The sequence below is a fragment of the Stenotrophomonas sp. AR029 genome (assembly GCF_047520695.2).
GTDB lineage: Bacteria > Pseudomonadota > Gammaproteobacteria > Xanthomonadales > Xanthomonadaceae > Stenotrophomonas > Stenotrophomonas sepilia.
In genome coordinates this window covers 56,608-113,182 of sequence record NZ_JAXBQQ020000004.1, presented here as the reverse complement: position 1 = coordinate 113,182, position 56,575 = coordinate 56,608, and the positions used below count along the sequence as shown (strand labels likewise).

General features: G+C 66.4%; 53 protein-coding genes (2 of these 53 running past the window's edge). 28 read left to right on the top strand and 25 right to left on the bottom strand.

The window, feature by feature from the left end:
- The 3 genes in view from ACM0PB_RS14525 to ACM0PB_RS14515 are tightly spaced (at most 13 nt apart) and all read right to left on the bottom strand, a layout consistent with a single transcriptional unit that may run on beyond the window.
- A protein-coding gene (locus tag ACM0PB_RS14525; RefSeq protein ID WP_065178597.1) for a Rossmann-fold NAD(P)-binding domain-containing protein crosses the window boundary here: on the bottom strand, positions 1-484 show its 5' portion. It extends 209 nt beyond the left edge of the window; 484 of the gene's 693 nt are visible here — the first part of the coding sequence; its start codon is at positions 482-484; its stop codon lies off the left edge, out of view.
- Positions 485-497: 13 nt separating this feature from the next.
- Positions 498-1,172: a ChrR family anti-sigma-E factor gene (locus tag ACM0PB_RS14520; RefSeq protein WP_065178584.1), complete on the bottom strand. Its 675-nt coding sequence runs from the start codon at positions 1,170-1,172 to the stop codon at positions 498-500.
- Positions 1,169-1,792, bottom strand: a complete 624-nt coding sequence (locus tag ACM0PB_RS14515; protein ID WP_049414756.1) for a sigma-70 family RNA polymerase sigma factor — start codon at positions 1,790-1,792, stop codon at positions 1,169-1,171. Before ACM0PB_RS14515 ends, ACM0PB_RS14520 begins: the two co-directional genes overlap by 4 nt.
- A gap of 131 nt (positions 1,793-1,923) precedes the next feature.
- Between ACM0PB_RS14515 and ACM0PB_RS14510 the strand changes: the two genes are divergently transcribed.
- The 11 genes from ACM0PB_RS14510 to ACM0PB_RS14460 all read left to right on the top strand — a co-directional run bounded on the left by ACM0PB_RS14510 (position 1,924) and on the right by ACM0PB_RS14460 (position 13,268).
- Positions 1,924-2,691 (top strand): hypothetical protein, encoded by a 768-nt coding sequence (locus ACM0PB_RS14510; RefSeq protein WP_065178596.1) that lies wholly within the window; start codon positions 1,924-1,926, stop codon positions 2,689-2,691.
- An 81-nt stretch (positions 2,692-2,772) separates the two neighbouring features.
- A complete protein-coding gene (locus ACM0PB_RS14505) occupies positions 2,773-3,723 on the top strand; it encodes an acyl-CoA desaturase (protein ID WP_065178583.1) in 951 nt (316 codons plus the stop codon).
- A gap of 1 nt (position 3,724) precedes the next feature.
- Positions 3,725-5,002 carry an NAD(P)/FAD-dependent oxidoreductase gene (locus ACM0PB_RS14500; RefSeq protein ID WP_164229442.1) on the top strand — a complete coding sequence of 426 codons (1,278 nt, stop codon included), beginning with the start codon at positions 3,725-3,727 and terminating at the stop codon, positions 5,000-5,002.
- Complete coding sequence (locus ACM0PB_RS14495) at positions 4,999-5,766, top strand: DUF1365 domain-containing protein (protein ID WP_164229443.1); 768 nt, start codon at positions 4,999-5,001, stop codon at positions 5,764-5,766. The genes ACM0PB_RS14500 and ACM0PB_RS14495 overlap by 4 nt, the downstream gene beginning before the upstream one ends.
- Positions 5,763-7,022, top strand: a complete 1,260-nt coding sequence (locus ACM0PB_RS14490; protein WP_164093171.1) for an SAM-dependent methyltransferase — start codon at positions 5,763-5,765, stop codon at positions 7,020-7,022. The genes ACM0PB_RS14495 and ACM0PB_RS14490 overlap by 4 nt, the downstream gene beginning before the upstream one ends.
- Before the next feature lies 1 nt (position 7,023).
- The gene (locus tag ACM0PB_RS14485) at positions 7,024-7,569 is read left to right on the top strand and encodes a DUF2878 domain-containing protein (protein WP_164093170.1); all 546 of its coding nucleotides are present in this window, start codon (positions 7,024-7,026) and stop codon (positions 7,567-7,569) included.
- On the top strand, positions 7,566-8,351 hold the full coding sequence (locus ACM0PB_RS14480) for a DUF1295 domain-containing protein (RefSeq protein WP_088497490.1): 786 nt from the start codon (positions 7,566-7,568) through the stop codon (positions 8,349-8,351). The genes ACM0PB_RS14485 and ACM0PB_RS14480 overlap by 4 nt, the downstream gene beginning before the upstream one ends.
- On the top strand, positions 8,348-9,421 hold the full coding sequence (locus ACM0PB_RS14475; RefSeq protein WP_164093169.1) for an SAM-dependent methyltransferase: 1,074 nt from the start codon (positions 8,348-8,350) through the stop codon (positions 9,419-9,421). Before ACM0PB_RS14480 ends, ACM0PB_RS14475 begins: the two co-directional genes overlap by 4 nt.
- A gap of 8 nt (positions 9,422-9,429) precedes the next feature.
- A complete protein-coding gene (locus ACM0PB_RS14470) occupies positions 9,430-9,963 on the top strand; it encodes a lipocalin family protein (protein ID WP_005416504.1) in 534 nt (177 codons plus the stop codon).
- Between the two features lie 312 nt (positions 9,964-10,275).
- Positions 10,276-10,902: a response regulator transcription factor gene (locus tag ACM0PB_RS14465; protein ID WP_111191024.1), complete on the top strand. Its 627-nt coding sequence runs from the start codon at positions 10,276-10,278 to the stop codon at positions 10,900-10,902.
- On the top strand, positions 10,899-13,268 hold the full coding sequence (locus tag ACM0PB_RS14460) for an ATP-binding protein (protein ID WP_414604394.1): 2,370 nt from the start codon (positions 10,899-10,901) through the stop codon (positions 13,266-13,268). Before ACM0PB_RS14465 ends, ACM0PB_RS14460 begins: the two co-directional genes overlap by 4 nt.
- Here the strand turns inward: ACM0PB_RS14460 and ACM0PB_RS14455 are convergent.
- The 9 genes from ACM0PB_RS14455 to ACM0PB_RS14415 all read right to left on the bottom strand — a co-directional run bounded on the left by ACM0PB_RS14455 (position 13,225) and on the right by ACM0PB_RS14415 (position 23,306).
- The gene (locus ACM0PB_RS14455; RefSeq protein WP_053496662.1) at positions 13,225-13,980 is read right to left on the bottom strand and encodes a SapC family protein; all 756 of its coding nucleotides are present in this window, start codon (positions 13,978-13,980) and stop codon (positions 13,225-13,227) included. The genes ACM0PB_RS14460 and ACM0PB_RS14455 overlap by 44 nt on opposite strands.
- A gap of 110 nt (positions 13,981-14,090) precedes the next feature.
- Entirely contained in the window at positions 14,091-14,363 is a 273-nt protein-coding gene (locus ACM0PB_RS14450) for a hypothetical protein (protein WP_005409616.1), read from the bottom strand.
- A gap of 253 nt (positions 14,364-14,616) precedes the next feature.
- Positions 14,617-16,653, bottom strand: a complete 2,037-nt coding sequence (gene fusA, locus ACM0PB_RS14445; RefSeq protein ID WP_065184866.1) for an elongation factor G — start codon at positions 16,651-16,653, stop codon at positions 14,617-14,619.
- Positions 16,654-17,068: 415 nt separating this feature from the next.
- Positions 17,069-17,818 carry a hypothetical protein gene (locus tag ACM0PB_RS14440; RefSeq protein WP_065178577.1) on the bottom strand — a complete coding sequence of 250 codons (750 nt, stop codon included), beginning with the start codon at positions 17,816-17,818 and terminating at the stop codon, positions 17,069-17,071.
- Between the two features lie 64 nt (positions 17,819-17,882).
- Entirely contained in the window at positions 17,883-18,644 is a 762-nt protein-coding gene (locus tag ACM0PB_RS14435) for a heme ABC transporter ATP-binding protein (RefSeq protein ID WP_164229445.1), read from the bottom strand.
- On the bottom strand, positions 18,641-19,684 hold the full coding sequence (locus ACM0PB_RS14430; protein ID WP_164229446.1) for a FecCD family ABC transporter permease: 1,044 nt from the start codon (positions 19,682-19,684) through the stop codon (positions 18,641-18,643). The genes ACM0PB_RS14435 and ACM0PB_RS14430 overlap by 4 nt, the downstream gene beginning before the upstream one ends.
- Positions 19,681-20,727, bottom strand: coding sequence for a heme/hemin ABC transporter substrate-binding protein (locus ACM0PB_RS14425; protein ID WP_065184872.1), 1,047 nt, complete (start codon positions 20,725-20,727; stop codon positions 19,681-19,683). The genes ACM0PB_RS14430 and ACM0PB_RS14425 overlap by 4 nt, the downstream gene beginning before the upstream one ends.
- A 51-nt stretch (positions 20,728-20,778) precedes the next feature.
- Entirely contained in the window at positions 20,779-22,155 is a 1,377-nt protein-coding gene (locus tag ACM0PB_RS14420) for a YncE family protein (protein WP_164229448.1), read from the bottom strand.
- A 122-nt stretch (positions 22,156-22,277) separates the two neighbouring features.
- A complete protein-coding gene (locus ACM0PB_RS14415; protein ID WP_164229449.1) occupies positions 22,278-23,306 on the bottom strand; it encodes an alpha/beta hydrolase in 1,029 nt (342 codons plus the stop codon).
- A 320-nt stretch (positions 23,307-23,626) separates the two neighbouring features.
- On the opposite strand from ACM0PB_RS14415, the gene ACM0PB_RS14410 reads away from it, so the two are divergent.
- A complete protein-coding gene (locus ACM0PB_RS14410; RefSeq protein WP_005416493.1) occupies positions 23,627-24,001 on the top strand; it encodes a hypothetical protein in 375 nt (124 codons plus the stop codon).
- Positions 24,002-24,074: 73 nt separating this feature from the next.
- Here the strand turns inward: ACM0PB_RS14410 and ACM0PB_RS14405 are convergent, their stop codons facing one another.
- The 5 genes from ACM0PB_RS14405 to ACM0PB_RS14385 form a co-directional block, all read right to left on the bottom strand.
- Positions 24,075-24,446 (bottom strand): DUF805 domain-containing protein, encoded by a 372-nt coding sequence (locus ACM0PB_RS14405; RefSeq protein ID WP_026346975.1) that lies wholly within the window; start codon positions 24,444-24,446, stop codon positions 24,075-24,077.
- A 188-nt stretch (positions 24,447-24,634) separates the two neighbouring features.
- The gene (locus ACM0PB_RS14400) at positions 24,635-25,912 is read right to left on the bottom strand and encodes a replication-associated recombination protein A (RefSeq protein WP_414604393.1); all 1,278 of its coding nucleotides are present in this window, start codon (positions 25,910-25,912) and stop codon (positions 24,635-24,637) included.
- Between the two features lie 241 nt (positions 25,913-26,153).
- Positions 26,154-26,792 (bottom strand): outer membrane lipoprotein periplasmic chaperone LolA, encoded by a 639-nt coding sequence (gene lolA, locus ACM0PB_RS14395; RefSeq protein WP_414604392.1) that lies wholly within the window; start codon positions 26,790-26,792, stop codon positions 26,154-26,156.
- Between the two features lie 111 nt (positions 26,793-26,903).
- Positions 26,904-28,847: a DUF3857 domain-containing protein gene (locus ACM0PB_RS14390; RefSeq protein WP_095378004.1), complete on the bottom strand. Its 1,944-nt coding sequence runs from the start codon at positions 28,845-28,847 to the stop codon at positions 26,904-26,906.
- 39 nt (positions 28,848-28,886) lie between these two features.
- On the bottom strand, positions 28,887-31,247 hold the full coding sequence (locus ACM0PB_RS14385; protein WP_005416487.1) for a DNA translocase FtsK: 2,361 nt from the start codon (positions 31,245-31,247) through the stop codon (positions 28,887-28,889).
- Positions 31,248-31,480: 233 nt separating this feature from the next.
- Here ACM0PB_RS14385 and trxB point away from each other — a divergent pair, with 233 nt between their 5' ends.
- A complete protein-coding gene (trxB, locus tag ACM0PB_RS14380) occupies positions 31,481-32,452 on the top strand; it encodes a thioredoxin-disulfide reductase (protein WP_005416486.1) in 972 nt (323 codons plus the stop codon).
- A 290-nt stretch (positions 32,453-32,742) separates the two neighbouring features.
- Here the strand turns inward: trxB and ACM0PB_RS14375 are convergent, their stop codons facing one another.
- Positions 32,743-34,029, bottom strand: coding sequence for an N-acetylmuramoyl-L-alanine amidase family protein (locus ACM0PB_RS14375; protein ID WP_414604391.1), 1,287 nt, complete (start codon positions 34,027-34,029; stop codon positions 32,743-32,745).
- A gap of 192 nt (positions 34,030-34,221) precedes the next feature.
- On the opposite strand from ACM0PB_RS14375, the gene ACM0PB_RS14370 reads away from it, so the two are divergent.
- From ACM0PB_RS14370 to ACM0PB_RS14355, 4 genes are all read left to right on the top strand, one after another.
- A complete protein-coding gene (locus ACM0PB_RS14370; protein WP_414604390.1) occupies positions 34,222-35,346 on the top strand; it encodes a GNAT family N-acetyltransferase in 1,125 nt (374 codons plus the stop codon).
- A gap of 65 nt (positions 35,347-35,411) precedes the next feature.
- A complete protein-coding gene (gene aat / locus ACM0PB_RS14365) occupies positions 35,412-36,152 on the top strand; it encodes a leucyl/phenylalanyl-tRNA--protein transferase (protein WP_005416481.1) in 741 nt (246 codons plus the stop codon).
- Positions 36,153-36,238: 86 nt separating this feature from the next.
- Positions 36,239-36,457 (top strand): translation initiation factor IF-1, encoded by a 219-nt coding sequence (gene infA, locus ACM0PB_RS14360; RefSeq protein WP_005409596.1) that lies wholly within the window; start codon positions 36,239-36,241, stop codon positions 36,455-36,457.
- Between the two features lie 202 nt (positions 36,458-36,659).
- A complete protein-coding gene (locus ACM0PB_RS14355) occupies positions 36,660-37,040 on the top strand; it encodes a hypothetical protein (RefSeq protein ID WP_065178565.1) in 381 nt (126 codons plus the stop codon).
- A 72-nt stretch (positions 37,041-37,112) separates the two neighbouring features.
- On the opposite strand, the gene clpA is transcribed toward ACM0PB_RS14355, so the two are convergent.
- On the bottom strand, positions 37,113-39,401 hold the full coding sequence (clpA, locus tag ACM0PB_RS14350) for an ATP-dependent Clp protease ATP-binding subunit ClpA (RefSeq protein WP_414604389.1): 2,289 nt from the start codon (positions 39,399-39,401) through the stop codon (positions 37,113-37,115).
- A 138-nt stretch (positions 39,402-39,539) separates the two neighbouring features.
- Between clpA and ACM0PB_RS14345 the strand changes: the two genes are divergently transcribed.
- Positions 39,540-40,352 carry an APH(6) family putative aminoglycoside O-phosphotransferase gene (locus tag ACM0PB_RS14345; protein WP_414604388.1) on the top strand — a complete coding sequence of 271 codons (813 nt, stop codon included), beginning with the start codon at positions 39,540-39,542 and terminating at the stop codon, positions 40,350-40,352.
- A gap of 138 nt (positions 40,353-40,490) precedes the next feature.
- On the opposite strand, the gene clpS is transcribed toward ACM0PB_RS14345, so the two are convergent.
- Positions 40,491-40,817, bottom strand: a complete 327-nt coding sequence (clpS, locus tag ACM0PB_RS14340) for an ATP-dependent Clp protease adapter ClpS (protein ID WP_005416477.1) — start codon at positions 40,815-40,817, stop codon at positions 40,491-40,493.
- 112 nt (positions 40,818-40,929) lie between these two features.
- On the opposite strand from clpS, the gene ACM0PB_RS14335 reads away from it, so the two are divergent.
- The 8 genes from ACM0PB_RS14335 to ACM0PB_RS14300 all read left to right on the top strand — a co-directional run bounded on the left by ACM0PB_RS14335 (position 40,930) and on the right by ACM0PB_RS14300 (position 47,118).
- Positions 40,930-41,403 (top strand): hypothetical protein, encoded by a 474-nt coding sequence (locus ACM0PB_RS14335; RefSeq protein ID WP_005416476.1) that lies wholly within the window; start codon positions 40,930-40,932, stop codon positions 41,401-41,403.
- 1 nt (position 41,404) lies between these two features.
- Positions 41,405-41,866: an NUDIX hydrolase gene (locus ACM0PB_RS14330; RefSeq protein ID WP_049460786.1), complete on the top strand. Its 462-nt coding sequence runs from the start codon at positions 41,405-41,407 to the stop codon at positions 41,864-41,866.
- Positions 41,863-43,005: a tRNA 2-thiouridine(34) synthase MnmA gene (gene mnmA, locus ACM0PB_RS14325; RefSeq protein ID WP_414604387.1), complete on the top strand. Its 1,143-nt coding sequence runs from the start codon at positions 41,863-41,865 to the stop codon at positions 43,003-43,005. Before ACM0PB_RS14330 ends, mnmA begins: the two co-directional genes overlap by 4 nt.
- Positions 43,002-43,616 (top strand): high frequency lysogenization protein HflD, encoded by a 615-nt coding sequence (gene hflD, locus ACM0PB_RS14320; RefSeq protein ID WP_414604386.1) that lies wholly within the window; start codon positions 43,002-43,004, stop codon positions 43,614-43,616. Before mnmA ends, hflD begins: the two co-directional genes overlap by 4 nt.
- A 216-nt stretch (positions 43,617-43,832) precedes the next feature.
- Positions 43,833-45,023 carry a methyl-accepting chemotaxis protein gene (locus tag ACM0PB_RS14315; RefSeq protein WP_005416472.1) on the top strand — a complete coding sequence of 397 codons (1,191 nt, stop codon included), beginning with the start codon at positions 43,833-43,835 and terminating at the stop codon, positions 45,021-45,023.
- A 98-nt stretch (positions 45,024-45,121) separates the two neighbouring features.
- Positions 45,122-45,337, top strand: coding sequence for a hypothetical protein (locus tag ACM0PB_RS14310; protein ID WP_049461083.1), 216 nt, complete (start codon positions 45,122-45,124; stop codon positions 45,335-45,337).
- Positions 45,338-45,404: 67 nt separating this feature from the next.
- Positions 45,405-45,911: a hypothetical protein gene (locus ACM0PB_RS14305; protein ID WP_049461081.1), complete on the top strand. Its 507-nt coding sequence runs from the start codon at positions 45,405-45,407 to the stop codon at positions 45,909-45,911.
- A 187-nt stretch (positions 45,912-46,098) separates the two neighbouring features.
- Entirely contained in the window at positions 46,099-47,118 is a 1,020-nt protein-coding gene (locus ACM0PB_RS14300) for a GAD-like domain-containing protein (RefSeq protein WP_139727064.1), read from the top strand.
- Between the two features lie 136 nt (positions 47,119-47,254).
- On the opposite strand, the gene ACM0PB_RS14295 is transcribed toward ACM0PB_RS14300, so the two are convergent.
- Complete coding sequence (locus ACM0PB_RS14295; RefSeq protein WP_049461077.1) at positions 47,255-50,014, bottom strand: bifunctional diguanylate cyclase/phosphodiesterase; 2,760 nt, start codon at positions 50,012-50,014, stop codon at positions 47,255-47,257.
- 130 nt (positions 50,015-50,144) lie between these two features.
- On the opposite strand from ACM0PB_RS14295, the gene ACM0PB_RS14290 reads away from it, so the two are divergent.
- Both ACM0PB_RS14290 and ACM0PB_RS14285 read left to right on the top strand, forming a co-directional pair.
- Entirely contained in the window at positions 50,145-52,247 is a 2,103-nt protein-coding gene (locus ACM0PB_RS14290; RefSeq protein ID WP_032954159.1) for a sensor histidine kinase, read from the top strand.
- 3 nt (positions 52,248-52,250) lie between these two features.
- On the top strand, positions 52,251-54,023 hold the full coding sequence (locus ACM0PB_RS14285; protein ID WP_065196741.1) for an EAL domain-containing protein: 1,773 nt from the start codon (positions 52,251-52,253) through the stop codon (positions 54,021-54,023).
- Positions 54,024-54,116: 93 nt separating this feature from the next.
- Here ACM0PB_RS14285 and ACM0PB_RS14280 read toward each other — a convergent pair whose 3' ends face one another.
- The 4 genes from ACM0PB_RS14280 to flgA all read right to left on the bottom strand — a co-directional run.
- Positions 54,117-55,337 (bottom strand): ATP-binding protein, encoded by a 1,221-nt coding sequence (locus ACM0PB_RS14280; RefSeq protein WP_053496680.1) that lies wholly within the window; start codon positions 55,335-55,337, stop codon positions 54,117-54,119.
- Positions 55,338-55,428: 91 nt separating this feature from the next.
- Positions 55,429-55,767, bottom strand: coding sequence for a flagella protein (locus tag ACM0PB_RS14275; protein ID WP_065178557.1), 339 nt, complete (start codon positions 55,765-55,767; stop codon positions 55,429-55,431).
- A complete protein-coding gene (gene flgM / locus ACM0PB_RS14270; RefSeq protein ID WP_005409579.1) occupies positions 55,764-56,069 on the bottom strand; it encodes a flagellar biosynthesis anti-sigma factor FlgM in 306 nt (101 codons plus the stop codon). The genes ACM0PB_RS14275 and flgM overlap by 4 nt, the downstream gene beginning before the upstream one ends.
- 75 nt (positions 56,070-56,144) lie before the next feature.
- Positions 56,145-56,575, bottom strand: partial view of a flagellar basal body P-ring formation chaperone FlgA gene (flgA, locus tag ACM0PB_RS14265; protein WP_005416463.1) — the 3' portion only. It continues 226 nt past the right edge of the window; only the last 431 of its 657 coding nucleotides appear in the window; the start codon falls outside the window, past its right edge — the gene reads right to left on this strand; it ends in the stop codon at positions 56,145-56,147.

Here is a 56,575-nt window from a genome sequence, read left to right as displayed (position 1 = left end):
CGGTTCCCGGCACCGGCCGGACGCCCCCCGGGCGCAGCATCACCGAGCGCATCGGCAGGGCCTGCAATGCCACCTCGGTCTCGCCCTTGATCCTCAACGGCATCAATCTGCTCTGTGGATCCGCGCCGGCACCGGATACATACAGGAAACATCCCTCGGGATTCGCAGTTGCCCAGGCGCGGGCCACCGCCAGCGTGATGTCCCGGGTCACGCGTCGATACTCGGCCTCAGCCGTGCCGACCGGTGGCGCACCGGCACAGTAGAAGCATGCGTCGAACCCGGCCAGTTCATCCGAGCGCCCCTGGATATGCAGGAAGTCAGGAACAACCAGCTCCCTACCCGCTCCGCTGAGGCTGCCCGGGCGCCGCACCAGCGCGGCCAGATGGCCGACCTGCGGCGAGCGCTGGCAGGCCAACGCCACGCCCTGCCCGACCAGGCCCGAGGCACCGGTCAACAGAATCCTCAACGCACCTTTCCCGGCCATGGTCGCACCCACGCTAGAGTTTCACGAAACGCTGGATCTTCCGCGCCAGCCAGCCACTGAACACCAACGGCGCGTCCAGCGCTGAAACGCAGATGCAGGGAACACCCGGGGCAGTTACCGGTTGATGCTCCACCTCCTCGTCCAGGTCCGCCACGTCGCCCGGCGCGAACAGCCCCAGCGCGTCGTTGTACGAGCCCCGCAGGATGTGGGTCAGTTCGCTGCGGCCATGGCTGTGCATAGGCAGGCACTTGCCCGGGGCAATCTTCAGCATGATCAGCGAGGGCATCTGCTCAGCCCTGATGCAGTGCACGCCGGGCGCCATCCAGCGCCAGCGCAGGGCACTGAGCGAAGCGCCGAAGTAAGGATGCAACGAGGCTGGCAGATGGTCCGGATCGGCCTCGGGCCGCTCCCTCGGCACCGGGCGCCTGGCTCCGGCAATGGCGCTCGGCGCGTCCGAGGCCAGCTGCACCAGCATGGCCTCGCGCAACTGCTCGCGACGCGCGTCGGCCGCGGGCGGTTGGGTCTGCTCCAGCAGCACCGAGCCGATCGCCTCGGCATCGCGCAGGCGCTGGCGGCAGTGGGGGCACTGCTCGAGGTGGGCACCGGCCACGATGCTCAACGGCGCCGGCAGCGCGCCGGCGGCATAGCTCATCAGCGTGGATTCGTGCAGGTGGTGATGCGGATTCACAGCGCACCTCCCACTTTGGCCTGCAGTTGCAGGAACGCACGTCGCAGGTGTGACTTTACCGTTCCAAGCGGCATGCCCAGCGCCTGGGCAATCTCGCTGTGGCTCTTCGCCTCGAAATAGGACATCCGCACCAGCCTCGCCTGCACGGCGGGCAGCTCGTTGATGCGCTGGCGAAGGCGCGCCTGGTCGGCGAACTGCTCGGCGCTGCTGCGCTCGATCATGTCCACGGCCGCGGCGTCTTCCACCGCTGCCTGCACCTGCATCCAGCTGCGCTCTCGACGGATGCGGTCGATATGCAGGTTGCGCGCGATCCGGTACAGCCAGGTACTCAGCGCGCCTTGGGCCGCATCATACTCGGCCGCCCGCAACCACAGGCGCAGCAGGCACTCCTGCGCCATTTCCTCGGCCACGGCGTCGGGTGCCCCCAGGCCACGCAGATACACGCACAGCCGCGGCATGAAGTAGTCATAGATCCGCATGAAACAGTCGCGGTCGCGCAGCCGCGCCACACTGTCCATGTCATCGGCCCAGTTCGTCGGCTCGCTGCTGGGCTGCTGGGAACTGGACACGGTGCGTGCGGTATCGAAGTTGAGGAGGGTGCTGGCAGCGTCAGGGTACATCTGCGTGAGCGGCGGGCAGGTGAAGGTCTTTCCTCTCTACGCGCAGGGGCGGCCATTGGATGCAGCAGGCACTGTGCATCCAAGCAGCCGCGCCTGCCGTATGACCTGAGCCTCCCTACCGGATGAACACCATGCGCACTGCCTGGCTGCTGCTATGCCTGCCCCATGCCGCGCTGGCGGCGCCCTGGCTGCGCAACGAGGGCGTGGCCACCTCGGCGCAGGGCGACCTGCTCTATCGTGAAGTGCACTGGCGGCGCGGCCCATCGGAGGGTGCCGAGCGCTGGGTGCTCTATCAGTGCCCGGATGGCCGCCCCTTCGCCCGCAAGCATCTGCCGGCCAGCGCCCGCCCGCAGGCCCGGGGCTATTCGCTGCAGGACAGCCGTAGTGGGCAAACCGCTGACGTCGACGCCAGTGGCGAGTCGGTGTCGATCGCCTGGAAAGAAGATGCCGCCAGTGAGCTGCGTCATCGTCGGCTTGAGCTGGCTCCGGATGCGGTGATCGACACGGGCTTCGACGCCGCGGTGCGCCAGCATTGGCCAGCGCTGCTGCGAGGTGAACGCATCAGTCTGCCTTTCCTGGTGCCGGGGCGGCAGCGCTTCTTCCCGGTGCAGGTGCGGCACACCGGCCCGGTTCGCTGGCAGGGCATCGACGCCCAGGCCATCGAGGTCAGTCTGGACACCTGGTACGGCGGCATCGCGCCGCGCCTGTCGCTGGTCTATGCCAGCACCGACCGCCGCCTGCTGGAATTCCGCGGAACCAGCAACCTGCGCGATACCCGCGGCACCTACCCACAGGTCACGGTGCGCTTCAGCTCGCCGGTGGCCGAGCGGTCCGCCAACGAATGGCAACAGGCCTGGACGCAACCCCTGGTCGGGCGCTGCAGCGTGATGCCCAAGTGAAGCCGAAATTCTCCACAGCCGGCCGCATCCATTGCGCGCACTGCTGCGTAGAGGAAGACACGACACCCGCCGAGATCCGCCATGGCCTCTGTAGCGCCCCTCCCCCGCCGACGCTGGCGCCTGCTGCGCACCCTGAAGCGCTGGGTCGACACCGGCAGCGCTGCAGACCACGCCGCTGGCGAGCCCGGACGCATCGACTGGCTGCGCGCCGTACCGTTCGCGTTGATGCACCTGGCCTGCATCGCGGTGATCTGGGTAGGTATCTCGTGGACGGCAGTGATCGTCGCCGCAGCCCTCTACGCAGTGCGCATGTTTGCGATCACCGCCTTTTACCACCGCTACTTCTCGCACCGGACGTTCCAGGCATCGCGAACGGTGCAATTCGTGTTCGCGGTGATCGGCGCGTCCAGCGTGCAACGTGGGCCGCTGTGGTGGGCGGCCCACCATCGCCATCACCATCGGCATGCCGACCAACCGCTGGACCCGCACTCGCCGCGCGAAGGCGGCTTCTGGCGCAGCCACATGGGCTGGTTCCTCACCCGCGAGGCATTCGCCACGGATCTATCGCGCGTGCCTGACCTGGCGCGCTTCCCGGAACTGCGCTGGCTGGACCGTTTTGATACGGCGGTGCCGGTACTGCTGGCTGCCGCGCTGTACGCACTCGGCGCCGGCCTGGAGCGCTGGGCGCCCGGACTGCACACCTCTGGCCCGCAGTTGCTGGTGTGGGGCTTCTTCATTTCCACCGTGGTGCTGTTCCACGCCACCGTTACCATCAACTCGCTGGCCCATCGTTTTGGCCGGCGGCGCTTCGAGACCCGTGACGACAGCCGCAACAACCTCTGGCTGGCGCTGCTTACCTTCGGTGAAGGCTGGCACAACAACCACCATTTCTTCCCTGGGACCGTCCGCCAGGGGTTCCGCTGGTGGGAGATCGACCTGACCTGGTACGGGCTGCGCGCAATGGCGGCCATGGGCCTGGTAAGGGGACTCAAGCCCATCCCCGAGTGGGTACTGGCCAAGGCGAGGTACTGACATGCGCATCGCGATCATCGGCTCCGGCATTGCCGGCCTGGCCAGTGCCTGGTGGCTGGACGGCGAACACGAAGTGACGCTGTTCGAGGCCAACGATTACCTGGGCGGGCATACCCACACCCATGACGTGCAGGTGGACGGCACGCGCATGGCGGTGGATACCGGCTTCATCGTCTTCAATCCCCTGCACTACCCACTGCTGACGGCACTGTTCGAAGAACTGGGTGTGGCCTCGCAGCCGACCACCATGAGCTTCTCGATGCACAGCGAGCGCAGTGGCGTCGAGTACAACGCCACTTCGCTGGATGGCCTGTTCTGCCAACGTCGCAATCTGGTTTCGCCGCGCTTCTGGGGAATGCTGGCCGACCTGCGCCGGTTCTACCGGGATGCGCCGCTGCTGCTGGCGGAAGACGAAGGCCCGACACTGGGCCAGTACCTGCGCAGCCAGCGCTACGGCACCGCTTTCATCGACGAGCACCTGCTGCCGATGGCTTCGGCACTGTGGTCGTCACCGACCGCCACGGTCATGCAGTTCCCGGCCCGCTACCTGGCCCAGTTCATGGCCAACCACCAGATGCTGCAGATGACCGGGCGCGCACCCTGGCGGGTAGTCAGCGGTGGCTCGGCACGGTATGTCGATGCCCTTCGCGCCCGCTGGCGGGTGCGCGAGCGGCTGGAATGCCCGGTTCACTCGGTCGAACGCATGCCGTGGGGCGCGCGCGTGCACAGCGCGGCGGGCGTGGAGGGTTTCGACGAGGTCATCCTGGCATGCCACAGCGACCAGGCGCTTGCCCTGCTGCGTGACGCCGATCCGGCCGAACGCGAAGTGCTCGGCGCCATCCGCTACCAGCCCAACGAAGCAGTACTGCATACCGATGCATCGTTGCTGCCGCGCAACCGCAAGGCATGGGCTGCATGGAATGCACACGTTCCCAGGGATCCAGGCGCGCCCTGTACGGTCAGCTATTACATGAACCTCCTGCAGGGCCTGCCCGGTGACACCCCGCTGGTCGTGACCCTCAACCGCAGCGAGGCGATCGATCCGGCCAAGGTGCTGCGCAGGCTGCACTATGCCCACCCGGTGCACGATCATGCCGCTATCCGTGCCCAGCAGCGCTGGGCAGAGCTGCAGGGCCGCCGCCACACCTGGTTCGCGGGCGCATACTGGGGCTGGGGCTTCCACGAAGACGGCATCCGCAGCGCCCGCCGCGTGGTGGACGCGATGCGCGAGTGCACCGCGCACCGTGACAGCGTTGTACCCGGCGAGGTGGCAGCGTGAGTGCCAGCGCACTCTACTTCGGGCAGGTGATGCACCGACGGCATCATCCGCAGCCCCACGCATTCCGCTATCCGATCGCGCAGCTGCTGCTCGATCTGGACGAGCTGGAGACCGTGTTCGCCGGGCGCTGGCTGTGGTCGGTCAATCGCCGCAACCTGGCCGAGTTCCGCCGCAGCGACTACTTCGGCAATCCCGCACAACCACTGGCCGATGCGGTGCGCGACCGTGCCGCGGCCATCCTGGGCTATCGGCCTACCGGCCCGGTACGCCTGCTCACCCATCTTCGCTTCGCCGGGCACGTATTCAACCCGGTCAGCTTCTACTACTGCTACCAGTCCGATGGCAGCACCCTGGACTGCATCGTCGCCGAGATCACCAATACGCCCTGGAAGGAACGGCACGCCTATGTGCTGCCAGTCGCCACGGCCACCCACGAAGGCGCCTCGCTGCGCTGGCGGTTCGACAAGCGCTTCCATGTCTCACCGTTCATGCCGATGGATTGCCACTACGACTGGCGGTTCAACTGCCCGGATGATGATCTGCGCGTGCACATGCAGGTCTGGCGCCAAGGCGTTCGCCAGTTTGATGCCACCCAGACCATGCAGCGGCACGCGCTGGATGGCCGCGGGCTGGCCCGGGTCCTGGCCTGCTATCCCTTGATGACCCTGCAGGTGATGGCCGCCATCCACTGGCACGCGCTGCGGCTGTGGCTGAAGCGCAACCCCGTGCATGACCACCCTGCCCTTGCCGAGAAACCGCGATGAACTCGATGACTCCCCTGGTCGCCCTGCCGCGTCCCGGCGCCTTGGATGCCTTCCTGCGCCGCCGCCTGCTGGAACAGCTTGCCCCCATGCGCGACGGCCGCCTGTGCGTGCGTGATGCACTCGGCGAAGTCTGGCTGGGCGAAGCCCATGGCGAACTGCAGGTGACCGTCACCATCGATGACCCGGCGTTCTACCGCAAGGTTGCAGCGCAAGGCAGCGTGGGCGCAGGTGAAAGCTACATCCAGGGCGAATGGCACTGCGATGACCTGGTGGCGCTGATCCGGCTGCTGGTGCGCAATCGCGACCTGCTCGACGGCATGGAGCGCGGCCCGGCCCGCGTGGGTGGCTGGCTGCTGCGCGGCTGGAACCGCCTGCGCCGCAACAGCCGTGAAGGCAGCCGCCGCAACATTGCCGCGCACTACGACCTCGGCAACGACTTCTTTGCCCTGTTCCTGTCGCCCGACCTGATGTATTCCTCCGCCCTGTTCGACACAGAAGACGAGTCGCTGGAATCCGCCTCCCGGCGCAAGCTGGACCGCATCTGCCAGCAGCTCCAGCTCAAGCCGGGCGATCGCGTGGTGGAGATCGGCACGGGCTGGGGTGGTTTTGCGCTGCACGCGGCGCAGCACTACGGCTGCCACGTCACCACCACCACCATCTCCGCCGAGCAGCACGCGCTGGCTGCCCAGCGCGTGCAGGCGGCCGGCCTGCAGGACCAGGTCACGCTGCTGATGCAGGACTACCGCGACCTGCAGGGCCAGTTCGACAAGCTGGTGTCGATCGAGATGATCGAAGCCATCGGCGCAGAATACCTGGACACCTACATGGCCACGCTGCAGCGCCTGCTCAAGCCTGATGGCGTTGCCCTGCTGCAGGCCATCACCATCGAGGACCATCGCTACGAGCAGGCCCGGCGCAGCGTCGACTACATCAAGCGCTATGTGTTCCCCGGCAGCTTCATTCCGTCGATCAACGCGATCATGGCCGCCAAAACGCGGTCCAGCGACCTGCAGCTGATCGCCCAGCAGGACTTCGGCCACTCCTACGCGCTGACACTGCGCGCCTGGCGCCAGCGCTTCCTTGACCGGTTGCCCGACGTGCAGGCGCAAGGCTTCGATACGCGCTTCTGCCGCCTTTGGGAGTTCTACCTGGCCTACTGCGAGGGCGGCTTCCTGGAGCGCTCGATCGGGGTCTCCCATCTGCTGATGGCGCGCCCGGGGCATCGCCCGGGCGCCTCATCGGGCCAAGGTAGCTGAGATGCGCAGATTCTGGCCCAATCTGCTCGGCAACCAACTGGTCTGGGTGTGCGCCGTGGCCGGCGCCGGGCGCGGCTGGCAGTGGCCGGCGTTGCTGGCAGCCTCTCTCTACATCGGCAGCCAGCTGCTGACGTCGCCGCAACCACGGCTGGATCTTCGGTTGATGGTGTTGGCACTGGCCTGCGCATGGCTGGTCGACGCCAGTGCTGCCGCCAGCGGCACCGTGCGCTACGCCGCCGCCCCGCTGGGCTGGGTGCCGCCTCCCTGGATCATGGCGCTGTGGGCCGCGTTCGCGATGACGCTGACCACCTCGATGCGCTTCCTGCTGCGCCACCCTGCCTTGCCGGCCCTGTTCGGCCTGCTGTTGGCACCGCTGGCCTACCTCTCCGCAGCGCGCGGTTTCGATGCGGTCCGTTTCGCCGCACCCACGTGGCAGGGCCTGCTGGTGTTGGGTGCGGGCTGGAGCATCGCGCTTTCGCTGCTGTACGTCACCGCGCGTCGCGGCTCTCGCACCACCCCGCCCTCCCTGGCCGGAGCATCGTCATGATCAATCTGCTGTGGGTACTGCTGTATGCCGTGCTGGTGATGAGCTGGGGCTGGGCCTGGCAGCGCCGCCACCAGAACATCGGCGTTGTCGACGTGCTCTGGGCCAAGTGCGTGGGTGCCTCGGCCCTGCTGCTGGCGCTGCTCGGCGATGGCGCGATGTTGCCTCGGGTTGCGTTGGGCCTGCTCGGCGGCCTGTGGGGCGGCCGGTTGGCGCTGCACCTGTGGCGCCGGGTCCGTAGTGAACCCGAAGACGGGCGCTACCGTTATCTGCGCGAACACTGGCAGAGCCACCAGGGCAAGATCTTTGGCTTCTTCATGGCGCAGGCGCTGCTGGTCGTGCTGTTCGCTCTGCCCTTCGTTGCGGTGGCAGCCAATTCCCATGCCGGCCTGACACCGTGGACAGTTGCCGCAGCACTGGCCTGGCTGTTGAGCGTCGGCGGCGAGAGCCTGGCCGACCGCCAGCTCGCACGTTTCCGTGCCGACCCGGCGAACAAGGGCCGCACTTGCCGCGAGGGGCTCTGGCGTTATTCACGCCACCCCAACTACTTCTTCGAGTGGCTGCACTGGTTCACCTATGTGCTGCTCGCCGTCGGTTCCCCCCTGTGGTGGCTGGCGTGGGCCGGGCCGCTGCTGATGTATCTGTTCCTGCGCTATCTCAGCGGCATCCCCTTCACCGAGAAGCAGGCGTTGCGCAGCCGCGGCGACGACTACCGTGCCTACCAGCGCAGCACGCCGATGTTCTTTCCCTGGTTCCCCCGTTCTTCCAAGGAGCATTCCGCATGAGCGCGATCCCGTCACTGAATTCGGCCGAAGATGCGGAAACCGGGCTGATCGCCTGGGCCGAACGCGGGCTGGTTCCCGATGCGGCGCTGCGTGCCGGCATCCGGCGCCTGTGCGCGCAACGCCTGCACGAGGAATCGGCGGGAGGTATCGAGGCACAGTCCGCACTCTTCAGCCGTCGCATCGCAGAACTGACCGACAGTCCGCTCGCATTGCATACCGACGCGGCCAACCGCCAGCACTACGAAGTTCCCGCGGCATTCTTCCAGGCCTGCCTGGGCAAGCGGCTGAAGTACAGCAGCTGCTACTACCCCACCGGGCGCGAAACGCTGGACCAGGCCGAGGAGGCGATGCTGGAACTTTATGGCCAGCGTGCCGGACTTGCCGACGGCCAGCAGATTCTCGAACTGGGCTGTGGCTGGGGTTCGCTGACCCTGTGGATGGCCGAACGCTATCGGCAGGCCAACATCACTGCGGTGTCCAACTCGCACAGCCAGCGCCAGCACATCATGGCGCAGTGCCAGGCCAGGGGCCTGCACAACGTCGAGGTACTGACCCGCGACGTCAACCAGCTTGAGCTGCCCACGGCACGCTTCGATCGCTGTGTCTCGGTGGAAATGTTCGAGCATGTGCGCAACTACCAGCGACTGCTGGCGCACATCGCGCAGTGGCTGAAGCCCGACGGTGCGCTGTTCGTGCACATCTTCGCCCATCGCACGTTGATGTACCCGTTCGAGACCGAGGGCGGCGACAACTGGATGGGGCGCCACTTCTTCACCGGCGGCCTGATGCCGGCCGCTGACACCCTGCTGCATTTCCAGCGCGACCTGCGGCTCGATCAGCGCTGGCTGCTGGACGGCACCCACTACCAGCGCACCGCCGACCATTGGCTGGCCAACCAGGATGCGGCCCGCGAGGCGGTGATGCCGGTTCTGGTCGCAACCTACGGCCAGGCGGCGGCGAAGATCTGGTGGCAGCGCTGGCGCATGTTCTGGATGGCCTGCGCCGAGCTGTTCGGCTACGACGATGGCCAGCAGTGGCTGGTTGCCCACTATCTGTTCCGTCCCCGTTGAGGTGTGACATGCGCATGCGCTCCCTGCTTCCCCTGCTGGCCTTGAGCCTGTTCGGTTCCGGCTGCAGCTCCAGCGATACCCGTCCTCTGCCCCGCCCGCCCTCGGTGGACGTGCCGCGCTTCATGGGCGACTGGTATGTGATCGCCCACATACCCTCATGGCCGGAGCGCGAGGCCTTCGACGCGGTTGAGAGCTATGCACTGCGGCCGGACGGGCGCATCCAGACGACCTTCACCTATCGCAAGGGCAGTTTCGACGCCCCGCAGAAGTCGATGCACCCGGTTGGCCGGGTGGAGAAGAACGGCAATGGCGCGATCTGGGGCATGCAGTTCGTCTGGCCGATCCAGGCTGAGTATGTGATTGCCTGGCTGGACGACGACTATGGCCAGACCATCGTCGCACGCAGCAAGCGCGACTATGTCTGGTATATGGCGCGTACCCCGCACGTGTCGGACAGCGACTACCAGCACGCCGTGGAGCGCATCGCGGCCATGGGCTACGACACCGGCAGGCTCAGGCGCGTACCTCAGTCGGTGCGATAGATCGCCAACCGCCCACCACTCGGCTCGCGGGTGACCAGGCACTTAGGCGTGACGCGTCACATTAATACCCCCTCGAAGGGTGCCGGCAGCCCTGCAACCCAGGCCACCTGTATCCAGCGAGCGCGCGCCAGGACACTACGTCCCCGCAGCTTTCAACCCGACGATATGTCCAGCCCATGGATCAGCACTTATCGATGGAGCTCATCCATCGATCTTTAGGAATAGTCGTAAAAACGCAACAAATTCGATGTTCGACGCGACAGCGGCGCCAGAATGGCGGCCACGCCCATGGGCGCTGACCACCTCCCGCGCATGAATGGATTTCCTGCACCGCGCCGGCTTCGCCTGGCGCTCCTGGACGACCATGAAGTCGTCCGTCGCGGCACCGCCCTGCACCTGTCAGGCGATCTCCGGTTCGACATCGTCGCCAGCCATGGTTGCAGCGACGCGCTGATCGACAGCCTGCACCGCATGCCCGTGGATGTGGCCATCATCGATCTCACGCTCGCCCGTGGCGACCTGGGCGGCATCGAGCTGGTTACGCTGCTCTGTCGCGAATTCCCGCGCACACCAATGCTGGCCTTCGCCACGCTCTCTCCCACCACGAATCTCAACAGCCTGATCGATGCCGGACTCGGTGGGTTCGTCAGCAAGGCCGAACCCCTTGCGGCATTGTCCGACGCCATCGTGCGCGTCTTCCAGGGCCTGATCCGGATTCCGCCGGACGTCAGGCTGGCCGGTGATCGTGGCGAGCTCAGCCGCAACGAGCGGGAGGTACTGGAGCTGCTGCTGGAAGGCCTGACCGTATCGGAGATCGCGCTGCGCCGGCACCGCAGCATCAAGACCGTCAGCACACAGAAGGTCGCGGTGCTGCGCAAGCTGGGATTGCGCAGCGATGTGGAGATCTATGCGCTGCGTGAACGGCTGGAGTCTCCGTGAGGCGCCATGCGCCATTGCGCCCGTGCCTGCTGATCCTCGGGTTGCTGGTGCTGCTTCTCCTTCCCGCTGCGTCGGCGGAAGATATCCGGTCACCACGCTGGCTGCCGGGCAGCAGCGTGCGGGTCTCCACCGCCCCGTCCCTACGCCCCGCGCCCGCCGCGATGGCCGATCCGTCATCACCGCCGACGCTCGCCCATGGCTACGCCAACCTGGTGGCGCGTCACGCCCAACTCAGCTTCCTGGAACAGCCCTACCCGACGACCGCCGCATCAATCCTCGCTGTGTGCCATCACGAGGCCGACCTGGTCATGGTGTTTGGCGGTGCGAGACACCAGAAGCTACCCTGCCCCGACCTTGCCGCGTCCAGCCGCTTCCGGGGTGGCGCCACTCTGCTGGCAGGGCGCGCCGGCGAATGGCTGCCACGGGAGATACGCGGGCTCGACGGCCGGGTCGTGGCCGTGGTTGAAGGCGGGCCCTACGCCGGCTGGCTGCGCGCGCATCACCCTCAGATCCGGCTGCAGCCCCTGCCTGATCGGTACGCAGCATTGGCGGCAGTGCAATCCGGCGTGGCCGACGTGGCGATTGGCCTGGAATCCACGCTGCGCCCGCTGGTTCGACGCCATTTCAACGGCAGCCTGCGCCTGCAGCCATTCGACAGCGACTTCTCCACCGACCTCTACCTGCTCGTCCGCCAGGAAGACCAGCAGCTGCTTGAACGCATCGGACAGGCATTGCGGGAGATCACACTCGAGGAGCATGCGAGCCTGCTCCACCTGTGGGCAGGCCAGACCCTGCCAGCAGCGGCGGGAAACGCACTGGACTGGATGCAGGCCTCGCCCCCGCGCGGCTGGCTGTTGCTGGCCCCTCTGCTGGTCGCCCTGCTGCTGTGGCCCATGACCCGTCACCTGCGGGTACGGGGCGACCGCCGCAGCGCGCAGGCCATCGGGATGATCAGTCACGAGATGCGCAATTCTGCGCAGGCCGTACTGGCCTCGATCGAGCTGCTTGGACAATCGGCACTGCCGAAAGGCGAGCGCGATCTGCTCGCCGCTGCCAGCAGCGCCAGCCAATCCCTGCGCGGCCTGTTGAATCGCGCACTGGATTTTTCGCGTCTCGCCAGCGGCGCTTTCAGGCCTCATGCACAAGCCTGTGATGCGACCCAGCTTTGCCGGCAGGCACTGGAGGCCATTCGGCCACAGGCGCAACGGAAAGGGCTGCAACTGCATCTTGATGCCCCGGCCGAACCTTTGCCGATCATTCTCGTGGACATTGATGCGCTACGCCAGATTGCCAGCAATCTGCTGGCCAATGCGGTGAAGTTCAGTGATATCGGCGGCATCGAGCTGCGCCTGCGACTGCTTCCAGCAGCGCGGCCGCAGGAGCTGCTGATGGAGGTGATCGACAGCGGGATCGGGATCGCGCCAGCACGGGTAGCCGAACTGTTCCAGCCTTTCCGTCAAGGCAGCGATGGGCATCAGCGTGGCGGTAGTGGCCTCGGGCTTTCCATTGCACGCGAGCTGGCGCGTGCGATGGGAGGCGATCTGACCGTGCACAGCGTCCTCGGTCGCGGCAGCCGCTTCATCCTGCGCCTGCCGGTGTGCACAGCTGACTCTGCCGAGAGTGTCCGGGACATGCCCGTGGAGGGCACGCCACTGGCCGGGCTGCAACTGCTGCTGGTGGAGGACCACGCACTCAATCGCCACGTCATTGCCGAACAGTTGCGGCGCTGGGGCGCCGAGGTATGTGCCCTGGAAGATGCGGCCAGCGCGCTGGCCGAACAGATACGCCACCCCCGCCCTGCCGCGTTGATCGACATTGGGCTGCGTGGCATCGATGGCTACGCATTGGCACGCGAACTGCGCGCCCGCAGCGGGCATCCGGTCCGTCTGATCGCCTTGTCTGCCCGCAGCGGGCGAGGTCACCACGCACGCTGCCGCCGCTCGGGTTTCGACGCGGTGCTGGCCAAGCCGCTGCGCGCCGCCGAACTGCTCGCTGCGCTGGGCATTCCGGCGCCGGAGAGCGTGGACGCACTTGAGCAGGTGACTGAAATGGACGCGGCCTACAGCGCCGACATCTGCGATGAACTCGGCAGGATCGAGCGGATTGTCGATCATGCAGACGCATCGGCGCTCGGTCATCACGCGCACCGATTGCAGGGCGCGCTACAGATGCTGGGTCAATGCGAGCACGCCGCCATCGCGGCCGAGCTGGTCGATCTGGCGCAGGACGCCACGCCGGACTGGACCGACGCACGTCGCCTGCTGTGCGTACTGCAGGCCGGACAGGGCGCCCGCGTCGCGGGAACCCTGCCCAACCCCTTGATCACGCGGCCAGACGCTCGACCTGGCGACGGGTCAGGTCATTGAAGCGACCCAGCGACATCAGGTGCTGGTGGATCAGTGCCAGCCAGCCACTGCGGTGCCACTCGACCACGGTTGCTTCCGGCAGCGCCACGAACTTCTCGACGTCCACGACCAGGAAGCCGTTGAGGTTGAACTCCCGGCCATCCGGGATACGCACGGTGGCGTTGCGCTCCACCAGCAGGCCGTTGTCGACCAGGGCCTTGGAGAAAGCCTGGGTCTGTTCGTGTTCGCGGGTGTACTGGCCGCAGAATTCCAGGGCCTGCTGCACCATCTCGGTCGCCTTGCCGTCAACGAACAGCGGCTGGCCTTCCTCGCCCCCCTTGACCACGCGCGGGCTCTCTTCGTCGATGCCCAGCAGGAAATCATTCTCCGCACCGGTGTCGATGAAGATGAAGGGGTGGCGGCGCAGGTAGGCGGGAATGTAGGCCTCGTCTTCCCACAGGCCATCCTTGATGAACAGGTTCTGGTCGGACACGCCCACGGCAGCCATCGGAACCGCGCTCGGGCCGGCAAACAGGATCGGGAAGTGGTGCAGGGCCAGCGAGAACTCGCCCAGCACCAGCGGAATGGCATTGTTGCCGGCGGCGAACTCCAGCTTGCCCGGCAGGATGCGCAGATCGGCATGCACATCGGCCTGCAGCGGCACCGGGCGGGTATAGAACAGGGGGGCGCCGCTCGGCGCCGCTTCGGTGGTGGTGTCGCTGGTGGTGGTCATGTTGGGAACCGTTCGATCATGCGCGCCTGCCATCCCGGGCACGCCAGCGGGAACAACCTGAATCCCGCATTATCAACAAGCTCGATGACAACGGCCACCCCACCGGCGAACTATTTCAGCTGCAGGGGGTAGCGCTGCCAGAGTACGTGGACCAGGAAACCGGCCAGCTCGGTGTCGCGGGCACTGACCGCCGCACGGATCTTGTCCAGCAGCACCATGTCACTGCAGGAACGCACGTCGGCATGGTTGGCCTGCCCTGCCCTGCGCGCACGATAGCGCGCCGCCCGCTGCGCATCGCTCATCGCGTACCCGAACTTGGGCGGACGACCGCGCTTGCGCGGCAGGGTCAGCTCCAGGGTTCCGGGGTCTTTGTCATCACGCATGAGAGGGGTGCGGGCGGCGGCGAGCAACGGGGGGTGCGCAATTTATCGTGAGGCATCACTTTAATCCAGCTTTTTCTGCGAATTTGTTGCAGCGCAATGCAAACGTTCGCGCACCGATGCGGCCTCATCCACGCATGGCGTGGATCTACTGCAGAGCTCGCGACCCGGTCACCCGGTAGATCCACGCCATGCGTGGATACGGAAACCCGGACAAAAAAAATGGGAGCCCGCGAACGGGCTCCCCTCACCTTGCCTATGCCGCGCGTACTGGCTCATAGCCGTGCAGGTGCGCCTCACTGCTGGCCCGCCCCTGGCTGAGCGAACGCAGCGAGGTGGTGTAACCCACCAACTGCGCCAGTGGCGCGAAACCACTGACCTCGGCACGACCGTCCTGGTCCTCGATGCGGGCGATGCGGCCATGGCGCCGGTTGAGGTCGCCGACCACATCACCCACCGACGCCGACGGCGAATGCACCGTCACCGCCATCACCGGCTCCAGCAGCTGCGTGCCACCCTCGGCCAGCGCCGCCTTGATCGCCTCGGCGCCTGCGCGATGGAATGCCATCTCCGAAGAGTCCTTGGCATGGGTCTGGCCATCGACAAGACTGACCTCGATGCCGACCACCGGATGACCCTGCGGACCTTCCGACAGCGCAGCACGCACGCCCTTTTCCACCGCCGCGATGAAGCTGCGCGGCACCACGCCACCGACGATGCGGTCGTTGAACACGACAAGATCGTCGTCGCGCGGCGCCACATCCAGCACCACGTGCGCGAACTGGCCCTGGCCACCGGTCTGCTTGACCAGACGCCCGACGACACCGGTCATCGGGCGCATCGGCGTCTCCTGGTAGGCCACGCGTGGCGCACCTACGGCCACGTCGACCTTCCATTCGCTGCGCAGGCGCTCGACCATCACTTCCAAGTGCAGCTCGCCCATGCCCCAGACCAGGGTTTCACCCGTTTCCCGGTCCGTTTCCACACGGAACGAGGGGTCTTCCTGGGCCAGGCTGGCCAGTCCCTGCGCCATCCGGATCAGGTCCGCCGCACGCGCCGGCTCCAACCGCCAGGCCAGCACCGGCGCCTGGGCCTGGATGTTCTCCAGCCGCAGCGGCTGCGCACGGCTGCTCAGCGTCTCGCCACTGACCGCATCCTTCCAGCCCAGTACCGCGACAATGTCACCGGCCACGGCCTGCTCGATGTCATGGGTCTGGTCGGCCTGCACCCGCACCAGGCGACTGACACGCCGCCCTTGCGGATGCTGCGAACTGGCCACCGCGTCGCCCACCTTCAAGGTACCCGAGTACAGCCGCACGAAGCTCAACGCGCCGTGCTGCTGGTGGGTGATCTTGAACAGCAGGCCTGCCAGTGGACCGTCCGGATCCGGCGGCAGCATCACCTCGCCCTCATCGCTTTCGGCGCTGACAGCAGGGCGATCCAGCGGCGACGGCAGGTAATCGACCACGGCATCCAGCAGCGTCTCGATGCCCTTGTCCTTGAACGCAGCACCGGCCAGCACAGGCACGCCTGCACCCGCCAGCGTCGCCCGGCGGATTGCCGCGCGCAGCGCCCCGGCATCGATCACGCGACCTTCCAGCCAGGCATCGGCCAGTTCTTCGTCATGATCGGCCACAGCTTCGACCAGCGCATCGCGCTGGGCCTGCCATTGGGCCCGCGCCGCTTCGTCCCACGGGGTCACCGTGGTTGCGCCGCCCTCCTGCCACTGCAGCACGCGCTCATCGACCAGATCGACCCAGCCATTGAAGCCGCTTTCGCTGCCCAACGGCACGCCCAGCGCCCACGGCCGCGCGCGCAGCTTGTCCTGCAGCTGCTCCAGCACGCGCTCAAACGAAGCGCCTACGCGGTCCATCTTGTTGACGAAAGCGATCAGCGGCACGCGATGGCGACGCGCCTGGCGCCACACCGTCTCGGACTGCGGCTGCACGCCATCCACGGCCGAGAACACCGCCACGGCGCCGTCGAGTACCCGCAGGGATCGCTCGACTTCGATGGCGAAGTCGATGTGGCCGGGGGTGTCGATCAGGGTCAGCCGATGCGGCGGCAGATCACGCGGTGCCCACTGCGCCTGCACGGCGGCCGCGCCAATGGTGATGCCCCGTTCGCGCTCGATCGCCGAGAAGTCGGTGGTCGCATTGCCGTCGTGCACTTCGCCGACGCGATGGATCTCGCCGCTTTTCCACAGCAGGCGTTCGGTCAGCGTGGTCTTGCCGGCGTCGATGTGGGCAATGATGCCAAGGTTGCGACGGCGGGAAAGGACTTGGGTGTTCATGAGATAGGTTCCTGCAAAGCCAACGATGGGGGCCGCGCACCCCGGTTGGCGACAGGGTGCGCGGCTAGCGTTCGGTCTCGGCGATCTGGTGCATGGCACGTTCTCCTTGCGGTACGTCGGGTTAGGGAAATGAAACTGCAGAAACGAAAAGAGCGCCCCGAAGGGCGCTCTGTGGATGATCCAGCGATAGCCGCTTCAGCGGCCCTGTGGAGCTCCAGGCAGACACGCCCGTTCCGCGCTTGCGCGGGTCAGGGTGAAAAACTTCAGGAGCGGCATCCGGTTCATGGGGCGCATTCTAGACCTGCCAATCTGGCGCGCAAGTGAATATTGCAAACATAAATAGAACGATGAGACCAGCAAAGATCGGGGTCAGATCCCTTTGCCCCGGGCAAAGGGTTCTGCCCCCTGGCAGCCCTCACTTGCAGCCGTGCAGCTTGCGCGCCTCGGCCACTGTTGCAGGCTGGTCATCCCCCATCGACATCCAGCCCTTCAACGAAATCGCCGGGTCCACGTGCGGCAGCCGTGGGCCACCATGAATCACGACCTCGATCCAGCTCCCCACCGGCGCCAGCTCGGACAGGCGTGCCGCCTGATCATCTTCGGTGCTGAATGTGTCGTCCGGGCCCGCCGGCGGCGTGGTATTCACGGTTTCCGTCTTGCGGGTTCGGACCCGAAGAGCACCATCCGGCAGCCGCTGACTGATCACGTCGTAGCGCTCGATACCGTATGCCCAGCTGTTCTCGCCAACACTGCGGGTCTCGCTACCGTCATCCGCCACGGTTACCACCTCGCCTGCCGGCCCGACAACGCCCGCGACAGCCCCCAAGCCGGACATCAGTGCCTGATAGACGATCATCTGCCGCTGCTCGGTAGTCAGCGCTCCGGCCTTGAGCTTGGCGGCAGGAATCTGCAGGTACGCCGCTTCACTGCACAGCACAAGTACCTGCTGGTCGTCCCAGCTCACCGACATTTCCTCGTTGGCAAAGTACTGCGTCTTCATCGACGTCACCGCGGCACCGTCGCCACTGGAATGCCGGGTTTCGATCAGCGAGGCATTCTCGGCCGCGTTGGTCAGCGAAACCTGGGAGGTCGACGCTGCATGGGCTGCGCAAACGGAAGCAATCATCGCGGCAAGCAGCACGCTGCGGGTAACGGTGCGGAACATGGCATCAGTCCATTGAAGAAAACGAAGCCTCCATGATACCCGGAGCAACCTGGCGGACCTTCGCTCAGGTCACCACCACCAGCGGCACCCCACGACGCGGATGCTCCAGCACCACTACATCCTGCTGGTACACGCGCTGCAGGTTGTCTTCGGTGAGCACCTGCAATGGCGTGCCATCGGCCGCCACCGTGCCCTGCTCCAGCAGCACGATGCGGTCGGCATAGCCTGCGGCCAGATTGAGGTCGTGCAGGACCACGATCACGCACGCACCGGCTTCGGCACAGGCACGCACACTGCGCAGCGTGCGCTCCTGATGGCGCAGATCCAGCGCAGCAGTGGGCTCATCCAGCAGCAGCAATGGCGTGTCCTGTGCCAGCACGCGCGCGAACGTGGTCCGGGCGGACTCACCACCGGACAGCTGCTGCACCTCGCGCAGGCGCAGGGCCTGCAGTTCGGCGGCATCGATGGCAGCTTCCACCTGCGCGTCGTCCACACGCGGATCCGGCGGATGCGGCAATCGCCCCATCGCCACCACCTCTTCGACGCTGAAAGCAAAACGCACGCCGTGCTCCTGCGGCATTACCGCGCGCTCGCGCGCCAGCGGCCCCGCCTTGTAACTGGTCAACGGCCTGCCCAACAGGCTCACCTCCCCCGCATCGGCGCGCAGGTCGCCGGCCGCGACCGCCAACAGCGTGGACTTGCCCGCACCGTTCGGGCCCACCAGTGCGGTCACCGTACCCGGTTCGAACGCCAAGGAAATGCCGTGCAGGATCTCGCGTTGCTGGCGGCGCACCACCACATCGTGCAGCTTCAGCAGCACACTCATGGCACCGCCTTGCGGCGCTGCTGCAGCACCAGCCAGAGGAAGAACGGCGCACCCAGCGCGGCCGAGAACAGGCCCAGCGGAATCTCCGCGGGCGGATCCAGCGTGCGCGCGGCCGTATCCGCCACCACGATCAGAAGTGCACCCAGCAGGCCGGACAACGGCAGCAACCAGCGATGGCCGGGACCCACCAGCAGGCGCGCCACGTGCGGCACCACCAGGCCGACGAAGCTGATCGAGCCCGCAAACGCCACCGCCGCCCCCACCAGCAGCGCGCTGAACGCAACCAGTCGGCGCCGCGTGCGGGTCACATCCAGCCCCAGATGCTGGGCCTGGCGCTCGCCCAGCGCCAGCATGTCCAGCGGCGTTGCCAATCGTTGCAACGCGAACACGCCAATCGCAAACAGCGGCACCACCGCCACCACATCGGCCCAGTTGGCACGTGCCAGCGAGCCCATCTGCCAGAACACCAGCGACTGCAGTTCGCTTTCGCTTGCGATATAGGTGAGAAAACCGATCAGCGCCGAACAGAACGCCGCCATCGCGATACCGACCAGCAGCAGCGTCGCATTGCCACTGCCCTTGCCCGGCCGCGCCAGCGCATAGGTCAGGCCGATGGCCAGGGCGCCACCGACGAAGGCGGCAACCGGCACCAGCCAACCGGCGGCGCCCGCAGCGCCGAGAACAATGGCAGCGACTGCCCCGAGCGCAGCACCTTGGCTGACACCGACGATGCCGGGGTCGGCCAGCGGATTGCCGAACAGGCCCTGCAGGCTGGCACCGGCCATCGCCAGCGAGGCGCCAACCATTGCGCCCAACAGGGCGCGCGGAATGCGCAGCTGCCAGACCACGGCCAGGTCGCGACTGCTGACCGCCTGTGGGTCAAGCAGGCCCAGCTTCACCGCCAGCGCCTGCATCACCTCCAGCGGTGGCAACCGCAACGGACCCACGGCGAACGACGCCAGCACTGCCCCCAGCAGTGCCAGCAACACCACCATCAACATCGCCCGCCCGCGACGGCGGCGCCGATCCGCCGGACTCATGCCTTCGGCAACGCTGCCAGGGCCTTGGCCAGTGCCAGCGCGCCCGCACCAGAACCCACGCTGGTGTACTTCAGCTGCACATCCGGCATCACCCAGACCCGATTGGCCTGCCCGGCCGGGGTCTGCCTCAGCGTCGGGTACGCCTTCCACAGGCCTTCGGCACCACCGAACAACTGCAGGTCATGCTCGGTCACCAGGATCACTTCCGGTGCCGCCGCGACCACGCCCTCGTTGCTCAGCTGCGAGTAGTTCTTCACCCCGGCCTCGGTGCCGATGTTGATGCCGCCGGCCAGGGCGATCAGCTGCGCCGAGGCGCTGTCGGCACCCGCAACGGTGGGCGAGCCGCCAGCGCCGGTCGCCGATACGTGGATCAGTCGTGGCGCATGGCCCAGGCCCTTGCCAATCGCTGCAGCCTCGTCGAGCTGGCGCTGCACCTGCGTGGCCAGTGTTTGCCCCGCTTCGGCCAGCCCTAGTGCCGCAGCGACCTTGCGCACCTTGTCCGGCGCCGGCTGCAGGTCATCGATGACCACCGCCGGCTCGCCCACCTCGCGCAGCTTTTTCGCCAGCTCGGTGTGGCGGCGTAGGCTGTTGCCGAGGAACAGCGAGCCCTGCAGGCTCAGCACGCCTTCCACGCCCGTGGTGCGGTTGAACAGGAACTGGTGCGGGGCAGCCAGGCCGGCCTGGGTGGTGGTGTTGGTTGGCGCAGCGAATACCTGCTTGCCCAGCCCCAGCGCCTCGATCACCGCGATGACGTCGTCACCACCGGCAATGATCCGGCTGGTGTCGGACACTTCAATGTCAGCACCGTCATCGGAATGCACTTTGGCCGGCAGCACGGCCCTCTGTTCATGCACCGCTGGCATCTCGGCACCGGCCACGCGCTGCCAGCCTGCCGGCAACGCGGTTTCGGCAGCAGCTGTTGCGGCAGGCGGCTCGGCAGTCTTGTGGCCATCAGACGGCGTTGACGAGCCACTGCAGGCGGCCAGCGCCAGCGAAACAGCCAACGGAAGCGCACACGGGCGCAGACGGGACGCGATGTTCATGGACGTTCTCCTTGCTGGCAGGGCGACGCGCACGCCGCCCTGCCCTGTGACTTACTGCTTCGGGGTGATGCGGGTGATGCGGTCACCCTTCGGATCTTCGGTGCCACGTGACTTGTTCACCGCGAACACGTTGCCCTTGCCGTCGGCACGCACATGGTTCGGAAGGGTGCCGCCATCGAGGTTGGCCACCACCTTGCCGTCGCCGTTCACCACCGTGACCGTACCGGCGCCACGATTGCTGACATAGGCCAGGCCGGAGGCAGCATCGAAGGCGACGTTCAGCGCGCCGGCGCCGACCGGCACGTCATGCAGCACCTTGCCGGAAGCCACATCGACGATCAGCAGGTTGTCGGTGCCCTGCGAGGCCACGTACAGGCGGTTGCGTGCTGCGTCGAAGGCCACGCCAGAGGCGCTGATCGAATTGCCCAGGTCGATGACCTTGTCGACCTTGCCGCTGGCGACATCGATCACCGCCGCTTCCGGCGTGCCGATGCTGACGGTGAACAGCTTGCCGCCCTTCTCGTCCAGCACCAGGCTCATCGGGGTGAACTTGCCATCATCCACGCCGGACTCCAGCGTCACCTGCGGCAGTTCCTTGAACGTCTTCGCATCGAACACCGACAGGTGGTCCTCACCCGTGGCCGAAGCGAACACCTTGCCGTGGGTGCCGTCGACCACCACGTCGCGCGCATGCGGCACGGTGTCGACGGGGAACTGGTGGACCAGCGAGAGGTCCTTCTGGCGGTAGACCGCAATCGAGTTCTGCCGGGTATTGGTGACCCAGACATTGCCATTGGCGTCATCCACGCCCACACCGTAGACCGCATAGACCGCGCCGTTGGTGCTGCCCGGCACCTGCGCCGGGGTGATCGCCTTGATCACCTTCAGCGACTTCGGATCCAGCTTCAGCAACTGCGACTGGGTCACCGGCGGACGGCCCACCGCCGAGGTGACGAACACCGCGTTGCTGGCGGCGCTGTAAGCGGACTGATACAGCCCCGGCACCAGCTTGTTGGACTGGGTGGCGAACTGCGCCTGGCCGGACAGCGGCAGCTGCGGCGACACACGCAGCTTCAGCACCGTGGCCGCAGCCGGCTGGCTGGCGCGCACCACCACTGGGTGGGTGCCCGGCACCGCATCGGCCGGAATGCTCAGCTGGGTCTTGAAGTTGCCGTCGGCATCGACCACCAGCGGCTGCGTGTTGAGCACGCTGTCGCCACGCAGCAGGCTGACCTTCTGGCCCGGCACGAAGCCCCGGCCGACCACGTCGGCGGTGCTGCCGGGAACCACGTTCTCACCGCGCGAGACGACCTCACCCTTGAAAGTGGCGTTGGCCGGCTGATCGAACACCGGCTGGGCGGTGGCGGTCACCGCCAGCAGCAGACCGGCGGCGAGAGAGGTGAGACGGAAAGACGGATGGAACGACATGGCAGGCTCCTTGCACACGTAGGCCGCGCCACGTGGCGCGGGATTCATCGGTTGCCTGGGCCGCTGCACGCCGGCAGCCTCGCCTGGGTAGTGGGGTCGCACGGCATGGCGCGCGAAGGCATTCATTCGGCGGCGCTGTCCCCGCCATTGGGCGCGCCATTGCCGGCGCTGCGGTCGGACACGCCATACAGTTCATGCAGCGCAGCGTGGAACGATGCCGGCAGCATCGGGCCGTGGCCGAGGCCATCGAACTCGCGGTACTGCACGCTCAGGCCCGGCACCTTGCCCAGCCGCTCGGACAACTGCATCGCCGCATCCGGGGTGGCGCCACTGATCCGGCGCAGGTGCGCAACCACGCGCGGGTTGCTCATATCGCGCTTGCCGCGATCACCGACGCGCTCGGCGCCGCCCAGCATCAGCCAGAGCTTGGCCGGCTGGCCGTGCACGTTCTGCACGAACTGCTGCTCCGGATCACCCAGCGCCGCGCCCTGGCTCCACCACAGCGACGGACTGGCTGCCAGATAGGACTGGAACGCGGCAGGTCGCGTGTACAGCGCATTGAGCACGAATAGCCCGCCCAGCGAATGGCCCCACAGCGCCTGCTGCTGCGTATCGATGCGTGCGCGACGCTCGACTTCCGGCTTGATGCGGCGCTCGATCACATCAAGGAAAGCCGCAGCGCCGCCGCCGACGGCCTGGGTCGTGCCGCTCTCGTCGTCGGCACGGTCGATCCACGCGGTGTAGTCGCGGGTACGCGCCCTGGAATCGATGCGCAGGTCGTTGTCGTAGCCGATCAGCACCAGTACCGGCGGTGCCTTGCGCGCAGCCAGCTCGGCCAGCAGCCGCTGGTCCAGCACCATGGCCACGGCATTGCCATCCAGCGCGTACAGCACCGGGGATGGGGTCTTGCCGGCCCTGGCCGGGATCGCCAGGTTCACCCGCCAACGGCGCTGCTGGTCCGGGCTGTCCACCACGAAACGCTCGAAGCGATAGGTGGCCGCCGGCTCGTCGAGCACGGTGTGGCCGATCTTCTGCAGCGGATTACGCTGCTGCGCATGGGCGTAAGGAGTGGCCAGGAGTAGACCCATCATCATGGCAGCCAGGCCGCGGGCCAATGGGCCACGGCGCGAAGGCAGGACGAAAAGCTTCATCAGTGGCGGCAGGAGCGGCCAAGGCCGCCGGTTCTCAGGGGACCGCAGTCTACCTTAAACGCGAATGATTATCACATCGATCAAACGTCACGCTGTGTATCACGCGCGCGATGCATTCATTTTCCCGGTTGCGCCGGAAACACCGGATCCACTATTTTGCCGGGCAGCGGGGCGCAGGAGCGCCCTTCCCTCGCAGGGCTGCGGATGGATGGGCAATCGAGTCGCCGGCCGCGCCCTGTCCTTTGCCAAACCCATCCACGCATGGCGTGGATCTACTGACCACCATCCACGGGAATGAATCCCGTGACTGCGAGAACACCTTGAAGCGCACCGCCTTGATCGCCCTTTCCCTCGGCCTGCTTGCACCGCTGGCCGCCCATGCCGCACAGGATCTGCCAACGCTCTACCAGGCCTTTGAAGAGGCCGGCAATTCGTCACTGGGCATGGAAGAACTCAACCAGACGGTGACATTCACTGCCGTTGCCCTGGGCGTCTCCAGCAACCTGGCGGGCGAGCCGCTGATCGAGGCCGGCGACGACCAGGGCAATGTCCTGGCCCGGCTGACCAGCGACGACGAGCACCAGGCGGCCAAGCTGGGCGCGCTGGAAGAAGGCGCGACTTTCACCGCAAGCTGCACGCTGCAGTTCAGCTCGGGAACGGACTACCTTTCCTTCGGCGACTGCAGCATCAAGTAAGAAAGAAGCCGGCGAAACGCCGGCTTCGTTTTCCCGCCCTGTAGAAGTCGAGCCATGCTCGACTCACGCAGTCTCACGGCCCCGCAGGCACCGGGCCGTAGACGTTCTCCTGCGGTGTACCTGGCAGCAGCGCGAACACGAAGATCACCAGGCCACCGAACGGAACGAAGGCCAGCAGGTACATCCAGCCCGACTGGTTGCAGTCGTGCAGTCGGCGCACGGTGACGGCGATGACCGGCACGAACGTGGCCAGCCAGAACACGACGAACAGGATGATCGACGCGATGCCCAGCACGTCGGACTGCATCACCAGCCCGGCGATGAGCGGCACCATCAGCACGGCGGAGACGATCAACAGGAACAGCTGGAACATCCAGTACTCGCGACGGTTGGCACGACCCTCGAACTGGGCATAACGCTTCAACGGCAGAATCATTTCCTGCACGGCATCAATCCTTGAAAAAGTAGCCGCGCAGTGTGCCAAAGGAGCGCCCGCAGGACAATGTGGTGACGAACCACACTCGACTGCCATTACCCCTGTAGCGCCGAGCCATGCCCGGCTGCTGTTTCCGCAGGTGCTGCTGGGTCGGTCCAGAGCGGAGTCGAGCATCGCTCGATGCTACATAAGCCAGCTCAACGGCCCTTCGCGGCCCTCGCCGCCTCACGTTCGGCGCGCAGCCGATCAAGCTTTTCCTTCAGCTTGATCTCCAGGCCCCGCGGCACCGGGTTGTAGTACACCCGTTCGCCCATCGCATCCGGGAAACCGGTCTGGTCCAGCGCGATGCCCCCCTCGGCATCGTGGTCGTACTGGTATTCGGCGCCGTAGCCCAGCTCCTTCATCAGCTTGGTTGGCGCATTGCGCAGATGCAACGGCACCTCTTCGGTACCGCTCTGGCGCACGTCGGCCTTGGCCTGGTTGAACGCGGCATAGCCCGCGTTCGACTTGGCGGTGCTGGCCAGGTACAGCACCAGCTGGGCGAACGCGAGCTCGCCTTCCGGGCTGCCGAGCCGCTCGTAGATGTTCCAGGCTTCCAGCGCCATGCTCTGCGCGCGCGGATCGGCCAGGCCGATGTCCTCGATCGCCATGCGGGTCAGTCGACGTGCCAGGTAGGATGGATCGCAACCGCCATCGAGCATGCGGGTCAGCCAGTACAGCGCGGCATCCGGATTGGAACTGCGTACCGACTTGTGCAGCGCTGAGATCTGGTCGTAGAACTGCTCGCCGCCCTTGTCGAAGCGGCGGGTACGATCGGCCAGCACCTGGGTCAGGGTCTGCGGGGTGATGCGACCCCCTTCCCCACCCGCCAGTTCGGCGGCGATTTCAAGAAGGGTCAGTGCGCGGCGCACGTCACCATCAGCGGCAGTGGCGATTTCCAGCAGCAGCTCGGGCGCAACCTCGATACCCTCCTCGCCCAGGCCGCGTTCGCGGTCGCCCAGCGCGCGTTCCAGCGCCTCGACGATATCGGTTGGCGATACCGCTTCCAGCACATGTACGCGGCAACGCGACAGCAGCGCCGAGTTCAGCTCGAACGACGGATTCTCGGTGGTGGCACCGACGAACAGGATCGTGCCGCGCTCGATGTGCGGCAGGAAGGCATCCTGCTGCGCCTTGTTGAAGCGATGCACCTCGTCCACGAACAGCACGGTGCGCCTGCCCTCGGCGAACCGTTGCGCAGCCTCGGCCAGCACCTGGCGCACTTCCGGCAAGCCGGACAGCACGGCGGAGATGGCACGGAACTCGGCATCGGAGTACTCGGCCAGCAGCAGTGACAGCGTGGTCTTGCCGCAGCCCGGCGGGCCCCACAGGATCATCGAATGCACGCGCCCGGATTCGACCGCGCGACGCAGCGCGCTGTCCGGCGCCAGCAGGCGCTTTTGCCCGACCATTTCGTCGAGGGTGCGCGGGCGCATGCGCTCGGCCAGCGGGCGCAGATGTTCCCGATCAACGCTCAGCAGATCGGGGCCGGGGAAGGAAGTTGAACGATGTCTTGCCACCCGCACATTGTACCGCGACAAGGTGACGACGGTTCCGGTAGTGCCGGCCGCTGGCCGGCAGATCAAAATTGCGTCAACCAAGGTTGACACCCACCAAGGCGGTGCCGGTTGACACCCACCGGAGCAGGTGGCGCCGGGTCATGCCCGGCATCCTCGGTCAATTACCGATGACGTCCGTGCCCTTCGGCGGGGTGAAGCTGAAGGTGCCAGCGGCGAAGCCCGGATTGCGCTTCCAGCCACTGAAGCTGATCACGGTGCGCTGTCCGACCGCGTCGGTGATCTCCATCTTGGCCAGGCCCTGGGCATTGAAGCCCAGCGCGGCGTACTGGAAGCTGGCTTCGGTCTCGCGCTTCGGCGACAGCGACAGCCATTGCAGGCCATCACGCTGCGCAGCCTCTTCGCTGACGTCGTACTGCTGTTCCAGCAGCGCCGGGTTGATCAGCGCAGTCAGCGGGCTGTTCTGCTCTTCCTTGCCCTGCTCGCGCACGGTGACCTGCTCCAGGTCCGGCTCGTACATCCAGACCTTCCTGCCGTCAGCCACGATCAGCTGTTCGTGCGGGCGCACGTATTCCCAGCGGAACAGGCGCGGCGCCGACAGGGCCACGCGGCCACTGGTCGATTCCTTCACCTTGCCGCGGCTGTCGAACACCTGCTGGCTGAACTGGCCATCCAGGCCCTTCAGGCCACTGGTGAAAGTCTTCAGGTCATCGCGGGCACCGGCCCAGGCACTGCCGGCAGCGGCACAGGCGACGGCCAGGGTAGTCGTGGCAAGGAAACGGCGGAAGAGGAAGTTCATGCGGAAATCCTGTGGGCGCGGGCGCCAGGAAAGGTGGTTGCCAGTGTGCCCGGGGGAAGATGAATGGGCGATCAGGGCGACATTATGCCGCCCTGAACGTCCATCGGCGATTCAGCCGCCCGAGCCGGGCAGCTTGCCGTACAGCACCTGCCCACGGAAGCCGCGCCGCACCTCGCGATACAGCGCGCGGAACGCCGGATAGTCCTGCGGCTGGCACAGCGCCTCGGGGCCACGCACCGCGTTCTGCTGCAAGCGGTGATGCACGATCACCTCCTGGCCCTCGCGGCTCCAGTCCACCCGGTATTCGCCAGCGGCATTGGTAAAGCGCTGGCTGGCCGGAATGGCGATGATCGGCGCATTGGCCGGGAACTGCAGGCGATAGGTTTCCTCGCGCAGGCTGGCATTGCAGTAGAACGGCGTCTCGTTGGCCGGCGCCGAGGCGGTGGCGTACAAGCCACGCACCGACTCGCCCCCCGGCGGGTCCGGCACGGCCATGCCGCCGGCCACGCTGAAGTCGGCGTAGTCCTCGGCCTGGAAGGCCATGCGGTAGCCGAACGGCCGGGTCAGGTCGACCGGTACGCCCTGGATCTGCAGCTGCCCTCGCCCATCGAAACCTGAGGCGGCCATGATCTGCTCCTCAGCGCGCGCACGGTTCTGCGCGTTGAGCTGTGAGAACTGCGCGCGCATGCCGATCTCGGCGTTCTCGCCCAGCTTCGGAATCGTTTCGCCGCGCAGGTTGCCGTTGGCATCAAACGTGAAACGCACTTCCATCGACGTCGCATTGCGCTCCGGCGTATTGGCCGGGGTACGCGCCAGCGTAGCGTCCCGGGTACGCATCACCGGCGCACCCAGGTCACCTTCCGGCAGCTGCCCGAAGCGTGCCCACGCGGTGGTCGAATCCAGGTAAAGATCAAACTCGGGGATATAGGTGATGGCGTGGTTGAAGCGGCCCAGCACCGGAATCTTCGGCAGCGTCGGGCCGCCCCCCGCACCGATCAGCACCGGCGAGCTGGCGATACCCTTGGCCGCCAGCAGCGCCTCGAGGATCGTCACGTGGTCCTTGCAGTCACCATAGTGATTGTCGAGGATGCTCTGCGCGCTGTTCGGCTCCAGGCCGCCGTTGCCCAGGTACACCGCCACATAGCGGATGTTCTGCGCGACCCAGCGATACAGCGCATCAGCCTGTTCGCGGCGGTCGCTGATGCCGGCGGTGATCTCATCAGCGAGCGCCTGCAGCGCCGGGGTCACCTGGGCCGCCGGGCCCGCCTTGAGCTGGTAGGCGCGCCCCATCTGCGACCAGTCACGATACGTGCTGGCCATGATGTTCGGGCCGAACTCCCAGCCCGCCGCCGACCAGTTCTGCGCCGGCATCGCCTCGCGGCGCTGGTAGCGCCAGCGCCATTGCGCCTGGCCATTCTTCACTGTCGGCCGGTCACTGCCCTGCACGCCGCGGCTGTCGACGAACATCGGCAGGTTGGCCGGCGCACTCAGGGTGACCTCGGCGTCCTCGTACTCGGTGAAGACGTTGAAGGTCTCCCACAGGCCGAAATAGCCCGGGAAGTACGGCGTAGCCTGGGTGCGACGCACCTGGTAGTACAGGCGCGTGCCCGGGGCCAGGTTCGGGAACACGATCACCCGCACCTTGCGGTCGGCATACATCGCCGCCGAAGCGCTGGAGTAGCTCTCCTGCGTGTAGATACGGTCGGCCGGAACGTCGCGGCGCTGGCCGTCGGCAGTGATGGTGTAGGCGCCGAGCACTTCCAGCGTTTCCATCTTCTCGCTGTAGCTCAGCCGCACCTGGCTGAACTGCTCGACGGAGGCCTTGGTCTTGAGCAGGACTTCGTAGGTTTCGGTCTGCACATTGCCCGCATCGGGCCGCACCTGGTAGTCGGCGCGGTAACGGACAATGCTGAAATTATTGCTGGCTTCGGTATCGCCGCTGGTGGATGGCGGCGCCGTGGCGGGCGCGGAGGTGGCGGTTTCTGCCAGTGCCGGGCCGGCAGCCATCAGGGCAGCCAGCGCCAGCGCCAGCGCGCTTGGTACGGGGTGAAGCATGCGTCGGTTCCTTGGACGTCGTGGGGGATACGTCGGGTCTTACTTCGGCGGCGGCGGTGCCAGCACCGTGCGGTCGCCGTTGTGCTCGGGCGGGCTGACCACGCCGGCCGCTTCCATGGCCTCGATCAGTCGCGCTGCACGGTTGTAGCCTATCTTCAGCCGGCGCTGCACGCCGGAAATCGAGGCACGGCGGGTCTCGGTGACCACCCGCAGCGCTTCGTCATACAGCGGGTCGGACTCGTCGCCGGCCGCACTGGTCTCGGGCAGGCCAGTGGCGCCGACGACCACGCCGTCGCCCATCGTCTGCACTTCGTCCAGCACGCCGTCGACATAGTCGGCCGGGCCCATCGCCTTGAGGTGCTCGACCACGCGATGTACTTCGTCGTCGGACACGAACGCACCATGCACGCGCTCGGGCAGCGCGGTGCCCGGCGGCAGGTACAGCATGTCGCCGTGGCCCAGCAGGGTCTCCGCGCCAGACTGGTCGAGAATGGTGCGCGAGTCGATCTTGGAGCTGACCTGGAAGGCGATGCGGGTCGGGATGTTGGCCTTGATCAGGCCGGTGATCACATCCACCGACGGGCGCTGCGTGGCCAGGATCAGGTGGATGCCAGCCGCACGCGCCTTCTGTGCCAGGCGCGCGATCAGCTCTTCCACCTTCTTGCCGACGATCATCATCATGTCGGCGAATTCGTCGATGAAGATGACGATGAACGGCAGCGTTTCCAGCGGACGCGGCGCCTCGCCCAGCTCCGGGTTCGGCTTGAACAGCGGATCCATCAGCGGCTGGCCGGCGTCCTGGGCTTCCTTCACCTTCTTGTTGAAGCCGGCCAGGTTGCGCACGCCCACCGCGCTCATCAGCTTGTAGCGGCGCTCCATCTCGGCCACGCACCAGCGCAGGCCGTTGGCGGCCTCCTTCATGTCGGTGACCACCGGCGCCAGCAGGTGCGGAATGCCCTGGTAGACGCTCAGCTCGAGCATCTTCGGGTCGATCATCAGCATCCGCAGGTCTTTCGGCGAGGCCTTGAACAACAGGCTCAGCACCATCGCGTTGACCGCCACCGACTTGCCCGAACCGGTCGTACCGGCCACCAGCAGGTGCGGCATGCGCGCCAGGTCGGCCACGGTCGGGCGGCCGGCGATGTCCTTGCCCAGCGCCAGGGTCAGCACGCTGGCCGATTTGTCATATTCCTTCGAGCGCAGCAGCTCGGACAGGAAGATCATCTCGCGGGTGACGTTGGGAATTTCCAGGCCGATCACCGACTTGCCCGGGATGACGTCGACCACGCGCACCGACTTCACCGACAGGCCGCGCGCGATGTCCTTGTCCAGCGAACTGATCTGGCTGACCTTGATGCCCGGTGCCGGCTCGATCTCGAAGCGGGTGATGACCGGGCCAGGGTTGGCGCCGACCACCTGCGCATCGATGCGGAAGTCCTTCAGCTTGAACTCGATCTGCCGCGACAGGGTCTCCAGTGTCTCTTCGTCGTAGCCCTTCGGCTGTGGCTTGGGATCATCCAGCAGCGCCAGCGGCGGCAGGTCGGAACCATCGCCGTTGACGCCACGGAACATCGGAATCTGGGTATCGCGCTTGGCGCGATCACTCTTCTCGATCACCGGCTCAGGGCGCGGTTCGATCTTTACCGGCTCGCGCTTGGCGCGCACCTCGGCGTCGGCCTTGCGCACTTCCTGGCGCTCCTCGCGCATCACCCGGGTCTGCTTCCACTCGCTGACTTCTTCCTTCTTGCGCTCCAGCAGCGGTGCCAGCGACATTACGCCACGGCCGATCTTCTCCATCACCGTGAACCAGGACAGCCCGGTGGCCAGGGTGATCGAGGCCAGCAGCAATACCAGCACGAACAGGTTGGCGCCCAGCGCACCGAAGCCCACCGTGAGCGAATTGCCCACCAGCTTGCCGAGAATGCCGCCGGCACTGGCGACATCGCCACTGAACAGGCGCACGTGCAGGAAGCCGGTGCCGGCGATCAGGAAACCGACCAGACCGACCAGGCGCAGCGCCGGGTCCAGATCGTTCTCGCCCTTGCTCTCGCGCTTGAGGCCGAACATGGCGATCCACGCCAGTGCGCCGAGCACCACCGGCAACAGGAAAGCGATGTAGCCGAACAGCTGCAGCAGCACGTCGGCAATCCAGGCCCCGGCGCGGCCGCCGAGGTTATGCACCGGCGCGACCACGCTGCCGGTATGCGACCAGCCCGGATCCGTGGCTGAATAGGTGAACAGACTGGCCGCCAGGTACAGCAGGGCCGGCGCGATGGCGATCAGGCCCAGATCGCGCCAGAGGCGCTGGCGGCGTGGATTGTCGGTCGTCGCCGCCGCGGCCGTGCGACGTGACGCCTTGCTGTCGTCCGACTTGGAGCGTTCAGGGACCTGCTTCGCCACCTTAGACCATACCTTTGGAATGCGCTGTTAGTGATTGATAATAAATGAGACGGCGTCAGTTTTCAGTTATGCGACGTCGGGCAAGGCAATCCGAGGCCCGGAACCACCGCTGGATGACGGCGTTCTGTTCATCGGCTTGAATCGCCCTGCCCCAGCCGCCACTCTATGAGCAGCCATGGATGCTGCGCAAACATCGCCAGCGCCTTGTCCCATCTACCTTTTCGCGAGTTTACATGAGCACCAGCCTGCCCTCCCGCCACCAGCGCCTCGTCATCCTCGGTTCCGGCCCGGCCGGTTGGACCGCCGCCGTCTACGCCGCCCGTGCCAACCTGAAGCCGGTCGTCATCACCGGCCTGCAGCAGGGTGGCCAGCTGATGACCACCACCGAGGTGGACAACTGGCCGGGTGACGCCCACGGCCTGATGGGCCCGGACCTGATGGCGCGCATGCAGGCGCACGCCGAGCGCTTCGAGACCGAGGTCATCTTCGACCATATCCACACCGCCGACCTGTCGCAGCGCCCGTTCAAGCTGATCGGCGACAGTCACGAGTACACCTGCGACGCGCTGATCATCGCCACTGGCGCCACCGCCAAATACCTGGGCATCCCGACCGAAGAGACCTTCAAGGGCCGCGGCGTCTCCGCCTGCGCCACCTGTGACGGCTTCTTCTACCGCGACCAGGACGTGGTCGTGGTCGGTGGCGGCAACACCGCCGTGGAAGAGGCGCTGTACCTGTCCAACATCGCCCGCAAGGTCTACCTGGTCCACCGCCGCGACACCCTGAAGGCGGAGAAGATCATGCAGGACAAGCTGTTCAGGAAGGTCGCCGAAGGCAAGATCGAGACCGTCTGGCACCACCAGGTGGAGGAAGTGCTGGGCAACGATGCCGGCGTGACCGGCGTTCGCGTGAAGTCCACCCTGGACGGCAGCACCCGCGACATCGACGCACACGGTTTCTTCGTGGCCATCGGCCACCATCCGAACACGACCCTGTTCGACGGCCAGCTGGCGATGAACAACGGCTACCTGGAAATCCGCTCGGGCCTGGGCGGCAACGCCACCCAGACCTCGGTGGAAGGCGTGTTCGCCGCCGGCGACGTAGCCGACCAGCACTACCGCCAGGCGATCACCTCGGCCGGCTTCGGCTGCATGGCCGCACTGGACGCCGAGCGCTACCTGGACGCGCAGGGCAAGGCCAGCTGAGTCGAGCCATGCTCGACCCCGACCAAAGGCCGGCGCGAGAGCGCCGGCCTTTGTGCTTTCAGTAGTGCCAGGCCATGCCTGGCAGACCGAAGCCTGCCCTCACGCCCGTACGCACGCCTGCGAAAACTCGACAGGTGCCGACGCAACCCCGTCTGCGTCCCTGAGGAGCGCACTCCAGCGCGCGACGCCCGTGCCGATGCCATTACAGGCAAGATTAATCACCACCGGCTGCATCGGATCGTCAAAAGTCTGTGTCGAAGAGGAGCACGCACCCGCCTCGGAACAGGTCGTCAGCGAGAGTTCACCGACAGCGGGTATTGAGGATTCCCGGCATAGCGGACTTCGATGTCACGGGCCGATTGAACCGGCACATTGGTATCTGGGATCGGATGCAGGACCAGCGGCTCGCAGGTCTTGCCTGCTGCCCACAGGCGATAGCCCTTCTCCACCCCTTTCATGGACGCCGAGCGAAAGACGGGGTCCTGCAAGGCAGCCACATCGTCAGGATTGGAGTGGTAGGCGGTTTCGATGATCACCGAGGGCATCTTTCCGATGCGGTTCTCGCCGTGCCTAGCCGAAGTCGAACTCTCGCGAATCGGGAAATCCTGATAGCCAGGCTGCGCGCGTATGACTTCCCGCATCGAACACAGGATGCTGTCCGCCAAGGCCTTATCCTGCGGTTTCGCCTGATGGTAATAGACCTCGGTTCCACGCAGACTGGCTGAATCGCTGCCATTGGTGTGCAGGCTCAGCATCACATCCACACCCAGATGGTTTGCGTAGTTGGGGCGAGCCCGTATGTCCTCTTCCTTTTCGCGAGCAGACTCTGGACTGTTCGGAAACTCATTCCACATGTCGGTGCGTTCGGGGAAAAGCGCTTTGAGGTGGTAGCGGGATGACATGTGCTCCCATGGCTTCCCGGACTCCGGATGGAGTTCCGTGGAGCGGCTCCGTGCCCGGTGCACCGTCAAGCCGCTACGTTGTTCCATCAATGCTTGCAGTTCGTCACCAAACAGTGGACTCAGCGTGTCTTCCTGAATGCCGAGAGGCGCTGGACGCTGAAACTTCCATTCTCTGCTGGGATGCAAGCTGATGTAGCCATGGCTTGCTGATACCAAAGCTGAGGTATGCGTCGATCTCGCCCGCGCCTGCGGCGGAACGGCGAGATCCTCCGGGTAGTACTCCTCAAGGGTTCTTCCGTCGAATAGGAAATCAATGTCGTTCACAATCAGTCCTGACTTTTCGGCATAGAACCTCAACGAGGACGCCATCGGAATCAGGAAGAGCTCGTCATAACCCCGATCGGGGCCAGGAAGATATCCAGGCCCAAAGCTGATCACCATTGATCTTGCCTTCGCATTGAGACGGATGCTGACGCTGACATGTCGCAGCTCACCCCTCTCCTGCAAATGACGCGTCAACTGGCTCCCAACTTCACGCTCCAACAGCGCAACCACCTCCGCGTAGGCACCCGGATCCTCAAGCACTTTTGCTGACTGATCTCCAGAAGCCCAAACAGGTGACACAAAGAACAAGCCACACGCGACCACGGCAGAAGCAAGCTTCAATCCCTTCATTGTTGATTTCTCCATGTGGTGGGATGCGCGCCGCTCATGCAGCGCCCCGCCACCCTGCCGATCCGTACGCCGGCGATTCCGCACCCAGCGCACATGGATGGAGAATTCAAATTTTCCTCACCTCCAACCGAAACAAACCAACCCAGCCCCGCCAACACCATTCGTGATCCACCTGGCCTATCCTTGCCAACCATGCCCTCCCCCCGCTTCCTCGACTCCCTGCAGTCCATTCCCGCCACCAACTGGGATGCCCTGCACGACGGCCAGAATCCGTTCGTTAGCCACGCCTTCCTCTCAGGCCTGGAACAGCACGGCTGCCTGCGCGAGGACTGGGGCTGGCAGCCCCGGCACTTCACGCTGTGGGAGGGCGAGCGCCTGATCGGCGCCATTCTGGGCTACCTGAAGACCAACTCCCACGGCGAATTCGTGTTCGACCATGCCTGGGCCAACGCCTATGCCCGGCATGGCCGCGACTACTACCCGAAGTGGCTGGGCGCGGTGCCGTACTCGCCGGTCACCGGGCCGCGCCTGCTGGCCCGTCACGATTCAGATCGCACCGCATTGCTGTCGGTGTTGCGTGATTCACTGCCAGCACTGGAGGTGTCATCGGCCCATATCAATTTCCACACCGCAGCTGACGAGGCGCTGTTCGGCGATGACTGGCTGCTGCGCGAGGACGTGCAGTTCCAGTGGCAGAACCCGGGTGACTGGGCGACATTCGACCAGTTCCTCGGCGCGATGAACCACAAGCACCGCAAGAACATCCGCCAGGAACGGGCCAAGGTCACCCGCCAGGGCATCACGTTCCGCGTGGTGCATGGCGACGAGGCCAGCCGCGCCGACCTGCAGGCGATGTATCGCTTCTACCTGCAGACCTTCCTTGAATACGGCAATGCCCCGGCGCTGACCGAGGCTTTCCTGCGCCATCTGGCCATTTCATTGGGACGTGGGCTGGTGCTGTTCCTGGCCGAGCAGGAAGGCCAGCCGATTGCCGGCGCACTTTGCCTGCGCGGTGGTGACACGCTGTACGGTCGCTACTGGGGCGGCGCCACATTGCCCGGCCTGCATTTCGAAGCCTGCTACTACCAGGGCATCGAATACTGCCTGCGCGAAGGCCTGAGCCGTTTCGAGCCGGGCGCCCAGGGCGAGCACAAACTGGCGCGCGGCTTCCTGCCAGCGCTGGTGCGCAGCCGGCATTGGGTGGCCGACGCGGATTTCGCCGAGGCGTTGCAGGAGTGGTGCCGGCAGGAGCGGCGCGATGTGCGGCGGTACCGGCAGGAGCTGCTGGGGCACAGCCCATTTCGGGCGGACGGGTGACCAGCCAACCAAGGTTGGCATCTACCGCGGCATTCGCGCGGGGCCGCGACGACTACAATGCCGGCATGACCCGCCAGCTGCCCTGGCGCCTGGCCGATGCGCCGGACGCTCCCTTCCCTCCGGCCGAGACCGCACTGCGCCAGCCCGACGGCCTGCTCGCGGTGGGTGGCGACCTGCATCCAGCGCGTCTGCTCAACGCCTACGCAGGCGGCATCTTTCCGTGGTTCAGCGAGGGCGAGCCGATCCTGTGGTGGTCGCCTGATCCGCGCATGGTGTTCCGCACCGACGGCGTGCACCTGTCCAGCCGCTTCCGCCGCCAGCTGCGCAGCAGTACATGGGAGGTCAGCGCGGACACCGCCTTCAGCCAGGTGATGCGCGCCTGTGCGGCGGCACCTCGGCCCGGCCAGGACGGCACCTGGATCAGCCCGGCCATGGTCGAGGCCTACAGCCAGTTGCACGACCTCGGCTTCGCCCATTCCTTCGAAGTCTGGGACCGTCAGTCGCTGGTCGGCGGCATCTACGGAGTGGCCATCGGGTCGATGTTCTTCGGCGAGAGCATGTTCAGTGGCGCCAGCGGTGGTTCCAAGATCGCGCTGGCGGCACTGGCGTCCACGATTCACGGCTGGGGCTGGGAGCTGATCGACGCCCAGGTGGAAAATCCGCACCTGCTGCGGATGGGCGCCGAACACCTGCCGCGCGCGGAATTCCTGCAGCACGTGCGCCAGGCCGTGCGCCATGACGGCCGTGAAGGCTCGTGGACACAGGCCGTCGGACGCTTGCCAGCCCGGCATTTGGCCGGCGGTTAACACAAACTTTGCAAGCTGGGCCGGTCACGCGTAAAATACCGCGCCTTAGGCCCAGCGTGGCCGTTTTCTGAACCGCACAGGACTACATGTCGAAAGACGATTCCATCGAGTTCGAGGGCACCGTCAGCGAGACGCTGCCGAACACCACTTTCCGCGTTCGTCTGGAAAATGGGCACGAAATCATCGCCCACATCTCCGGCCGCATGCGCAAGAACTACATCCGCATCCTCACCGGTGACCGGGTCAAGGTTGAAATGACCCCGTACGACCTGACCAAGGGTCGTATCACCTACCGCATGAAGTAAGCGGTCGGCGCGGTGCGCCACTTCGACAAGGCCAGCCCTGGTTGCTGGCCTTTTGTCATGCCTGCAATCCGGCCCTGCCGGAAGTCATCGTGACCGAACTCACCGTGACGTCGGTCAGCCCTGCTTGCGGCAGATTCGCATCTGCATCCGTAGCAGCATCGTGGGACCCGGTCCAGTCCGGACCGCCCCCCCCTGCCCTGCCATGAACATGCTCCCGCTGACCGCTCTGCTCGTCGCCCTTGCCGTGTCCGCCAGCGCAGCGCCCGTGCACGCCGCCGACACTCTTTCCACCTCCAGTGACTGCGTCCAGCTGGGCAGCGACCAGCAACTGGTGCGCGCCGGCGCCTCGCGCAACATCCTGCTGCGCAATGGCCAGGACCACTACGTCGTGCATTTCCAGGACGACTGCTCGGCGGCAGGCTACTCGCGGAAACTGAGCTTCGCCACGGACGGCCAGCAGGGCCTGCTGTGCGCTGCCGGCCGCAGCCAGCTGCTCACCGATTCCAGTCGCTGCATCGTGTCGCAGATCGAGCCAGTCGACGAGGCCACCTTCAAGAAGAAGGCCCGCCAGCGCAGCCGCTGACGGGGCACATGGCAAGGGCGGCCGAAGCCGCCCTTGTTGTTTCAGGTCCACCGAGCCAGGCCCGGTGTCAGCTCACTCCACAGTCGCCGGCAGCAGGCGCTCCGGTTCGGCCTGGGTTTCGACCACCAGCTCGTCGTCGCGCACATCGATGCTCACCTTGCCGCCGTTGACCAGCTTGCCGAACAGCAGCTCGTCGGCCAGCGGACGCTTGATCCTGTCCTGGATCACCCGGGCCATCGGACGCGCACCCATCAGCGGGTCGAAGCCGTGGTGGGCCAGCCAGTCGCGCGCGGTCGGCGTGGCCGACAGGCTGACGTGCTTGTCCTGCAGCAGCATCTCCAGCTCGATCAGGAACTTGTCGACCACGCGCAGGATGTGCTCGAAGCCCAGCGCCTGGAACTGCACCACCGCGTCGAGGCGGTTGCGGAATTCCGGGGTGAAGCTGCGCCGGATGGTCTCCATCGCATCGGTGGCATGGTCCTGCTTGGTGAAGCCGATCGAGCGCCGCGAGGCCTGCGCCGCGCCGGCATTGGTGGTCATCACCAGCACCACGTTCTTGAAGTTGGCCTCGCGACCGTTGGTATCGGTCAGCACGCCGCGATCCATCACCTGCAACAGGATGTTGAAGATGTCCGGGTGCGCCTTCTCGATTTCGTCCAGCAGCAGCACGCAGTGCGGCGTCTTGACGATCTTCTCGGTCAGCAGGCCGCCCTGATCGAAGCCGACGTAGCCCGGAGGGGCACCGATCAGGCGGCTGATCGAATGCGGCTCCATGTATTCGGACATGTCGAAGCGGACCAGCTCGATGCCCAGCTGCAGCGCCAGCTGCTTGGTCACCTCGGTCTTGCCGACACCGGTCGGGCCGGCGAACAGGAAGTTGCCGATCGGCTTTTCCGGATTGCCCAGGCCCGAGCGGGCCAGCTTGATCGCCGAGGACAGCGTCTCGATGGCCGGGTCCTGGCCGAAGATCACCATCTTCAGGTTGCGCTCCAGGTGCTGCAGCACGTCCTTGTCGGTGGCACTGACCTGCTTGGTCGGGATCCGCGCCATCTTGGCCACGATCGCCTCCACTTCCTCGACGTCGATCAGTTCCTTGCGCTGCCCTTCCGGCAGCAGGCGCTGGCGGGCACCGGCCTCGTCGATCACGTCGATGGCCTTGTCGGGCAACAGGCGGTCGCCGATGTGCTTCACCGACAGGTCAACCGCCGCCTGCAGCGCCTCGTCGGAGTAGGTCACGCCGTGGTGCAGCTCGTACTTGGACTTCAGGCCCTGCAGGATCTCGTAGGTCTCGCCAACGGTCGGCTCGACGATGTCGATCTTCTGGAAGCGGCGGGCCAGTGCCCGGTCCTTCTCGAAGATGCCGCGGTATTCCTGGAAAGTGGTCGAACCGATGCAGCGCAGCTCGCCGGAGGCCAGGGCCGGCTTGATCAGGTTGGACGCATCCATGGTGCCGCCCGACGCCGAGCCGGCGCCGATGATGGTGTGGATCTCGTCGATGAACAGCACTGCGTTGGGCACCTTCTTCAGCGCGGTCAACACACCCTTCAGGCGCTTCTCGAAGTCGCCACGGTACTTGGTGCCGGCCACCAGCGCGCCCAGGTCGAGCGAATAGATCACCGCGTCGGCAAGCACGTCGGGCACCGAGCCCTCGACGATGCGGCGGGCCAGGCCCTCGGCGATGGCGGTCTTGCCCACGCCGGCCTCGCCCACGTACAGCGGATTGTTCTTGCGGCGACGGCACAGGACCTGGATGGTGCGCTCGATCTCGTCACCACGACCGACCAGGGGATCGATGCGGCCGGACCGGGCCTGTTCGTTGAGGTTGCTGGCGAACTCGGTCAGGGCATCACCCTTCGGCTCACCCTCCCCGCCTTCCATGCGGCCCTCGCCGTCGGAGGAGGAGGAGGACGGCTGCTCGCCTTCCTCGCCCAGCTTGGCGATGCCGTGGGACAGGTAATTGACCACATCCAGCCGGGTCACATCCTGCTGGTTGAGGTAGTAGACGGCGTGGGAGTCCTTCTCGCCGAAGATGGCGACCAGCACGTTGGCGCCGGTGACCTCCTTCTTGCCCGAGGACTGCACGTGGTACACGGCCCGCTGCAGCACGCGCTGGAAGCCCAGGGTCGGCTGGGTATCGCGACCGTCATCTTCGGCCAGGCGCGACACTGAGGCCTCGATGGCCTGCTCCAGCTCCTGGCGCAGGCGTTCGGCGTCGGCACCACAGGCTTTCAGGACGGCCTGGGCGGACGGGTTGTCGAGCAGTGCCAACAGCAGGTGTTCGACCGTCATGAACTCATGCCGGGCCTCACGGGCGCGCTTGTAGCACTGGCCGATGGTGTGTTCGAGGTCTTTGCTGAACATGGATTACTCCGGCGGCAGATGGGAACAATATGCGGCCTGACTACGCGATTTCCATCACCCTAGCGGATTGCTGCGTTCAGATGGCGTTAGCACTGCAGAACGCTTGATCTTCGTTCACTCCAGAAGACCTCAACCGGCATGAGCGAACCCTACCTGAGCCGCTGGCGATTGCGGCGTGATGGCCCGGCCATCGAAACGGCCCATGCCCGGCTCTGGCCGGTGCTGACCGCTGCCGGCACGCCGGCGATGCTGAAGATCAGCAGCGAAACCGAGGAACAGAACAGCCACCGCCTCCTGCGCTGGTGGGACGGCGACGGCGCTGCCCGCCTGCTGGCCCACGCCGGGCCGGCGATCCTGATCGAGCGTGCCGGCGGCGACTCGCTGCGGCAACGCTCGATCGAGGGCGACGATGAGGCCTGCACCACGATCCTGTGCCAGGTCCTGCAACGGCTGCACCGGCCACGGAGCGCGCCGCCAGCGGAACTGGTCTGGCTGCGTACATGGTTCGCCGATCTGCTGCAGCCAAGGGCTGCGCTGCCGCCACTGCTGGAACAGTGCAGATCACTGGCGGAGGGGTTGCTGCAGGAAGAGCGCGAGGTCCGGCCCCTGCATGGCGACCTGCACCACGACAACGTGCTCGATTTCGGCGCGCGCGGCTGGCTGGCGATCGACCCGAAGCGGTTGCTGGGCGACCGTGCGTTCGACTACACGACGATGTTCAGCAATCCGGATCTCTGTGGCCCGGGCATCCACGTGGCCACGCGGCCGGAGCGGTTTGCTGCCCGGCTGGAACAGGTCAGCGCACTGGCCGGCCTGGAGCGCACGCGCCTGCTGCGCTGGATCGCGGCCAGCATGGCGCTGTCGGCAGTGTGGTTCAGGGATGACGGCGACCCGGCCGAAGTGGACGAGGCGGTGGCGCGGATGGCGCTGGAGGCGCTGGCGGAGAGCTGAGACCCGCGCTTGGCAGGTGCCTACCTTGCTGGGGGCGCTCCATCCACGATCGATACAGGCCTCTGCTTTGGTAGGTGCCCACCTTGGTGGGCACACTGGGTCCGGGATCGTTGTGCCCGGACGCGAATCGGCAGCCGGTCAGGCCTTTTCCATCGTGCACAGCAGCGGATGCTGGTTCATCCGCGAGTACTCGTTGACCTGGGCAACCTTGGTCTCGGCTACTTCGCGGGTGAAGACACCGCAGACGCCGCGGCCGCGGGTATGAACGTGCAGCATCACCTGGGTGGCCTTGTCCAGGTCCATGCTGAAGAACTGCTGCAGCACATCCACCACGAAATCCATCGGGGTGTAGTCGTCGTTGAGCAGCATCACCTGGTAGAACGGCGGCGGCGCCACTTCCGGGCGCGCGGGCTCTACGGCAACGCCGTGCTCGTGCTGGGAATCGGGGGAGGACTCATGGGGCATCCATCCATTATAGGGGCTCGGGCAGGCCTGCGTCGGCCCGCCGCAGATTGGACGGCACGCACGCCCACCGTCACAATTGCACCCTCTCCCAACACTGTTTCACAGGATCTTCATGAAAAGGACCCTTCTTCCCGCCCTGCTGATCGCGCTGGCCGCTGCCGGCTCTGCCACTGCCGCAACCAGCGCCGACAAGTCCGTGGCCCGCCATCTGGACAAGCTGGGCTATACCTACGAAGTCGACGAGGATGGCGACTACCGCATGGTGTTCGACGTCGAGGGTGACCGCACCCAGATGGTCTACGTGCGCTCGGCGGTGGAGGATTTCGGCAGCCACAACATCCGTGAGATCTGGTCGCCGGCCTACAACGCCAAGACCAAGCAGTTCCCGGTGGCCGTGGCCAACCGCCTGCTGGAGGATTCGCAGGACGCCAAGATGGGGGGCTGGGTAAAGCAGGACACCACCGCCATGTTCGTGGTCAAGATCGACGCCGATGCCACCCCGGACCAGCTCAGCGACGCCATCGATGCGGCCATCCGCACCGCCGACGCGATGGAGCTGGAGCTGACCAAGAAGGACGAGTTCTGAGTTGAACGCCACGCCGGACCCGCGCTGGGCACCGCACGCCACCGTCGCCACGGTAGTGGTTGACGGCGGCCGCGTGCTGCTGGTCGAAGAGACCATTGAAGGCCGCCAGGTGCTGAACCAGCCGGCCGGCCACCTCGAGCCAGGCGAAAGCCTGGCCGAGGCAGCCCTGCGCGAGACCCGGGAGGAAACCGGCTGGACCGTGCAGCTGACCCATTTCATCGGCTGCTACCAGTGGACTGCCGGCGACGGCACCGCCTTCCTGCGCTTCTGCTACGCAGCACACCCGGTCTCGCACGACCCGGCCCAACCGCTGGACACCGGCATCGACCGCGCGCTGTGGCTGACCCCGGCCGAGCTGCAGGCCGCCGGTGAGCGCCAGCGCAGCCCGCTGGTCTGGCAGGTGGTGGCGGATTACCTGGGTGGCCAGCGCCACCCGCTTTCGCTGGTCCGCGAGGTCGCATGAGCACGCCGCGCGTGATGGTGGGCGTCTCGGGTGGTGTCGACTCTTCGGTCGCCGCCTGGCGCCTGGTCCAGCAGGGCGAGGCCGTGGCCGGCCTGTTCATGCAGAACTGGGCCGACGACGGCAGCGGTGACTGCCGTGCCGAGGATGACCGCCGCGATGCGGTCGCCGTATGCGGCCTGCTCGGTATCCCGTTCCACTTCCGGGACTTTTCCAGCGAGTACTGGCAGGGCGTGTTCGAGCACTTCCTGGCCGAGTACGCCGCTGGCCGCACGCCGAACCCGGACGTGCTGTGCAACCGCGAGGTGAAGTTCAAGCATTTCCTGGATGCCGCCCGCGAGCTGGGCGCCGAGCGCATCGCCACCGGCCACTACGCGCGGGTGACCCAGCGCGGCCACCAGTGGCTGCTGCTGCGCGGTGCCGACCGTTCCAAGGACCAGAGCTACTTCCTGCACCAGCTGGGCCAGGAGCAGCTGGCGGCCACCCTGTTCCCGATCGGCGACCTGGAGAAGACCGACCTGCGACGGATTGCGCGCGACGTCGGCCTGCCGACCCACGCCAAGAAGGATTCCACCGGCATCTGCTTCATCGGCGAGCGGGATTTCCGCGAATTCCTCGGCCGCTACCTGCCGGCCAGGCCCGGCCAGATCCTTGACCCGGCCGACGGCAGCGTGATCGCCGAACATCCGGGCGTGTTCTATTTCACCCTGGGCCAGCGCGAGGGCCTGAACATCGGCGGCGTACGCGGCCGCCCGGCCGCACCGTGGTACGTGGTCGGCAAGGATGTGGCCAGCAACGTGCTGTACGTCGACCAGGACCGCGACAGCCCATGGATGCTGTCCGATCGCCTGCGATCGGAGCCGGCGCATTGGATCTCGGGCTCGCCACCCGCGCGACGCTTCGAATGCACCGCCCAGACCCGCTACCGCCAGCCCGATGAGCCGTGTACGGTCGACGTGCTGGACGATGGCAGCGTGCTGGTCACCTTCGCGCGCCCGCAGCGTGCCGTTACCCCCGGTCAATCGCTGGTGCTGTATGACGGTGATGTGTGCCTGGGTGGCGCGGTGATCGCCGCCACCGATGCGCCGCTGGAACAGCGCCTGCGCACCACTCCCTCCCCTTTTGAGGTAACCGCTGCATGAGTTTCACTGTCGACGACCGCGTCCTGGCCTTGGCCGGCATTGCCCAGGCCCTGCAGCAGGTACGCCGCATCGCCGATACCGGCCATTCCGACGCCGCCGCCGTGCGCACCGCCGTGGACAGCGTGTTCCGTGTCGATGCGTCCTCGCCGCAGGCGGTGTTCGGTGACCGCCATGCACTGAAGGCCGGGCTGCGCCTGCTGCACAACTATTTCCGCAACCAGGGCCAGGATCCGATCCTGCCGAAACTGGCGCTGTCGGTGCTGCAGCTGGAGCGCCGCTTCGTTCAGGATGGCGCCACCGTGAACAAGGTTGCTTCGGGCATCGAGCGTGCCCAGCGCCAGGCCACCGAACTGGGCGACAGCGGCCACCCGGATGTGCTGGTCAGCCTGGGAAGCCTGTACGCGGACACCATCAGCCACCTCAAGCCGCGGGTGATGGTGCAGGGCAACCCGCACTACCTGGGCCAGGCCGGCGTGGTGGCCGAGATCCGTGCCCTGCTGTTGGCCGCGGTGCGCTCGGCAGTGCTGTGGCGCCAGCTGGGCGGCAGCTACTGGGACTTCCTGTTCGGCCGCAAGGCGATGATCGAGGCCGTGGACCGGCAGCTGGCGTAAGGGTGTGCGGTCAGAGCCCTTTTCCATGAAAAGGGATCCGACCCCGCCGCTGCCTACCCAGGGGTCGGATCCCTTTCCGGCACGGAAAGGGCTCAGACCCCGAAGCCGCCAAGCGCCGGAAAACCGGCGCATTCAGAATGCACTTCCAAGCACATCGACGTTAAAGAGAAAGGGGGTACGGCCGATACATCCTCCGTGCACCTCCCGAGAACGTCCATGTACTCACGCATTTTCATCCGTCTGGCCGCCCCCCTGGCTCTGACCCTGCTGCTCCCCTTCGCCATCGGTTTCGAATGGCCGGCCGCCCTGCGCTGGGCGATCCTGACCACGATGACGCTGAGCTGGCTCGGCTTTGCGTGGTGGACCACCCGCGCCCAGGCGCATCGTTCCCCGGAACATGCCCGTGTCCTGCGTGAGCAGGACCAGCTGCTGACCGAACTGCGCAACTTCGTCGGCAACGAAATCGACGGTTCGCGTGGTGAAGTGGAACGCGCCCGCGACCTGATCCGCCAGGCGGTCTCCAGCCTGGGCGGCAGCTTCGATGCGATGAACCGCAAGTCGCGCCAGCAGAGCCAGGCGCTGTCGCGTATCGTCGACCGCGCCGGCGATGAAGGCAATGCCGGCCTCGACGTTGCCCGTTTCGCCCAGCACGCCAGCCACCGCATGGAACAGCTGGTGGAAGCGCTGGAACAGGTGAGCGGCCAGAGCAGCACCACCGTGCAGCACATCGACCAGATGGCACAGCACCTGGATGGCATCTTCGCGCTGCTGGAAGACGTCAAGTCGATCGCCGACCAGACCAACCTGCTGGCGCTGAACGCCGCCATCGAAGCCGCGCGTGCCGGTGAAGCCGGCCGAGGCTTCGCGGTGGTCGCCGACGAAGTGCGCAACCTGTCCGAGCGCTCGACCACCTTCAACGAGCAGATCCGCAAGCTGGCGCACAGCTCCAAGGACGCCATCGCCAAGGTGCGCGAGACGGTCTCGCACATGGCCTCGCGTGACATGGACCGCTCCCGCGAAGCACGCCAGGAAGCGGCGGCAATGCTCGACAATGTCGCGCAGATCAATGCCTCGCTCGGCGACGGCATGCGCGAAGTCTCCGAGTGCGCACGTGCGATCGATGGCAGCGTGGCCGAAGCCGTGCGCGCCCTCCAGTTCGAAGACATCGCCACCCAGGCGCTGGGCGGCGTGCACACCCACCTGGACCGCCTGACCGCGATCAACCGTGAAGCGGTGGCCCTGCAGGAACTGCTGCACCGCAATGGCGGCGTGTTCGACGAAGAGATCGCCACGGCCCTGCAGCGCACCGGCAACCGCCTGCGCGAACTGCGCAGCGAATGGGAACGCCCGCCGCACAAGCCGGTTGCCCAGCAGAGCATGGGTGCCGGCACGGTAGAGCTGTTCTGATCCTGATGTCCGCTGCCCTCGCCGGCAGCCCGCAAGGCCCCGGTTCGTCCGGGGCCTTTGCCTGTAACCCGCCGCTGGATGCATCCTGTACGCGCACCATGACCCTGATCCGCGCCCTGCCCGCCCTCACCGACACCGAGCGCCCGCGCAACGCGAGCGTGCGTGAGCAGCTGCAAAAGCTGGAAGAGGTCGCCCGCGAGGAAATCTGCGAGCTGCAGCAGCTGGCGGACGCGCGCCCGGCGCCATCGCCGGCGGACGACGAGCTGTTGGGGCTGGCGTGGGACCTGGGGTTGGATGGCGAAGCCCTGAAGTAGATCCACGCCCTGCGTGGGTGGGGCATCCCGCATGGCATGATTGCCCGGTCCCGTCCATGGAAGACCTATGGCCATCACCCTGATCGCACTCGTGCTGTTGGAGACCGTCCTCCTGATGGCCTGGGTGGCCGGCTATTTCAGCTGGGGCATCACCCTGTTCAACGAACGCATCGCGGCGCCGCCGGCCATGCAGGCCCGGCTCTCGCTGGGCAGCCTGGAGCGTGACCTGCCGCAGGACAAGTGGCTGCGGCTGGCCTTCCATGCGCTGCCCGATGGCAGCATGGCGTTCCGCGAGAGCTTCGCGCCGAGCTTCGGCCTGCGCTACTTCCCGGTGATGCGTGGACGCATCGTGCTCAACGCACGGCGGCACGAGGTGCGGGTGATCGGCCTGTGCAGCTGGTTCGTGGCGATGCTGTCGCTGCTGCTGTTGCCACTGGTGGCGATGCGCCCGATGGTGGCGCCGATGCTGCTGGTACTGCCACTGTTCCTGGCCAGCTATCTGGTGCAGAAGCGGCGCTATGCGGCCATTGTCGAGGCGCTGCGCATGCAGTTGAAGGCGGAGTTTCCAAGGTAGATCCACGCCGTCCGTGGATGATGCCCCGCGATGCCAGCATTTCCGACTGTTTGCATGGACCGTGAACCATGCGCCCTTCATCGTGAAGGGGCCGATTGCGGTTCAGATCAAGCCAGCCCGATGACCAGCGCCCTTCTCTGCCTCTCAGTTGCTTTGCAGCTTCCGGCACCCCCTTGTCCCATTGACCGTGGATCCCGATTCCCTTGGGGCGCTTCAGCAGGCGCTGAAGACGTTTGGAGCGTTCCAGCAGCCCTACTCCGCTCCGATCGATGCGTACGATCCTGAAGCGGGTGTGATCGATGCAGCAGTTGAAGTGTCCGCGGGGTGCGTGCAAGACGGCCCGCCAGTCATCATCCTTGACGATGATGCCGAACAGGCGCCGCGACGTTATCTGATCCTTGAAGCCCCGTGGCATGAGCTTCCAACGGGCGCCTTGTTGCTTGTCTCCGGAAGCAAGGCAAGCGCCATTCCGGGCGAGGAATCGAACCTGGAGCTTGCACGGGCCGAGAGCATGCTGACATTTCTCAACCTGCTGCCGGAAGGTCCGGAGGACCGGGACCACCCGGAGAACGTCTCGGCAGTCGTGGATACCGATACTTCCGCCCTCTTCACGACGAGCCTTCTGGATCAACTGCAAACCAGTACTCCAGGCTCGCCTGTTGCTGACACCATGCTGACGCTCTGGAAAGGCAGGTTCACGGACGCATTGCTGGCACTGTGGCAGCGCGACGGTCTTGCGCGCTATCACGATGATCGACTGGCTTTGGTGAACCCTGCGGGGTACGAATCGGTGCTCGCCGCCCTTCTGGCGGGCAGTCCTCTATGGGGCAAAGATGATTTCCATGTCTATGCGATCTCGCCATTCGGCCAGATGCTGATCTGTGGCGAGCGAACCGGAGTCGAACTCACGCTTGAACCCCACGAAGGTTACCTATGCGCGCCAGCAACACTGACTCTTCCAGCAAGCAACATCGACCGCGACAGACGCCTGCACGACTTCCTGCTTGCATTGGATGCTGCCGAACTGGATGTTCTGGCCGAGGACGGGGAGCCAATGTTCTGGCGAGCCCGTGAGATGTTGGGGCCGCTGGGCGACGGAGAGATTTACAGCTCGAAGGAGCCGGTGTCAGAGCACGGCTGGCGGCTAGGCAGCCTGGTAAAACGCAAGGCGCTGGATGTGCTCGCAGAGCTTGCGCAGCGTCGCTGACGGCGGACACATCAACGGGCGAACCAGCGTGCACGCCGACCAAGGTCGGCAACTACCAGATGCTGGCTCTTTGAGTAGATCCACGCCATGCGGCAACCGTGCCGACCAACGGTCGGCACCTACCAGCGGCGGGTGGTCAGCGCACCAGCACTGCTTCGCTGCTGGCGTCGGTGCGCATCGGTAACGGACGCTGCTGACGCAGCCACTGCGCCAGGTCACGCGGGCTGAGCGGGCGCGAGTACAGGTAACCCTGGATTTCGTCGCAGCCCTGGCGGCGCAGCATGTCTTCTTCCTGGTGCGTCTCCACGCCCTCGGCCACCACCTTCATGCCCAGCGCGTGGCCCAGGTGCACGATGGCCTGGGTCACTTCGGCCGTGCCCGAATCGTGCAGCATGCCCTGCACGAAACTACGGTCGATCTTCAGGCGACCCACCGGGAAGCGGTTGAGGTAGTTGAGGTTGGAGAAGCCGGTACCGAAGTCGTCCACCGCCAGCGGCACGCCGTGCCGTTCGAGCACGTCGAAGCAGTGGCGCAGGATGTCGGTGTCACGGATCAGCGCCGATTCGGTCAGCTCCAGCTCCAGCCGCTGCGGCGGCCAGCCGTGGGCATGGCAGATCTCGATCACACGTTCGGCGAAGCCACGGTCGCGCAGCTGCACCGCCGACACGTTGACCGCGATGCGGTCGAAGTGCAGTCCAGCCCGGTCCCAGGCGGTTGCCTGACGGCAGGCTTCGTTCAGTACCCAGTCGCCGATGCGTACGATCTCGCCGCATTTCTCGGCGATGGGAATGAACTCGGCCGGGCTGCAATAGCCGATGCCGGGGCGATGCCAGCGCAGCAGTGCTTCGATTGCCGGCGGCTCGCCCTGGTGGGCATGCAGCAGCGGCTGATAGGCCAGGCTGAACTCCTCGCGCTCGATCGCACCGTGCAGCGCGTGCTCGAGCTCCAGCCTGCGCTGGATGCGGGCCAGGGCATCCTGGCTGTAATACTGGTAGGTGTTGCGTCCGGCTTCCTTGGCCGCGTACATCGCGGCGTCGGCAGCGCGCAGCAGTGAATCGAAATCGGTCTGCGCATCGCCCAGCATCGCGATGCCGACGCTGGCACCGACCTTCAGCGTGGTCTCGCCACGGCGCAGCGGCTCGGCCAGCGAGGCGATCAGCTTGCGGGCGACATGTCCCGCATCCTCGGGCTCAGCCAGGTCGCGCAGTACGACGATGAACTCGTCGCCGCTGAAACGGCCAAACAGATCATTGTTGCGCAGGTTCTGGTGCAGGCGGGTCGCGGCAGCCTTCAGCAGCGCATCACCCGTGGCGTGGCCGAAGCTGTCGTTGATGGTCTTGAAGCCGTCCAGGTCGATGAACAGCATCGCCAACGAGGTGCCGCGATCACGCGCCTCCTCGATGGCCTCGGCGGTCTGTTCGCCGAGCAGCACGCGATTGGGCAGGCCGGTCAGCAGGTCGTAGTGGGCCAGCAGTTCAATGCGCTCGTTGGCCTCGCGCTCGCGGGTGATATCACGGAAAAGCACCACGAAGCGCGGCGGCAGTCCGTCACGACGATCCAGCTCGATCAGCACCTGCACCCAGACACGCAGGCCGGACTGGCGGTAGAAGCACAGGTCCAGCTGCTCGGGCAGGCCGCCGTTGGCGATGCGGGCCAGCGCCGCCTCGAACGCATCGCGCGAGTCTTCGGTATACAGCGCCATCGCCTGATCGAGGGTGATCGGCTCCTTGCGCAGGCCGTGGATGCGATAGCATTCCTCGGTCCATTGCATGCTCCGGGTCTGCACCTCGATCTCGCAGCCGCCGATGCGGCCCAGCGCGGAAACCCGGTTCAGCAGTTCGGTGCGCCAGCGAATCAACGCGTCGGTCTGGTGCTGTTCGGTGATGTTCTGCACCTGGCCGAGCAGGCGCTTGGGCTGCCCGTCCATGTCCAGCAGCGGCTGCATCCACAGCCGCAGGTGCTGTGATGGCTCATGGCCACGGGTCAGCTCCAGCTCGAGATTGGCGGCACGACCATCGCGCCACAGCCGCCGCCATGCCGCACGCAACGCGCCACGCGAGCGCGGATGCAGCTGCTTCAGCCAGCGCCGCTGGCCGGGCACGGCGCCGTGCTCCAGCGCCAGCAGCGATCGCAGTTCCGGCGACCACCAGAAGTGCCCGCTGTTGGGGTCGAACGACCAGCTGCCCATGCTGGCGATGCGCTGGGCCTCGCTCAGGTGCAGCTGCTGCTCCTGCAGCAGCGATTCGAGCTGCTTCTGCTGCTCGATGTCGGTATGCGTGCCGACCATGCGCAGCGGCTGGCCATCAGCGGTGCGCGCGACCACGCGGCCGCGATCCAGCACCCAACGCCACTGGCCATCGGCCTGGCGGAAGCGGAACTGTGCACTGTACTGCTCACTGCGCCCGCGCAGGTGCTCGTCGAGCGCGGCACGCACCTGGTCGATGTCCTCGCTGTGCACGCGCGACAGCAGTTCGGTGGCCGTCTCGTCGCCCAGCGCCGGCGTGCGCGCCACCCGGTCACTGGGGATGTCCCAGTCCCACAGGCTATGACCGGCGCTGTCCAGTGCCAGTTCCCAGCGCCCACCCCCATCGACCGGCACCGGCTCGGGAATGCTCAGGGTGAACGCCAGCAGGTTGCCGGCACCGTCATGCACGGCGCGCAGGTGGCCGTCGTAGTGGCCGCGCGGGCCGCCTGGCAGCGTGCAGGGCACGATGCCGCCATCGGCGGCCATCAGGCGTAGATCTTCCAGCATTGGCGCATAGGCAGCCACGGTGGCCGGCAGGCCATGCTCGCGCGCGGCCGGATTGGCCGCCAGCGGGCGCCCGGTACGGTCGACGATGACCAGCGCCGACGCAAGCGGGTGCTGCAGCAGGCTGGCGATGATCCCTTGGTCCACGCGATCTTGCTCCGGATGACTCGCCCGTCAGCGGGGCACGCAGTGGTTAACGGCGCCTGCGGCGGATAATTGAGTGGTGACGGCACGCTGCGGGGTAAGATGACCGGCGCCCCTTTCACCCTCCCCGTCCATGCCCGCAGAACCGACCGGCAACGCCCCAGTTCCCGACCCGCGGATGGCGCAGGCGCTGAGCCGTGACCGGCGACGGGTGGTGTTGAGCTACCTGGTGATGGCGCTGGCCTGGATGATCTCCACCGACAGCGTGGTGCAGGCGCTGGTGCCCGATCCGCAGCAGGCGGCCCTGTGGCAGGGCCTGAAGGGCTCGTTCTTCGCCCTGGCCAGCGCGGGCCTGCTGTACCTGCTGCTGCGCCCGCTGGCCGAGCACGTGCTGCATACCCACGCCCGCCAGCAGGCCTCGGAGCTGCGCCTGCGGCAGATGTTCGAGGGCAACCCCGGCCCGATCCTCGTCTATGACCTGGACACATTGGCGATCCTCGACGCCAACCCAGCCGCCTGCACCGCTTTCGGCTGGGAGCGCGATGAGCTGCTGGAACAGACCATCGACGCCTTGTGGCCACCCGGCCAGGGCCAGGCGCTGCAGGCCAAGCTGGAGGCGATCCGCGAGGCGCCCGACGAGCTGTGCATCCTGCGCGCGCAGCTGCAGCTGCGCGATGGCGCGCTGCGGCAGATGGAACTGCGCTCCAACGCGATCAGTTACGACGGTCACAATGCGCGCCTGCTGATCGCCATCGATCGCACTGCCGAGGACCTGGCCCAGCTGCGTCGCGACCAGGCGCTGGCACGGGTGGAAGAAGCCCACGAACTGGCCCGCATCGGCGCCTGGGAGCTGGACCCGTCCACCGGGCTGGGCCGCTATTCCAACCAGGTCTATCGCCTGCTCGGCCGCCGCCCGCCCGAAGCCCGCCGCTGGCACCGCTTCGACGAACTGCTGGTGCCGGCCGACCCGGCCACCGCCACCCAGACCGAGCAGCTGCTGGCCGAGCTGTGCTCCGGCGAGCCGGTACAGGTGGACGTGCTGCTGCCGCTGCTGTCGATGGACGGGCGCGCGCTGATGGTGCACCTGCGCGCCGCCAGTGGTCTCGATGAGGCTGGCCGCAACCGCGTGCTGGGCACGCTGCAGGACGTGACCGAACGCGAGCAGTCGCGGCGACTGCTGCGCGAGCGCGAGGAGCAGTTCCGCGAGCTGGTGCGGGTACTGCCCGACGGCGTGGTGATCCTCTCCGACGAACATGTGTTGTACGCCAACGCCTGGGCCGCCGGCCTGTTCGGCTACGGCAGCCATACCCTGCTGGGCGAGCCCTTGTCGGCGCTGGTCGCTGCCGCAGACCTGCCGCGGGTGCGCAGCCAGCTGCGTGCCGGCCAGCCGCACCTGGGACCGGGCCACAGCAGCGTGGTGGCCATGCAGCGCGGCGACGGCCGCAGCTTCCATGCCGGCCTGGCGGTGGGCGACGTGCGCTACGGTGGCCGCGACTGCAAGCTGCTGATCGTGCGCGACCTCAGTGATTCCGAGCGCATCCGCAGCGCGCTGGAAACCAGCAACCGCGAACTGCAGGCGATGGCCGGGCGGCTGTTCTCGCTGCAGGAGGACGAACGTCGTGCGATTTCGCGCGACCTGCACGATGACATCGGCCAGGCCATCACCGCGATCAAGCTGTCGGCGCACGCGGCGCTGGAAGAGGACGATCCGCAGCGGCGTGGGCAGGATCTGGCGCAGATCGTCAGCCTGGCCGACACCACCGTGGCCAAACTGCGCGACATCTCCACCCTGCTGCGCCCCCCGCAGCTGGATGCACTGGGCCTGGAGGCAGCACTCAGCTGGCAGGCGCGGGTTCTGTTCCGCTCCTCGCCGGTGGAGCTGCTGGCCGAGATCGAGCCGTTGCCGCATCGCCCCGACAACAGCATCGAACAGGCCTGCTTCCGCATCGCACAGGAAAGCCTGACCAATGCGCTGCGCCATGCGCGCGCCAGCCAGGTCCTGCTGCAGCTGCGCGATGTCGGCCAGCGCGGCCTGCACCTGCAGATCCGCGATGACGGCGAAGGCTTCGATCCGGACGGCCCGCGCGGCCTGGGCCTCATCGTGATGCGCGAGCGCGCACAGAGCGTCGGTGGCCACGTGCGGATTGAATCCGCGCATGGCGAAGGCACCCTGGTCGATGTCCACCTCCCCTACCAGGCGGCCAGCAGGGCTGCCGTCGATTCACCGGAATACTGAACCATGTGGAATCCCAACCTGCCCCCGGTCAGCATCGATGACGCTCCCGACCGCCTTGGCGCCGGCAACCCCGAGCTGCAGGCAATGGTTGCCGAGGCAGCCTCAGGCGGCATCGCACTGATGCTGATGCACGTGGACATCGACCATTTCGCATCGGTCAATGAAAACATGAGTGCCGAAGTGGGCGACCAGGCGCTGGTGCTGGTGGCACAGCGCCTGCAGTCCTACCTGCGCGGGCGCGGCAAGTTGTGGCGACATGGCAGCGACGAGTTCCTGATCGCGGTGCCGCGCACCGCCGATCTGCCGTTGCCGGAGGATTTCGCCGAGGAGATCCGCCAACAGATGGAGCTGCCGTTGTCGGTGCTGCCGTACACGTTGTTCATGACCGGCAAGCTGGGCGTGAGCCTGTGCCCGGAACATGCCAGCAGCACCTCGCGCCTGCTCGACCATGCCGAGGATGCGCTGTACCAGGCCGCCCGCGAAGGCGGCAATGCCGTGCGCATCCATGCGGTGGACACCCCGCCAAGCGCGCACAGCGAGAGCATCATCGCGCGCCAGATCGTCGATGCCATTCCCAATGGCGAGCTGAAGCTGCGCTACCAGCCACTGGTAAGCGCGCGCGACGGCCACGTGGTGGGCATGGAAGCGCTGCTGCGTTGGCAGTCGCCGACCCTGGGCATGCTGGTGCCGGAGCGCTTCATGCGCACCGCCGAACGCCTGGGGATCATCGTGCAGATCGGCACCTGGGTGCTGGAAGGCGCCTTGAAGCAGGCGCGGCTGTGGCGCGACCAGGGCTTCGATGACTTCACCATCGCAGTGAACGTGTCCACCCTGCAGCTGCTGCGGCCGAACTTCTTCGCCGAAGTGATGTCACTGCTGCAGGCGGCGGGCGTACCGGCGCACATGCTGACGCTGGAGATCAACGAGAGTGCGCTGACCAACAACGTCAATTTCGTCCACGAAACGCTGGCCAACCTGCGCAATGAAGGCATCAGCCTGAGCCTGGACAACTTCGGTACCGGCGACTCCAGCCTCAGCGCGCTGGTGCGCTACCCGGTGGACAAGCTGAAGATCGACCGCAGTTTCATCAAGAGCGCGCCGGCCGGCAATCGTGAAGCGGCCATCGCCCGCGCGATCATCGCCATGGGCCACCAGCTGGGCATGACCGTGATCGCCAACGGCGTGGAATCGCAGGCGCAGCTGGGCTTCCTGCGCCGCAACGACTGCGACGTGTTCCAGGGCTACCTGTTCGGCGAACCGATGTCGGCCGATGCCGCCGGCATGACCCTGCGCCGCCGCTACCTGCGCCCGGAAGCCTTCGCCGAGACGCGCCCGGACCGGACGCTGCTGCTGCTGGATGATGAGGAAAACGTGCTGCGCTCACTGGTGCGCCTGTTCCGCCGCGACGGCTACCGCATCCTGGCCGCCGGCAACGTGCGCGATGCGTTCGACCTGCTGGCGATCAACGACGTGCAGGTGATCCTGTCCGACCAGCGAATGAGCGACATGAGCGGCACCGAGTTCCTGGGCCGGGTGAAGATGCTGTACCCGGATACGATCCGCCTGGTGCTGTCGGGCTACACCGATCTGAACACGGTGACCGATGCGATCAACCGCGGCGCGATCTATCGCTTCCTGACCAAGCCGTGGAACGACGACGAGCTGCGCAAGCACATCCACCAGGCGTTCCGCACGTACGAGGAACAGCGCCGCAGCAATGCCGGCCCGGCGCCGGTGGAGAGCGGAGATGGCGGCGAGGAGCGCCCATTGCGGTAACCATCCCCTCTGGTAGAGCCGGCCGCTGGCCGGCTGCTCTGGAAATCGGGTTCAATGAGGTTGCCGGCCAGCGGCCGGCACTGCCAGAAGCGGTCAGCGCGGCTGCTTGACCGGCAGCACCACGCGGAAGCGCGAGCCCACGCCGGGCGTGCTGTCCAGGTCGATGCGGCCGTGGTGCTTGTTGATGATGCTGTAGGAGATCGACAGGCCCAGGCCGGTGCCACTGCCAACCGGCTTGGTGGTGAAGAACGGATCGAAGATGCGCTGGCGCAGTTCCGGCGAGATGCCACCGCCGGTATCTTCGAACTCGACCCAAACGTGATCGCCATCAACGCCGGTACGCACCGTGATCGTGCCGCGCTCGGCGATGGCATGGCCGGCGTTGAGCAGCAGGTTCATGTAGACCTGGTTCAACTCCGATGGCAGGCACTCCACCAGGGGCAACTGGCCGAACTCGCGCACCAGGGTGACCTTGTACTTGAGTTCGTTCCAGATGATGTTGATGGTCGATTCCAGGCCCGCGTGCAGGTCGACCAGCTTCCACGACTCGTCGCGGCCGGAATACGAGAAATCCTTCAGGTCGCGCACGATGCGGGTGACCCGCTCGATGCCTTCGCGCGATTCCGCCATCAGCTGCGGCAGGTCGCGGCTGATGAAATCGATATCCAGACGGTCACGGATATCATCGATTTCCGGAATCAGCGCTTTCGGGTCCGGCGCGCGCAGGGCGCGCTCGTAGGCTTCGATCACGGTGAACAGGCTGCGCAGGTATTCCTGCAGGCTGCCCAGGTTGGAGTGCACGTAACCGATCGGGTTGTTGATCTCGTGCGCGACGCCGGCGGCCAGCTGGCCGATCGACGCCATCTTCTCCGACTGCAGCAGCTTTTCCTGGGTGCCATTGAGGCGCAGGTAGGCCTGGCGCAGTTCGGCATGGCGCTGCTGCAGCTCGCGTTCGTAGTCTTCCTGCCCTTCGATGTGGCGGAACAGGGCGAGGAAATGCCCCTGGCCGACCGGACCATGGTGGTACAGATGGGCGATGACCACGCCCTCGCCCAGCGGCAGGCTGCCATTCCAGTGACCATGCTGGCGAGCCTGTTCCAGCGCATCGGGCGGCAGCAGTTCGCGCAGGCGCTGCGGCGGCGGCAACCCGCCGTCCTCGCCACTGGCCAGCAGGTTCTGTGCGGCCGGATTGGCCAGGGCCACCCGCCCGTCATCGGTGAACAGCAGCAGGCCTTCGCGCAGGCGCTCAAGCAGGGCCTGCAGCACCGGCTGCGGCGGAAGGGGGGCGGTAACCAGGGCGTTGGCAGCGGACACGGCGACTCGGGACGTTCGAACAGGCGCCCAATATACGCGGTCATGCAGCGGGCTTCAGCCCGCCGGGAGGGGTTATGCGACCGCCGTCGCCTCAGGCGACGGCGAGGGGCCGGCCGATGCTGACCGTGTGCGACTGGCCCTTGGCATCGTAGGCCGAGGCGTCTTCGGTGCGGCCGAGCTGGCGCAGCGCCCAGTTCACCTCGCGGCGGCGGCGCGACAGCAGCACGCCGTTGGCCCGGTTGCGCTCGGCCAGTTCCTGCAGCTGTTCGCTCTCGCCCACCGGTGGCGCGCCTTCCAGCGCACGCAACGCTTCCAGCTTGGCGCCGGTAGCCCGGATCAGGGCGTGCACGTCGTGCTCGACCAGGGCCTGGCGTTCAACGTCCAGGGCCTGGGCGAGACGCTGCAGCGGCTCGCTCATCGCCGCAGTCATCCGTGCAGCTGCTGGTCCAGATCGAGCATGCGCGATGCGATCGCGTCCGGATTGATCTTGTAGGTGCCGTTCTGCAGCGACTCGCGCACGGCGGCCACGCGCTGGGCGTCGATCGCCGGGGCGGTGGTCAGCTCGCGCTCGATGGCCTGCAGATTGGTGGCCTCGCCGGTCAGGCGCAGGCTGTCGGCCGCCTCGACCGGGCGCGCCGCCGCATCGGTGCTGACACCGGGCTTGTTGGCCGGGGTCGTCACGCTGCGCAGTGCCTGGGGGACCTGCAGGTTGCCGTCGATTTTCTGGCTCATGGGGTGTCCTGGAGTTGCCGTTCACAAGGGATAACGGCCGCAGGGCCGTGATCTTTAGGGATATTTTGCGGTAATTCAACGCGCCACGATTACGTCACCTGCGGCATCGACCGTGCCTTGCACGATCCGCCGCGAGGACAGGTTCTCGACCGAGACCCGTTCGTTCTCACCGGCATCACCCATCGCACGGCCGGCAATGCGGACCTCGACCGAGCCGCGACGCGACACCAGGGCCACATTGTCTCCTCGCTTGATGAGACGCTGCACCACCAGATCGTTGTTCGACAGCAGGGCTCCGGCCTGCAACGGACGGCGGGCGACGCGGCCGATCGCTGCATTGGGATCGGACAGCACCGCGCCGGCAATCCGGGCAGCGTCACGCTGGGCAGTGGTGATATCGGCGGCAGTGAGGGTTTCTCCAGTACCGATTCCACGGTTGAGCACCAGTACGGTCTGGTTGCGCCGCACCTTTACCGGCACGAACAGGCGCCAGCCGCCCGCATCCG

Bases quoted from the DNA above. Each gene is read 5' to 3' on its own strand.
- ACM0PB_RS14415 (WP_164229449.1), bottom strand. From the start codon at position 23,306: ATGAAGCTTTTCGTCCTGCCTTCGCGCCGTGGCCCATTGGCCCGCGGC.
- ACM0PB_RS14435 (WP_164229445.1), bottom strand. From the start codon at position 18,644: ATGAGTGTGCTGCTGAAGCTGCACGATGTGGTGGTGCGCCGCCAGCAA.
- ACM0PB_RS14420 (WP_164229448.1), bottom strand. From the start codon at position 22,155: ATGTCGTTCCATCCGTCTTTCCGTCTCACCTCTCTCGCCGCCGGTCTG.
- ACM0PB_RS14275 (WP_065178557.1), bottom strand. From the start codon at position 55,767: ATGACTGCGGCGATGAGCGAGCCGCTGCAGCGTCTCGCCCAGGCCCTG.
- ACM0PB_RS14465 (WP_111191024.1), top strand. From the start codon at position 10,276: ATGAATGGATTTCCTGCACCGCGCCGGCTTCGCCTGGCGCTCCTGGAC.
- ACM0PB_RS14510 (WP_065178596.1), top strand. From the start codon at position 1,924: ATGCGCACTGCCTGGCTGCTGCTATGCCTGCCCCATGCCGCGCTGGCG.
- ACM0PB_RS14485 (WP_164093170.1), top strand. From the start codon at position 7,024: ATGCGCAGATTCTGGCCCAATCTGCTCGGCAACCAACTGGTCTGGGTG.
- ACM0PB_RS14475 (WP_164093169.1), top strand. From the start codon at position 8,348: ATGAGCGCGATCCCGTCACTGAATTCGGCCGAAGATGCGGAAACCGGG.
- ACM0PB_RS14450 (WP_005409616.1), bottom strand. From the start codon at position 14,363: ATGCGTGATGACAAAGACCCCGGAACCCTGGAGCTGACCCTGCCGCGC.
- ACM0PB_RS14370 (WP_414604390.1), top strand. From the start codon at position 34,222: ATGCCCTCCCCCCGCTTCCTCGACTCCCTGCAGTCCATTCCCGCCACC.
- ACM0PB_RS14430 (WP_164229446.1), bottom strand. From the start codon at position 19,684: ATGAGTCCGGCGGATCGGCGCCGCCGTCGCGGGCGGGCGATGTTGATG.
- ACM0PB_RS14355 (WP_065178565.1), top strand. From the start codon at position 36,660: ATGAACATGCTCCCGCTGACCGCTCTGCTCGTCGCCCTTGCCGTGTCC.
- hflD (WP_414604386.1), top strand. From the start codon at position 43,002: ATGAGTTTCACTGTCGACGACCGCGTCCTGGCCTTGGCCGGCATTGCC.
- ACM0PB_RS14310 (WP_049461083.1), top strand. From the start codon at position 45,122: ATGACCCTGATCCGCGCCCTGCCCGCCCTCACCGACACCGAGCGCCCG.
- ACM0PB_RS14305 (WP_049461081.1), top strand. From the start codon at position 45,405: ATGGCCATCACCCTGATCGCACTCGTGCTGTTGGAGACCGTCCTCCTG.
- ACM0PB_RS14470 (WP_005416504.1), top strand. From the start codon at position 9,430: ATGCGCATGCGCTCCCTGCTTCCCCTGCTGGCCTTGAGCCTGTTCGGT.
- ACM0PB_RS14285 (WP_065196741.1), top strand. From the start codon at position 52,251: ATGTGGAATCCCAACCTGCCCCCGGTCAGCATCGATGACGCTCCCGAC.
- ACM0PB_RS14515 (WP_049414756.1), bottom strand. From the start codon at position 1,792: ATGTACCCTGACGCTGCCAGCACCCTCCTCAACTTCGATACCGCACGC.
- ACM0PB_RS14290 (WP_032954159.1), top strand. From the start codon at position 50,145: ATGCCCGCAGAACCGACCGGCAACGCCCCAGTTCCCGACCCGCGGATG.
- ACM0PB_RS14315 (WP_005416472.1), top strand. From the start codon at position 43,833: ATGTACTCACGCATTTTCATCCGTCTGGCCGCCCCCCTGGCTCTGACC.
- trxB (WP_005416486.1), top strand. From the start codon at position 31,481: ATGAGCACCAGCCTGCCCTCCCGCCACCAGCGCCTCGTCATCCTCGGT.
- ACM0PB_RS14345 (WP_414604388.1), top strand. From the start codon at position 39,540: ATGAGCGAACCCTACCTGAGCCGCTGGCGATTGCGGCGTGATGGCCCG.
- lolA (WP_414604392.1), bottom strand. From the start codon at position 26,792: ATGAACTTCCTCTTCCGCCGTTTCCTTGCCACGACTACCCTGGCCGTC.
- ACM0PB_RS14440 (WP_065178577.1), bottom strand. From the start codon at position 17,818: ATGTTCCGCACCGTTACCCGCAGCGTGCTGCTTGCCGCGATGATTGCT.
- ACM0PB_RS14390 (WP_095378004.1), bottom strand. From the start codon at position 28,847: ATGCTTCACCCCGTACCAAGCGCGCTGGCGCTGGCGCTGGCTGCCCTG.
- ACM0PB_RS14400 (WP_414604393.1), bottom strand. From the start codon at position 25,912: ATGCGCCCGCGCACCCTCGACGAAATGGTCGGGCAAAAGCGCCTGCTG.
- ACM0PB_RS14490 (WP_164093171.1), top strand. From the start codon at position 5,763: ATGAACTCGATGACTCCCCTGGTCGCCCTGCCGCGTCCCGGCGCCTTG.
- ACM0PB_RS14375 (WP_414604391.1), bottom strand. From the start codon at position 34,029: ATGAAGGGATTGAAGCTTGCTTCTGCCGTGGTCGCGTGTGGCTTGTTC.
- ACM0PB_RS14500 (WP_164229442.1), top strand. From the start codon at position 3,725: ATGCGCATCGCGATCATCGGCTCCGGCATTGCCGGCCTGGCCAGTGCC.
- mnmA (WP_414604387.1), top strand. From the start codon at position 41,863: ATGAGCACGCCGCGCGTGATGGTGGGCGTCTCGGGTGGTGTCGACTCT.
- ACM0PB_RS14505 (WP_065178583.1), top strand. From the start codon at position 2,773: ATGGCCTCTGTAGCGCCCCTCCCCCGCCGACGCTGGCGCCTGCTGCGC.
- ACM0PB_RS14425 (WP_065184872.1), bottom strand. From the start codon at position 20,727: ATGAACATCGCGTCCCGTCTGCGCCCGTGTGCGCTTCCGTTGGCTGTT.
- clpS (WP_005416477.1), bottom strand. From the start codon at position 40,817: ATGCCCCATGAGTCCTCCCCCGATTCCCAGCACGAGCACGGCGTTGCC.
- fusA (WP_065184866.1), bottom strand. From the start codon at position 16,653: ATGAACACCCAAGTCCTTTCCCGCCGTCGCAACCTTGGCATCATTGCC.
- aat (WP_005416481.1), top strand. From the start codon at position 35,412: ATGACCCGCCAGCTGCCCTGGCGCCTGGCCGATGCGCCGGACGCTCCC.
- ACM0PB_RS14335 (WP_005416476.1), top strand. From the start codon at position 40,930: ATGAAAAGGACCCTTCTTCCCGCCCTGCTGATCGCGCTGGCCGCTGCC.
- ACM0PB_RS14455 (WP_053496662.1), bottom strand. From the start codon at position 13,980: ATGACCACCACCAGCGACACCACCACCGAAGCGGCGCCGAGCGGCGCC.
- ACM0PB_RS14480 (WP_088497490.1), top strand. From the start codon at position 7,566: ATGATCAATCTGCTGTGGGTACTGCTGTATGCCGTGCTGGTGATGAGC.
- clpA (WP_414604389.1), bottom strand. From the start codon at position 39,401: ATGTTCAGCAAAGACCTCGAACACACCATCGGCCAGTGCTACAAGCGC.
- infA (WP_005409596.1), top strand. From the start codon at position 36,239: ATGTCGAAAGACGATTCCATCGAGTTCGAGGGCACCGTCAGCGAGACG.
- flgM (WP_005409579.1), bottom strand. From the start codon at position 56,069: ATGAGCCAGAAAATCGACGGCAACCTGCAGGTCCCCCAGGCACTGCGC.